General features: G+C 64.6%; 50 protein-coding genes and 1 pseudogene (1 of these 51 only partly in view). 39 read left to right on the forward strand and 12 right to left on the reverse strand.

Features of this window, described 5'->3' with window-relative positions:
* The 4 genes and pseudogenes from A3CW_RS50770 to A3CW_RS0106505 form a co-directional block, all read left to right on the forward strand.
* Window positions 1-174: pseudogene (locus A3CW_RS50770) on the forward strand (4-hydroxy-2-oxovalerate aldolase); the annotation flags it as partial.
* A 92-nt stretch (window positions 175-266) separates the two neighbouring features.
* Complete coding sequence (gene mhpT, locus A3CW_RS0106495) at window positions 267-1514, forward strand: 3-(3-hydroxy-phenyl)propionate transporter MhpT (RefSeq protein ID WP_028202829.1); 1248 nt, start codon at window positions 267-269, stop codon at window positions 1512-1514.
* Between the two features lie 65 nt (window positions 1515-1579).
* Window positions 1580-2449 carry an alpha/beta fold hydrolase gene (locus A3CW_RS0106500; protein WP_028202830.1) on the forward strand — a complete coding sequence of 290 codons (870 nt, stop codon included), beginning with the start codon at window positions 1580-1582 and terminating at the stop codon, window positions 2447-2449.
* 339 nt (window positions 2450-2788) lie between these two features.
* Entirely contained in the window at window positions 2789-4135 is a 1347-nt protein-coding gene (locus A3CW_RS0106505; protein ID WP_028202831.1) for an MFS transporter, read from the forward strand.
* A 120-nt stretch (window positions 4136-4255) separates the two neighbouring features.
* On the opposite strand, the gene A3CW_RS0106510 is transcribed toward A3CW_RS0106505, so the two are convergent.
* Window positions 4256-5173, reverse strand: coding sequence for a LysR substrate-binding domain-containing protein (locus A3CW_RS0106510; protein WP_028202832.1), 918 nt, complete (start codon window positions 5171-5173; stop codon window positions 4256-4258).
* Window positions 5174-5288: 115 nt separating this feature from the next.
* Between A3CW_RS0106510 and ydiJ the strand changes: the two genes are divergently transcribed.
* Entirely contained in the window at window positions 5289-8339 is a 3051-nt protein-coding gene (gene ydiJ, locus A3CW_RS0106515) for a D-2-hydroxyglutarate dehydrogenase YdiJ (RefSeq protein ID WP_028202833.1), read from the forward strand.
* Window positions 8340-8345: 6 nt separating this feature from the next.
* On the opposite strand, the gene A3CW_RS0106520 is transcribed toward ydiJ, so the two are convergent.
* The gene (locus A3CW_RS0106520) at window positions 8346-8621 is read right to left on the reverse strand and encodes a hypothetical protein (protein ID WP_028202834.1); all 276 of its coding nucleotides are present in this window, start codon (window positions 8619-8621) and stop codon (window positions 8346-8348) included.
* 320 nt (window positions 8622-8941) lie between these two features.
* Between A3CW_RS0106520 and A3CW_RS50775 the strand changes: the two genes are divergently transcribed.
* Together A3CW_RS50775 and A3CW_RS0106535 are read left to right on the forward strand one after the other, a co-directional pair.
* The gene (locus tag A3CW_RS50775; protein WP_081771547.1) at window positions 8942-9292 is read left to right on the forward strand and encodes a response regulator; all 351 of its coding nucleotides are present in this window, start codon (window positions 8942-8944) and stop codon (window positions 9290-9292) included.
* 177 nt (window positions 9293-9469) lie between these two features.
* Complete coding sequence (locus A3CW_RS0106535; RefSeq protein ID WP_051481280.1) at window positions 9470-11206, forward strand: ATP-binding protein; 1737 nt, start codon at window positions 9470-9472, stop codon at window positions 11204-11206.
* Window positions 11207-11213: 7 nt separating this feature from the next.
* Here the strand turns inward: A3CW_RS0106535 and A3CW_RS0106540 are convergent, their stop codons facing one another.
* A complete protein-coding gene (locus tag A3CW_RS0106540; protein WP_028202836.1) occupies window positions 11214-12458 on the reverse strand; it encodes a DUF1479 domain-containing protein in 1245 nt (414 codons plus the stop codon).
* Between the two features lie 99 nt (window positions 12459-12557).
* Here A3CW_RS0106540 and A3CW_RS0106545 point away from each other — a divergent pair, with 99 nt between their 5' ends.
* The 6 genes from A3CW_RS0106545 (at window position 12558) to A3CW_RS0106570 (ending at window position 18763) form a co-directional block, all read left to right on the forward strand.
* Window positions 12558-13529 carry a helix-turn-helix domain-containing protein gene (locus A3CW_RS0106545; protein WP_028202837.1) on the forward strand — a complete coding sequence of 324 codons (972 nt, stop codon included), beginning with the start codon at window positions 12558-12560 and terminating at the stop codon, window positions 13527-13529.
* A 204-nt stretch (window positions 13530-13733) separates the two neighbouring features.
* The gene (locus A3CW_RS0106550) at window positions 13734-14978 is read left to right on the forward strand and encodes a branched-chain amino acid ABC transporter substrate-binding protein (protein WP_028202838.1); all 1245 of its coding nucleotides are present in this window, start codon (window positions 13734-13736) and stop codon (window positions 14976-14978) included.
* A 40-nt stretch (window positions 14979-15018) separates the two neighbouring features.
* A complete protein-coding gene (locus A3CW_RS0106555) occupies window positions 15019-15966 on the forward strand; it encodes a branched-chain amino acid ABC transporter permease (RefSeq protein ID WP_028202839.1) in 948 nt (315 codons plus the stop codon).
* Window positions 15967-15969: 3 nt separating this feature from the next.
* The gene (locus A3CW_RS0106560) at window positions 15970-17280 is read left to right on the forward strand and encodes a branched-chain amino acid ABC transporter permease (protein WP_028202840.1); all 1311 of its coding nucleotides are present in this window, start codon (window positions 15970-15972) and stop codon (window positions 17278-17280) included.
* Window positions 17277-18044 carry an ABC transporter ATP-binding protein gene (locus A3CW_RS0106565; RefSeq protein ID WP_028202841.1) on the forward strand — a complete coding sequence of 256 codons (768 nt, stop codon included), beginning with the start codon at window positions 17277-17279 and terminating at the stop codon, window positions 18042-18044. The genes A3CW_RS0106560 and A3CW_RS0106565 overlap by 4 nt, the downstream gene beginning before the upstream one ends.
* Window positions 18044-18763, forward strand: coding sequence for an ABC transporter ATP-binding protein (locus A3CW_RS0106570; RefSeq protein ID WP_028202842.1), 720 nt, complete (start codon window positions 18044-18046; stop codon window positions 18761-18763). Before A3CW_RS0106565 ends, A3CW_RS0106570 begins: the two co-directional genes overlap by 1 nt.
* Before the next feature lie 39 nt (window positions 18764-18802).
* Here the strand turns inward: A3CW_RS0106570 and A3CW_RS45500 are convergent, their stop codons facing one another.
* Complete coding sequence (locus A3CW_RS45500; protein WP_051481281.1) at window positions 18803-19990, reverse strand: DUF2235 domain-containing protein; 1188 nt, start codon at window positions 19988-19990, stop codon at window positions 18803-18805.
* A 259-nt stretch (window positions 19991-20249) separates the two neighbouring features.
* Window positions 20250-21158, reverse strand: a complete 909-nt coding sequence (locus tag A3CW_RS0106580) for a LysR family transcriptional regulator (RefSeq protein WP_028202843.1) — start codon at window positions 21156-21158, stop codon at window positions 20250-20252.
* Between the two features lie 182 nt (window positions 21159-21340).
* Between A3CW_RS0106580 and A3CW_RS0106585 the strand changes: the two genes are divergently transcribed.
* From A3CW_RS0106585 to A3CW_RS0106610, 6 genes are all read left to right on the forward strand, one after another.
* Window positions 21341-22123, forward strand: coding sequence for a 5-oxoprolinase subunit PxpA (locus A3CW_RS0106585; RefSeq protein WP_028202844.1), 783 nt, complete (start codon window positions 21341-21343; stop codon window positions 22121-22123).
* A gap of 20 nt (window positions 22124-22143) precedes the next feature.
* Complete coding sequence (locus A3CW_RS0106590; protein ID WP_028202845.1) at window positions 22144-22386, forward strand: acetyl-CoA carboxylase; 243 nt, start codon at window positions 22144-22146, stop codon at window positions 22384-22386.
* A gap of 4 nt (window positions 22387-22390) precedes the next feature.
* Window positions 22391-23857, forward strand: a complete 1467-nt coding sequence (locus A3CW_RS0106595; RefSeq protein WP_028202846.1) for an acetyl-CoA carboxylase biotin carboxylase subunit — start codon at window positions 22391-22393, stop codon at window positions 23855-23857.
* Window positions 23854-24729 carry a 5-oxoprolinase subunit B family protein gene (locus A3CW_RS0106600; protein WP_028202847.1) on the forward strand — a complete coding sequence of 292 codons (876 nt, stop codon included), beginning with the start codon at window positions 23854-23856 and terminating at the stop codon, window positions 24727-24729. The genes A3CW_RS0106595 and A3CW_RS0106600 overlap by 4 nt, the downstream gene beginning before the upstream one ends.
* Window positions 24719-25714, forward strand: coding sequence for a 5-oxoprolinase subunit C family protein (locus A3CW_RS0106605; protein ID WP_028202848.1), 996 nt, complete (start codon window positions 24719-24721; stop codon window positions 25712-25714). The genes A3CW_RS0106600 and A3CW_RS0106605 overlap by 11 nt, the downstream gene beginning before the upstream one ends.
* A gap of 214 nt (window positions 25715-25928) precedes the next feature.
* Window positions 25929-27284: a purine-cytosine permease family protein gene (locus A3CW_RS0106610; RefSeq protein WP_028202849.1), complete on the forward strand. Its 1356-nt coding sequence runs from the start codon at window positions 25929-25931 to the stop codon at window positions 27282-27284.
* Window positions 27285-28016: 732 nt separating this feature from the next.
* On the opposite strand, the gene A3CW_RS0106615 is transcribed toward A3CW_RS0106610, so the two are convergent.
* Window positions 28017-28613: a dihydrofolate reductase family protein gene (locus A3CW_RS0106615; RefSeq protein ID WP_028202850.1), complete on the reverse strand. Its 597-nt coding sequence runs from the start codon at window positions 28611-28613 to the stop codon at window positions 28017-28019.
* Between the two features lie 203 nt (window positions 28614-28816).
* Between A3CW_RS0106615 and A3CW_RS0106620 the strand changes: the two genes are divergently transcribed.
* Window positions 28817-30010 (forward strand): M14 family metallopeptidase, encoded by a 1194-nt coding sequence (locus A3CW_RS0106620; protein WP_028202851.1) that lies wholly within the window; start codon window positions 28817-28819, stop codon window positions 30008-30010.
* 204 nt (window positions 30011-30214) lie between these two features.
* Here A3CW_RS0106620 and A3CW_RS0106625 read toward each other — a convergent pair whose 3' ends face one another.
* Complete coding sequence (locus A3CW_RS0106625) at window positions 30215-31615, reverse strand: GntP family permease (RefSeq protein ID WP_028202852.1); 1401 nt, start codon at window positions 31613-31615, stop codon at window positions 30215-30217.
* A gap of 203 nt (window positions 31616-31818) precedes the next feature.
* Here A3CW_RS0106625 and A3CW_RS0106630 point away from each other — a divergent pair, with 203 nt between their 5' ends.
* Window positions 31819-32439, forward strand: a complete 621-nt coding sequence (locus A3CW_RS0106630) for a BON domain-containing protein (RefSeq protein ID WP_245623555.1) — start codon at window positions 31819-31821, stop codon at window positions 32437-32439.
* A gap of 158 nt (window positions 32440-32597) precedes the next feature.
* Window positions 32598-32819 (forward strand): hypothetical protein, encoded by a 222-nt coding sequence (locus A3CW_RS0106635; RefSeq protein ID WP_322787946.1) that lies wholly within the window; start codon window positions 32598-32600, stop codon window positions 32817-32819.
* 16 nt (window positions 32820-32835) lie between these two features.
* On the opposite strand, the gene A3CW_RS0106640 is transcribed toward A3CW_RS0106635, so the two are convergent.
* Entirely contained in the window at window positions 32836-34083 is a 1248-nt protein-coding gene (locus A3CW_RS0106640; protein WP_154677874.1) for a helix-turn-helix domain-containing protein, read from the reverse strand.
* Window positions 34084-34468: 385 nt separating this feature from the next.
* Between A3CW_RS0106640 and A3CW_RS0106645 the strand changes: the two genes are divergently transcribed.
* From A3CW_RS0106645 to A3CW_RS0106665, 4 genes are all read left to right on the forward strand, one after another.
* Window positions 34469-34696, forward strand: a complete 228-nt coding sequence (locus A3CW_RS0106645) for a hypothetical protein (RefSeq protein WP_028202856.1) — start codon at window positions 34469-34471, stop codon at window positions 34694-34696.
* Between the two features lie 105 nt (window positions 34697-34801).
* Window positions 34802-35095 (forward strand): H-NS histone family protein, encoded by a 294-nt coding sequence (locus A3CW_RS0106650; RefSeq protein ID WP_028202857.1) that lies wholly within the window; start codon window positions 34802-34804, stop codon window positions 35093-35095.
* A 564-nt stretch (window positions 35096-35659) separates the two neighbouring features.
* Entirely contained in the window at window positions 35660-37261 is a 1602-nt protein-coding gene (locus tag A3CW_RS0106660; RefSeq protein ID WP_028202858.1) for a peptide chain release factor 3, read from the forward strand.
* A gap of 237 nt (window positions 37262-37498) precedes the next feature.
* Entirely contained in the window at window positions 37499-39862 is a 2364-nt protein-coding gene (locus A3CW_RS0106665) for a bifunctional acetate--CoA ligase family protein/GNAT family N-acetyltransferase (RefSeq protein WP_028202859.1), read from the forward strand.
* Window positions 39863-39880: 18 nt separating this feature from the next.
* Here A3CW_RS0106665 and A3CW_RS0106670 read toward each other — a convergent pair whose 3' ends face one another.
* Both A3CW_RS0106670 and A3CW_RS0106675 read right to left on the reverse strand, forming a co-directional pair.
* Window positions 39881-40426, reverse strand: coding sequence for a hypothetical protein (locus A3CW_RS0106670; protein WP_028202860.1), 546 nt, complete (start codon window positions 40424-40426; stop codon window positions 39881-39883).
* Window positions 40427-40595: 169 nt separating this feature from the next.
* On the reverse strand, window positions 40596-41429 hold the full coding sequence (locus A3CW_RS0106675; protein ID WP_407669711.1) for an IclR family transcriptional regulator: 834 nt from the start codon (window positions 41427-41429) through the stop codon (window positions 40596-40598).
* 233 nt (window positions 41430-41662) lie between these two features.
* Here A3CW_RS0106675 and A3CW_RS0106680 point away from each other — a divergent pair, with 233 nt between their 5' ends.
* From A3CW_RS0106680 to A3CW_RS0106720, 9 genes are all read left to right on the forward strand, one after another.
* Complete coding sequence (locus tag A3CW_RS0106680; protein ID WP_081771548.1) at window positions 41663-42745, forward strand: sugar ABC transporter substrate-binding protein; 1083 nt, start codon at window positions 41663-41665, stop codon at window positions 42743-42745.
* 83 nt (window positions 42746-42828) lie between these two features.
* Window positions 42829-44340, forward strand: a complete 1512-nt coding sequence (locus A3CW_RS0106685; protein WP_035512534.1) for a sugar ABC transporter ATP-binding protein — start codon at window positions 42829-42831, stop codon at window positions 44338-44340.
* On the forward strand, window positions 44330-45370 hold the full coding sequence (locus A3CW_RS0106690; RefSeq protein ID WP_028202864.1) for an ABC transporter permease: 1041 nt from the start codon (window positions 44330-44332) through the stop codon (window positions 45368-45370). Before A3CW_RS0106685 ends, A3CW_RS0106690 begins: the two co-directional genes overlap by 11 nt.
* A gap of 15 nt (window positions 45371-45385) precedes the next feature.
* Entirely contained in the window at window positions 45386-45715 is a 330-nt protein-coding gene (locus A3CW_RS0106695) for a UxaA family hydrolase (protein ID WP_028202865.1), read from the forward strand.
* A 42-nt stretch (window positions 45716-45757) separates the two neighbouring features.
* On the forward strand, window positions 45758-47071 hold the full coding sequence (locus tag A3CW_RS0106700; RefSeq protein WP_051481283.1) for a UxaA family hydrolase: 1314 nt from the start codon (window positions 45758-45760) through the stop codon (window positions 47069-47071).
* Between the two features lie 57 nt (window positions 47072-47128).
* Complete coding sequence (locus A3CW_RS0106705) at window positions 47129-48166, forward strand: aldo/keto reductase (protein WP_028202867.1); 1038 nt, start codon at window positions 47129-47131, stop codon at window positions 48164-48166.
* Window positions 48167-48169: 3 nt separating this feature from the next.
* Window positions 48170-49045 carry an amidohydrolase family protein gene (locus A3CW_RS0106710; RefSeq protein WP_028202868.1) on the forward strand — a complete coding sequence of 292 codons (876 nt, stop codon included), beginning with the start codon at window positions 48170-48172 and terminating at the stop codon, window positions 49043-49045.
* 156 nt (window positions 49046-49201) lie between these two features.
* Complete coding sequence (locus A3CW_RS0106715; protein WP_028202869.1) at window positions 49202-49945, forward strand: SDR family oxidoreductase; 744 nt, start codon at window positions 49202-49204, stop codon at window positions 49943-49945.
* 69 nt (window positions 49946-50014) lie between these two features.
* Window positions 50015-50863, forward strand: a complete 849-nt coding sequence (locus A3CW_RS0106720) for an ureidoglycolate lyase (RefSeq protein ID WP_028202870.1) — start codon at window positions 50015-50017, stop codon at window positions 50861-50863.
* Between the two features lie 85 nt (window positions 50864-50948).
* Here A3CW_RS0106720 and A3CW_RS0106725 read toward each other — a convergent pair whose 3' ends face one another.
* On the reverse strand, window positions 50949-51392 hold the full coding sequence (locus A3CW_RS0106725; protein WP_028202871.1) for a PaaI family thioesterase: 444 nt from the start codon (window positions 51390-51392) through the stop codon (window positions 50949-50951).
* 291 nt (window positions 51393-51683) lie between these two features.
* Here A3CW_RS0106725 and A3CW_RS0106730 point away from each other — a divergent pair, with 291 nt between their 5' ends.
* Window positions 51684-53243, forward strand: a complete 1560-nt coding sequence (locus tag A3CW_RS0106730) for a methyl-accepting chemotaxis protein (protein ID WP_028202872.1) — start codon at window positions 51684-51686, stop codon at window positions 53241-53243.
* Between the two features lie 73 nt (window positions 53244-53316).
* Here the strand turns inward: A3CW_RS0106730 and A3CW_RS0106735 are convergent, their stop codons facing one another.
* Window positions 53317-54402 (reverse strand): AGE family epimerase/isomerase, encoded by a 1086-nt coding sequence (locus A3CW_RS0106735; RefSeq protein ID WP_028202873.1) that lies wholly within the window; start codon window positions 54400-54402, stop codon window positions 53317-53319.
* Window positions 54403-54537: 135 nt separating this feature from the next.
* Here A3CW_RS0106735 and A3CW_RS0106740 point away from each other — a divergent pair, with 135 nt between their 5' ends.
* From A3CW_RS0106740 to A3CW_RS53240, 3 genes are all read left to right on the forward strand, one after another.
* The gene (locus tag A3CW_RS0106740) at window positions 54538-55224 is read left to right on the forward strand and encodes an MgtC/SapB family protein (protein ID WP_028202874.1); all 687 of its coding nucleotides are present in this window, start codon (window positions 54538-54540) and stop codon (window positions 55222-55224) included.
* Between the two features lie 251 nt (window positions 55225-55475).
* Window positions 55476-56312, forward strand: a complete 837-nt coding sequence (locus A3CW_RS0106745) for a hypothetical protein (protein WP_154677875.1) — start codon at window positions 55476-55478, stop codon at window positions 56310-56312.
* Between the two features lie 200 nt (window positions 56313-56512).
* A protein-coding gene (locus A3CW_RS53240; protein WP_169739096.1) for a hypothetical protein crosses the window boundary here: on the forward strand, window positions 56513-56559 show its beginning. It continues 109 nt past the right edge of the window; only the first 47 of its 156 coding nucleotides appear in the window; the start codon lies at window positions 56513-56515; its stop codon lies off the right edge, out of view.

Here is a 56559-nt window from a genome sequence, read left to right on the forward strand (position 1 = left end):
GGCGTGTATTCGAGCTTCCTGCGCCACTCGGAAGTGGCCGCGAAGAAGTACGACCTGAAGACGGTCGATATTCTCGTCGAACTGGGCAAGCGCCGGATGGTGGGCGGTCAGGAAGACATGATCGTCGACGTGGCGCTCGATCTGAAAAAGCGCCAGCAAGGATTGCAGTCCTGATCAAGCGCCGCGCATCGCCTTCGGGTGGTGCGCGGCGTTGTCACTTATAGCCGCCGGAAAGAGCGGCTCCCAAATACATATGGAGACTTTTTATGACGTCGCGAAACCGTAGTGCTGGAGGAAGTGGAACGAGCGGCAAGGCAACCATCGCCCTGTGTCTGGCGATTGCGCTGCTCGAAGGGTTGGACCTGCAATCGGCGGGCGTAGCGGGACCGCGTATGGCGAAGGAGTTTCATCTCGCCATCGCGCAAATGGGCTGGGCGTTCAGCGCAGGCGCGATCGGCCTCCTGCCGGGCGCGGCGCTGGGCGGGCGGCTTGCCGACCGCTTTGGCCGCAAACGCGTGCTCATGTGGTCGGTGGCGCTGTTCGGCTTTTTCTCGCTCGCCACGACCATGGTGTGGAATTTCGAGAGCCTGCTCGTCGCGCGTCTGCTCACGGGTCTCGGTCTCGGCGCGGCCATGCCGAACCTGATCGCGCTGTGCTCGGAGGCAGCGGGTGAGCAGCAGCGCAGCACGGCAGTGGGTGCGATGTACTGCGGCATGCCGTTCGGTGCGGCGATCGCCGCCGTCATCGGCATGCTCGGCACGGGGGACGCGAGCTGGCGCCACGTGTTCTACGTCGGCGGTCTCGGGCCGATCGTGATGGTGCCGCTGCTTGGCCTGTTCCTGCGCGAGTCGCAGCAGTTCGTCGCCGCGCAAGCGTCGAAGGTCGCGAGGGAAAGCGCACCGAGCGTGACGCAAGCGCTCTGGCAAGAGGGCCGCGCGCGTACCACGATTGCGCTGTGGATCAGCTACCTCGGCACCTTGATCGTGCTGTACTTCCTGATGAACTGGCTGCCCTCGATGGTGCTCGCGCGCGGCCTCACGCGCGTGCAGTCGAACCTCGTGCTGATGCTGTTCAACATCGGCGGTGGCATCGGCGCCGTTGCGATCGCAACGATCATGGATCGCTTTGGCCGCCGCGGCACGGTGATCGGCATGTACGTGGGTATCGTGGCGGCGCTCACCGTGCTCGCAAGCGCGGGCGGCGCAAGCTCGACGGCCGTGGGCGGCCTGCTGTGCGGCTTCTTTATCGTGGGCGGCCAGTCGGTGCTCTACGCACTCGCGGGCCATGCGTACCCCACGGAAGTACGCGGCACGGGTGTGGGCGCGGCAGTGGCCGTGGGGCGTCTGGGCTCGATTCTCGGGCCGCTCGTGGCGGGACAGCTGTTTGCACTCGGCCAGAGCCCGTCGATGCTGGTGGGTTCGAGCATTCCGCTCGTCGTGATCGCGGCCCTTGCCGCGCTCAGCGTGGTGGGTGCATTCAGGCAGCGCAGCGCGCTGGGCGCACAGGGCGCATGAATGTGAAGGGGAGAAGGCACGCGCCTTCTCCCGCATGGGTTAATACGTTTTAAAGGATGGTCATCATGACGGGTACGGCACAAGCAATCACCGAAGCCTCGACGAGCAGGTTCGCGCGCGTGAAGGACGGCGAGGTCGAGTTCCAGATTCACTACAACGACGCAGGCGCTGGCGCCGAAACCGTCGTGATGCTGCACGGCTCGGGTCCGGGCGCGAGCGGCTGGGCCAACTTCAACCGCAACGTCGAGCCGCTCGTTGCGGCCGGCTACCGCGTGATCCTGATGGATTGCCCTGGCTGGAGCAAGAGCGACCCGATCGTCTGCACGAGCTCGCGCTCGGACCTGAACGGCCGCGTGCTCAAGGGCCTGCTCGACGTGCTCGACATCGAGCGCGTGCATATTCTCGGCAATTCGATGGGCGGGCACAGCGCCGTTGCGTTCGCACTGGCGAACCCGCAACGCGTGGGCAAGCTCGTGCTGATGGGCGGCGGCACCGGCGGCCCGAGCAGCTTCGTGCCGATGCCCACCGAAGGCATCAAGCTGCTGCAAGGTCTCTATCGCGATCCGACGATCGAGAACCTCAAGCGCATGATGAACGTGTTCGTGTACGACGCGAGCGCGCTCACCGACGAGTTGATGCAAACGCGCCTCGACAACATGCTCGCGCGCCGCGACCACCTGGAAAACTTCGTGAAGAGCCTCGCCACCTTCCCGAAGCAGTTCAGCGACTACGGCCCGCGCCTTGGCGAAATCGCCGCGCCCACGCTCGTGATCTGGGGCCGCGACGACCGCTTCGTGCCGATGGATATCGGCCTGCGTTTGCTCGCGGGCATGCAGAACGCGCAACTGCACGTGTTCAACCGTTGCGGCCACTGGGCACAATGGGAGCATGCGGAAGCCTTCAACCGCATGGTGATCGACTTCCTGAAGCACTAGGACGCGCAAGCCCTCGCGGTAACGATGCGGCGCACCTCGCGGTGCGCCGCTTTTTTATTGGGGCGAGCGCATTGCGTTTGCAAACCGGCTTTTGTGTGACGAAACCGTGAGTCAACGTACCGTCGACATGTTCATCTAAAGACAAACCATAATTAGCGTAAAGCAAAGCGATTCGCCATTGACAAATTAAACCTGCCCCACCTATGATCGGCCTCAATGCCTGGAGACGCGCGAACCGCACGCGTCCCGGCGAGCCGCGCAAGGCGCGCAAGACGCCGCGCATCAACGGTCTGCCCGGGCCCGCCCAGGTGAACCGGAGTCATGTTTGGAGACAGGCAGATGCCCCAATCGATTGCCCCGGACCGCCGGTCCGAAGCCGCGCGCGCGTACGCTACGTCCGCGCAGCATTCCTCGCAGCAAGAAGACGCGCTCTACCGGAAAGTCTCCGCGCGCGTCATTCCATTCCTGTTCGTTTGTTACGTCGTCTCGTTCCTCGACCGCATCAACATCGGCTTCGCGCAGTTGCAGATGAAGCACGACATGGGCTTCAGCGACGCGATGTACGGCCTCGGTGCCGCCGTGTTCTACGTGGGCTACGTGCTGTGCGAAGTGCCGAGCAACATGCTGCTTGCGCGCTTCGGCGCGCGCCGCACGTTCATGCGCATCATGCTGCTATGGGGCATTGCCTCGACCAGCATGATGTTCGTGTCGAGCCCCACGCAGTTCTATGCGCTGCGCTTTTTGCTGGGCGTGTTCGAGGCGGGCTTCTTTCCCGGTATCGTGCTCTATCTCACGTACTGGTATCCGGCGCGCCGCCGTGCGGCCGTGTTCTCGATCTTCTTCGCGGGTGTGGCGGTGGCGGGGGTGCTGGGCGGCCTCATCTCGGGCTGGATCATGCGCGACATGGCCGGCGTGGCGGGACTCGCCGGCTGGCGCTGGATGTTCCTGATCGAAGGGCTGCCGGCCGTGCTGCTCGGCCTCATGGCAGCGTTCTGGCTCGTGGACGGCCCCGAAAAGGCGCGCTGGCTGACCGATGCGGAAAAGGCCCACCTCCTCGCGCAACGCGACGGCGAAGGCGATCACGCGCATTCCACGCGTTCGTTCGGGGCGGCGCTGCGCAACCCGCGCGTGTATCTGTTCGCGTTCATCTACTTCTCGCTGACCTGTGCCTCGCTCACGCTGAACTTCTGGATGCCGCTCATGATTCGCGACTTCGGCGTGCATGACGTGCTGGCGATCAGCCTCTACACCGTCATTCCAAATGCGGTGGGTGCGGTGGGCCTCATGTGGATCGCGCGCCGCTCGGACCGGCGTGGCGAGCGGCGCTGGCATTTCGCGGCGTGCACGGTAGGCGGCGGCATGGCATTGGCGCTGCTCACGCTGCATCTCGCGAGCTTCGCCGCGATGATGGCGATTCTTTCGATCGCAGCGGTGCTGATCTTCGCCGCGTTGCCGATCTTCTGGGCGGTGCCCTCGGCGTATCTCTCGGGCAAGGCCGCCGCTGCGGGCATCGCGCTCATCAGCAGTATCGGCATTACGAGCGGCATTGTGAGCCCGTGGGCAATCGGGCTCATCAAAACTCATACGGGCAGCATGGATAACGCGCTGTATCTGCTCGCGGCGTTGCTGGTGGCCAGCGGTGCGGCGTTGCTGGCCGGTGTGCCGGCGGCGAAGGCCGGCCGCTGAGGGCACCTCACGCAGGCTTGAGCAGCGTGCGTCAGCTCGGCCAGCGCCTGCTGAACATTCGCAATGGTGAGGGCGCAGGAAATTTCACATTCGCATCCCCTTGCGAATGCAACCTTGAAGTCACTGTCGCCCCGCAAGCTCCTCGAGCAGCCAGTCGCGAAACGCAACCAGCACGGGATGGCGCTGAACCCGCTCCGGGTAGACGAGGTAATACGAGCGCGAGCTTGGCACCGCTTCGAATGGGCTGAGAAGCCGGTTTTCCCTCAATTCGTCTTCCACCAGCATGCGCGGCACGAGGCCTACGCCGATACCGGCCACGACTGCCTGGATCAAATGCGAGGTCAACTCGAAACTCGGGCCCGGCCGCAGCGCGTCGTGAGGCAAACCGAAGTGCGCACACCATTCGCGCCACGCGTCGGGAAAGCTGCGCACGCGCAGCAGCGTGAGCCCTTCGAGGGATTCGATGGTTGGCGCGGCGGCCCTGCGCCTCGATTTTCGCGCGAGGGGCAACACGGCAGGGTTGCCGACCAGCACCAGTTCTTCCGCGTAGAGCCGGTGCGCCGTCACATCCGGCCAGCGGCCGTCGCCCACCACGATGGCAGCGTCGAGGTCCTGGGTCGAAAAATCGGCGGCCTCGATGCGCGAGTCGAGATCGATCTGCAAATCGGGGTGCGCCTGATAGAAATGGTGCAGGCGCGGCAGCAGCCACTTGGCGCCGAACGTCGGCAGGGTCGCGACGCGCAGCTGCGTTTTCGGCGCATTGGAGGTGAGGGCCTGCAGCGTCGCGCTGCGGATCAGCGTGAGCGCGTGCGAGATCTCGGCCATATAGGCGCGGCCGATATCCGTCGGAACGATGCGCTTGCCCTCGCGCGTGAAGAGCGCAAGCTCGAGCATGGCTTCGAGCGCCTGAACCTGGCGGCTCACGGCGCTCTGCGTGAGCGACAGCTCCTCGGCCGCACGCGTGAAGCTCTCATGCCGCGCGGACGCTTCGAACGCGAGCAGCAGCGACATGGAAGGCGTGAGCTTGCGGAAATTCATTCAAAAACCTCATGATCAACCCAACGAATATACGTTTGCCCGGTGCCGGCCGGGAACGCGACAATGCGTTGCCCGAAAGGGAATCGTGCACCCAAGGCGAGACTTCGAGAACGATATGACAATTGCCCCGCTTGCCATCGGCGAATTCAGCCACCCGCTGATCCGTCAATTTTTGCATGAATTGAAGATGTCGGGCTTCGAAGGCGAGGTGGATGCGACGCACGCGACGCGCACGGTGCTGGCCACGGACAATTCGATCTACCAGCGTTACCCGCAAGCGGTGGTGTTTCCGCGCCATGCGCAGGACGTCGTACGCCTCGCGAGCCTGCTCGGGCGCGAGGCGTTTCGCGGCGTGGCAGTGGCGGCGCGCGGCGGCGGCACGGGCACGAACGGGCAGTCGCTGACCGAAGGCATCGTGGTCGATATGTCGAGGCATATGAACCGGATCCTCGAAATCGATCCCGTCGCGCGTACGGCCAGAGTGGAAGCGGGTGTCGTCAAGGATCAACTCAATGCCGAACTGAAGCGGCATGGACTCTTTTTCGCGCCGGAACTGTCGACTTCGAACCGGGCGACGATCGGCGGCATGATCAGCACGGATGCGAGCGGGCAGGGCAGTTGCACATACGGGAAAACACGCAACCATGTGCTCGCGCTGGAAACGGTCCTGGTCGGCGGTGAGTGTCTGTCGACCGCGCCGGTCGATCATGCCGCACTGACGGCGCTCTGCGCGCGCGAGGACAAGGTCGGTGAAGTGTTCCGCACCGCGCGAGATATCAGCGAGCGCGAAGCCGGCCTGATACGCGAGCGCTTTCCCGAGCTGAACCGCTGCCTGACAGGTTATGACCTGGCCCATTTGCGTGACGGCGCGGGGCGCTTCGACATCAATAGCGTGCTGTGCGGCTCGGAAGGCACGCTCGGCTTTATCGTCGAGGCGACGCTGAACGTGCTGCCGGTTCCGAAGCACGCCGCGCTCGTCAATATCCGCTATGAGGGTTTTATGGATGCCCTGCGCGACGCGCGCGCGTTGATGGCCCATCGTCCGCTCTCGATCGAAACCGTGGACGCCACGGTGCTGCGGCTGGCGCGTGAGGATAGCGTCTGGCAAAGCGTGGCCGACTATTTCCCAGACGACGAAGGCGTCGAAGGCGGTGCGAGCGGCATCAACATGGTCGAATTCAGCGGCGACGATGCGGACGAATTGCGCGCGCGCGTGGCGGCGTTCACCGAGCACCTGGGCGCCGACGCGAGCGTCAGGCGCCTGGGACATACGATCGCCGAAGGCGAGGCGGCGATCCATCGCGTCTATGCGATGCGCAAGCGTGCGGTGGGCCTGCTGGGCAACGCCCGCGGCGCGAGCCGCCCGCAGCCCTTCGTGGAAGACACGGCCGTACCGCCCGAAAATCTCGCCGACTATATTGCGGAGTTTCGGGCGCTGCTCGATGGTTTTGGTTTGCGCTACGGCATGTTCGGCCACGTCGACGCCGGCGTGCTGCACGTGCGCCCCGCGCTAGACATGCGCAATCCCGACGAGGCCGCACTCGTGCGCCCCATTTCGGATGCCGTGACCGCCTTGACGATGAAGTATGGCGGCCTGCTGTGGGGAGAGCATGGCAAGGGCGTCCGCTCGGAGTATGTGCCGGAGTATTTCGGGCCTTTATATCCCGCGCTACAGCGGCTCAAGGCGGCATTCGATGCGCACAATCAGCTCAATCCCGGCAAGATCGCCACGCCGGCGGGGGCGCGTGCGGCGCTGTTGAAGATCGACGCGACGACGCTGCGCGGCGAACTGGACCGGCGCATAGACGAGCGTGTCTGGCAGGCCAATGCCGACGCCGTTCACTGCAACGGCAACGGCGCCTGCTACAACTTCGACCCGAACGACGCCATGTGTCCGTCGTGGAAAGCCACGCGCAAGCGCGTGCATTCGCCGAAGGGACGGGCTTCGCTGATGCGCGAATGGTTGCGCCGGCAACAGGATGCCGGAGCGGATCTCACGGCTGTGCCAGCCGCGGCGGCATTGCCGGTGCGCATGTTCAATAGCATGCGCAAACGCCAGGGCGAACAAGACTTTTCGCACGAGGTGTATGACGCCATGGCGGGTTGCCTCGCGTGCAAGTCGTGCGCGGGGCAGTGCCCCGTGAAGGTCAGCGTGCCCGAATTTCGCGCGCGCTTTCTGGAGCTGTATCACACGCGCTATTTGCGGCCGCTGCGCGACTATTTGATTGGCGCGCTTGAATTCACGGTGCCGCGCGTAGCGGCGGTGCCAGGAGCGAGAAGCGTCTACAACGCGGTGATGGGCGCGGGTCTCGTCAAATCGGTGCTTGCGCGCTGTCTGGGCCTTGTCGATAGCCCGTTGTTGAGCCCGGTGTCATGGCGTGATGCGTTACGCCGCTCGGGAGCGGAGGTCGCAACGCCCGAACGCCTCTCGATGCTCGGCATTGCCGAGCGCCAGCACAGCGTGATCGTGGTGCAGGACGCGTTCACGCGCTACTTCGAAACGCCGGTCGCCGCCGCGTTTCTGGAAGTCGCCGCGCGGCTCGGGTTCAAGGTCTTCGTCGCGCCTTATCTGCCCAACGGCAAGCCGCTGCACGTGCAGGGGTTTCTGCCGCAGTTTCGCCGTGCCGCGCGGCGCAATGCGGCGCAACTGGCCGCGCTTGCCAGAACGGGTGTGCCGCTGGTCGGCATCGACCCGGCCATGACGCTCGTGTACCGCCAGGAGTACCGCAAGGTGGAAGGCATCGATACCGTGCCCGAGGTTCAGTTGCCACAGGAATGGCTGGTCGGCGCATTACGCACGCGTGCAACGACGCCGCGCGCGTCCGGCTCGTTCAGCCTGCTGCCGCATTGCACCGAGCGCACCAACGCGAGCGCCGCCGCGCTCCTGTGGAAAGACGTCTTCGCGGCGGCCGGCCTCGCGCTCACGATGCCGGCCAGTGGTTGCTGCGGCATGTCGGGCACTTACGGCCACGAGGCGCGCAATCGCGCGACCTCGGAAACGATCTTCGAGCAATCGTGGGCGCGACATGTCGATGCGGCATCGACGTCGACGCAGGGGGCGCAAGAACTGCTCGCCACGGGTTATTCGTGCCGCTGCCAGGTGAAGCGCTTGCGCGGGCGCCGGTTGCGTCATCCCATTCAGGCGCTGCTGGACGCCCTGCGCTGACCCGGATCAGTAGTCCCAACGGCCCCGATCGTGCCATTCGCGTTCGCGCCACTGCCGCTCGCGCCATTCATGCTCACGACGTTCGTGCTCGCGCCACTCGTGCTCACGCCAACGCCGCGCGCGCCAGTCGTCGTCGCCTCGCCAGTCGGCCTGGACGGGAGCCGGCGCATAGGCCGCGCCTGGCACGCCAACGCCCACGGCCACATCCACGTGGGCCAATGCAGCGGTCGAAGCCGCCAACGCCGTTGCGCCCAGGACCAGGCCGAGAATCGTCCTCTTCATATCGCAACTCCTTCGCACGCTGCGTGCGTTCTTGATGAGCACGGTTTCGAGTGTAGGCGCCGCCCCCGGACACAGGTGCAACGGCGCTGCGAGATTGGTAACAACGAGTTATGCGCCTGTTGCGTTGCCACTGCGCCAATCGTTTTGCGTATTGCTCAGTACACCGATGGATTCTGCATGATGGAGCACGCTGAACTCCGACCCCTGGCGTGAGGCGGCGCGGGCGTTTGCCATTGACGGAATCCGGGTACACTCGAAGGCGACCCGCGGTCGAGTCCTGACTGTGTCGCGCCCGCTCTCCAGCCAGTTTTTTGTACCCGATGCCAAAACGAATCCTGCTAGTCGACGACAATCGCGACGTCGCAGATGCGCTCGCGGCGCTCGTCGAGTTCGAAGGTCATCAAGCCCGATGCGCCGCCGATGGACATGAGGCCCTGCTCGTTGCCGGATTGTTCCTTCCCGAACTTGCCTTCGTGGACTGGAGGCTTCCGGACATGAGCGGCGGCGAACTGGTGGACCAGCTTCGGCTCAACCCCGCTCTGTCGCATACCCGGTACGTTCTGCTGTCGGGACACACCGACCCGGACATCGCGGCCAAGGCTGCAGCAGCCGGTTTCTACAAATGTCTGACGAAACCCGTGCGGCTCGAAGACCTGCTGGCCTGCCTGTGACGCGTGTCCGACCGGCTGCCGCTTCGGCACCGGTTACCCTCCGTGGCGATCTTGACGGCTCGCGCCGGGAGCTGGAACGAGAATTGCGCACCCTGCCTCGCTCGTGCGCAGCGTCGAATCCTCCACGAACATCGCCGTTCCGAAATCCAGCAGCGTCTCCGGGAGCCGAGTCGCGTCATGAACAAGGAAGTTCCACCGCCGATCGAGCGCCCCTTGACCCGCTGGCCGGGCGAAATGGCGGAGCGCATCGCCGCATTCGACTGGAGCGACACGGCGCTCGGCCCACGCGAAACGTGGTCGGCGAGCCTCGTCGCCGCGATCAATATGCTCCTCGCCTCGCCTTCTCCGCTCGTCATGCTTTGGGGACACGAAGGCACGATGGTCTACAACGACGCCTACGCGGTTTTCGCGGGCAGCCGGCATCCGTTCCTGCTCGGCAAACCGGTCGAAACCGGCTGGCCAGAGGTGGCGGCGTTCAACCGCAATGTCGTCGATACGTGCCTCGCCGGCGGAACGCTGGCCTTCCAGGACAAGCAGCTCGTGCTGTATCGCGAAGGTCACGCCGAAGACGTCTGGTTGGACCTGAGCTACAGCCCGGTTTTCGAAGACGACGAGCGGCCGGCAGGCGTCATCGCCATCGTGTTCGAAACGACCGCGAAGGTGCAGGCGGAAAGGCAGCGCAAGGTGGCCGAAGACGCGCTGCTGCAACTGACCCAGACACTGGAGCAGCGCGTCGCCGAGGAAGTGGGCGCGCGCGTGGCAATGGAGGAGCGGCTGCGTCAGGCACAAAAGCTGGAGGCGATCGGCAGTCTCACGGGCGGCGTGGCGCACGACTTCAACAACGTCTTGCAGGTCATTTCCGCCAACCTGCAGCTCATCGAGCTTTCCACGCGAGGCAACGTCGCGCTCGAGCGGCGCGTGGCGGCGGTCAGCAACGCGGTGTCGCGCGGCGCGAAACTCGCGGCGCAATTGCTGGCCTTCGCACGCAGGCAACCGCTCGCGCCGGCCGTTCTGAATCCCTTCCGGCTGGTCGAAGGCATCGCCGAGATGCTTCACCGCACGTTGCCGGAGACGATCGAACTCGCCATCGTGCCTGCGCAGGAGAGCTGGAATATCTGTGCAGACCGAAGTCAACTGGAAAGCGCGCTGTTGAATCTGGTCATCAATTCGCGCGACGCGATAGACGGACCCGGACGCATCGGCGTGTGTCTCGCGAACATCGACGCAGGCAACGACGAACTGGCGCGCCGCGATGGCGTGCCAGCGGGCGAATATGTGCGCCTGCGCGTTTCGGACTCGGGCAGCGGCATGCCCGACCACGTGAAAGCGCGCGTGTTCGAGCCGTTCTTCACGACCAAGGCCGAGGGCCAGGGAACGGGACTGGGCTTGAGCATGGTGCACGGGTTCGTGGCGCAGAGTTCGGGCCACGTTTTCATCGAAAGCGCGCAAGGCCAGGGCACGACCGTCAACCTCTATTTCCCGCGCAGCCTGGAAGCGGAATACGACGCTTACAAGCCGACCGTCGCGAGACAGGAGCGCGGCGGCGAGACCATTCTCGTGGTCGAAGACGATGCCGACGTGCGCATTGCCGCGATCGAAATGCTGGCCCAGCTCGGCTACAAGGTACTCTCCGCGCAAGATGGCGAAAGCGCGCTCAAGCTGATCCAGAGCGGCCCGCGTTTCGACCTGCTGTTCACGGATGTCGTGACGCCGGGCACGGTGAGAAGCAGCGAACTGGCTCGTATTGCGAGCGGGCCGCCGTATTACGCCGAGGTCCTGTTTGCCTCTGGCTACACGCGCGACGTCATTTTCCACGACGGCAAGCTCGACGAAGGCGTCGCGCTCATTAGCAAGCCTTATCGATACGACGAGCTTGCCGTTGCGGTGCGCAATGCGCTCAGCAAGACCGACTGACGCAAGCTCAGGTCTTCAACCCGATCTGCGCGCGTCCGAGCGGCGTCAGGTCGTCGACCGTTGCGCGCCCGAGGAAATCGACTTCGAAATGATCCGTCGGGAAGTCCGGCGGACTCTTGCCCTCGAGGAAGCTCGGCAGTTGCCGCGCGAGATACGCGTCGTTCTTGGCGCAGGACGGCGCCGACGCGATGTACATCACGTTGCTGTAGCCCTTGCCGCGATGCGCATCCTCCACGGCATGAATGACGTCGCTGTGCCAGAAGACGGTATCTCCCGGTTGCATCAAGGGGATCGACGAAAGCGCGTGGAAAAGCGGCGCATGATACTCCGGCTTGATCGAGAGCGCCCGGCCCGGCATCGCGCCGCACAGGTCGTCGTCGGCAATGTCGTCCTGCAGCGCGCGCAGCAGGATGTAGACCATCGCGTTCGCAATCGGCACGAGTTGCAGCGTGCCGTCGCCGGGGCCTTGCTGCGTGAGCGCCGTCCAGCCCTGAAACGTGCGGAACATCGAGCAGACAGCGGGTGACGGAATCTCTTCGACCGCGGTGCGCCACGCCGCATCGAACGCGTCATAGTCGCGCCAGTTTCCGGAGAACACATGGCGGTAGACCTTGCGGAAGTTCGCTTCGATCCAGCGCTCGACTGAACCGCCGTCGCAATGCGCGGAAAGACCCAGCGACTCGGAGCCGGGCGGGCGGCGGCGCAGCCGGTCTGCATAAACCGGCACGTGATCCGGGTCGAAATGCACGCGGCCTTCGCTCTCGGTGCGCCACAGCCGGTTCAGGAACACGCGCGCCTGCGTGAGTTCCGGCGACTGCCGCGCCAGCACTTGCGGCTTCGACCAGTAGACACCGTAGATCTGCGGCTTGCTCGAGGCCAGCTGGCCGAAATATTTGTCTTCGGCGCGATGAAGCAGCTTGCGGTCGAGATCGTTGCGCTCGACATAGTCGGCAATGTCGTTGTCCCACTGCTCCACGAGCGAGCGGTCGAAGACCTTGCGGATGACGCACGCGCCGCGCGCCTTCACGAGCGCGATCTGCTCCGCGCTCACCCGGTTGCCGACGATGTCCGCGAAGGCGATTTCGGGGATGACCGGCTCACCCCGGTCGCGAAGCTGGGCGATGCGATGCGCCTCTTCGTGCATGGCCGATTCGACCTCGGCGAACACGGCCTGGTAGCTGGGCAGCTTTTCCCGCAGTTCCTGCTTGGCCTGGCGGATAGCTGCGGGCAGGTCGTCGATATGCAAAGCCATGTCACTGTCTCCACCTTGGTGATTTCGAATGATGGGAGCGTACGCCGGCGCAGCCTTGGCCGGTGATATTATCAAGTCAATCTTTTTGTAGATTCGGCCATGAAAGCAGCATACGAGCACGTCGACTTCGGCAGCAGGTGTTCGGTGCGGGTTTACCACCGGCGCTTGCCGCGCATTCCGTTCGAGTGGCATCACCACCCGGAATACGAACTCACGCTGACGATGAACAGCCAGGGCAAGCGCTATATCGGCGACTCGGTCAACGTTTATGGCGCCGACGATCTCGTCCTGGTCCCGCCGGACATGCCGCACACCTGGTCGTCCAATCGCTCGATCGACCCGGCGGATTCGCAGGTGGCCATCGTCATCTGGTTCGAAGGCAGCTGGGTGCAGCGCCTCGCCGACGTTTGCCCGGAATACGCGAACCTGCGCAACCTGCTGCGTCGCGCGGCCTGTGGACTGGTCTTCGAAGAAGGCGCCGGCGCGCATATGCGCGGCTATCTCGACCGTCTTTTGTCGGCGGACCCGCGCGGGCGTCTGGCTGCCGTGCTGGAGATCCTCGTCTGGCTGTCTGATTTACCGGCCAACCAGCTGGCGACGCCCAGCGCGTTCGAAGGCCGCGTTGGCGCGTCTTCGGGCTACGAGCCCGAGCAACTGAACCGGGTGCTTGCGCTGATCGAAACGCAGTTCTCGCAACCCTTGCGGCTTTCGACGCTCGCCAAGGCCGCGGGCTTGTCCGAACGCACGCTGACGAGACATTTCGTGCAGCACACGGGCGAAAGCGTGGGGCAGTACATCGCGCGGGTACGAATCGGCCATGCCTGCCGGCTCTTGACCGACACGCAGATTCCCATCTCCGTGATCGCCACCCGCTCGGGGTTTCCCAACGCCGCGAATTTCAACCGGCAGTTCAAGGCCACGAAAGCGTTGACGCCGGTGGCCTACCGACAACAATTCAAGGGTGCAAAGCTTGACGAGGATCATGGTGCACCGTCCCTGACCGAGCGCTCGCCTTCTCTCGAGCCTGCGCGGCGGATGGCGGGCGGCAAGCCCCGGTTGCGCCGGGCCTGAGGTCCCGTACGCGGGGTTGAGCCATCGCAAACGGACCCAGGCTAACCGTAAGCCAGTCGCAATGATTCGCTATGCCTGCTCGCGTCAGCGATTTCCCTGGAGTGCTGTCATTAGCGCCAGGAATGTGGTGATATAGCGAAAAATCGCACGGTCGGACAGAAAATTCACGCTCGATAAGAAATGCCCAAACAAAGGAGACAGTCCATGAGGATGTTGCGCTCGTTGCTGGTTGGTGCGGTGGTATCGTCGGCGTTGTCAGGAGGGGCCGCGCAAGCGCAGACGGTCAAGATTGCCTTCATCGATCCGCTGTCCGGCCTGATGGCGTCACTCGGAACGAACCAGCTGCACAGCTGGCAATACACGGCCGAATACGCCAACGAGCACAACTGGGCAAACGGCACGAAGTTCGAGGTGGTCGGATTCGACAACAAGCTTTCGCCGCAGGAAAGCCTGACCGTGCTGAACCAGGCCGCCGACCAGGGCATTCGCTATATCGTGCAGGGCAACGGCTCGTCGGTCGGCCTCGCGCTGGAGGATGCGGTCGCCAAGTACAACTCGCGCAATCCGGGCAAGGAAATCGTCTACCTGAACTACGCCGCGGTGGACCCGGCCATGACCAACGCCCGGTGCGACTACTGGCACTTCCGCTTCGACGCCAACGCCGACATGAAGATGGATGCGCTCACCACGTTCCTCGCGCGCGACAAGGACATCAAGAAGGTCTACCTCATCAATCAGGACTACTCGTTTGGCCACGATGTTTCGCGCGTGGCGCGCGAGGACCTGAAGAGCAAGCGCCCGGATATCGTGATCGTCGGCGACGATTTTCATCCACTCGCGCGCGTGAAGGACTTCTCGCCCTACGCCACCAAGATCAAGGCGTCCGGCGCCGACACGGTGATCACGGGCAACTGGGGCAGCGACCTCGCCTTGCTCGTGAAGGCGAGCAAGGATGCGGGCGTGACGGCCAACTTCTACACCTATTACGCGGGCACGACCGGCGTGCCGACGGCCATGGGCGCGTCCGGCGCCGACCATGTGAAGTACGTGGGCGTGTTCGGCCCGAACACGGCGAACAACCCGCCCGTGGTTGGGCAGATCATCGAGGGCTACAAGAAGAAGTACAACGACGACTATTACCTGGCGACGGCCTATACCGCCATCGAAATGCTGAGCAAGGCGATCAACGCGACGAAGTCGAACGATCCCGTCAAGGTGGCCAAGGCCATGGAGGGCATGACGGTCGACGGCATGAACGGTCCGGTGGCGATGCGTGCTGCCGATCACCAGGCGCAGCAGTCGCTCGTGATCGCGACATGGACCAAGGCGGACGGCAAAACGGTAAAGTACGACCAGGAGAACACCGGCTATGGCTGGCGCACCGACGTCCAGCTTGGGCCGACCGCGGCAACGCAGCCGACCACTTGCCAGATGAAGCGCCCGGGCTGAACGTGCTCTCGCTACGACACTTCACAAGGATCATCGGGCAGTGGAATTCCTGACCATCTCTCTGTTGAACGGCATCGGCTACGGGCTGCTGCTGTTCATGCTTTCCTCGGGTCTCACCTTGATCTTCAGCATGATGGGCGTGCTCAATTTCGCGCACGCCAGCTTTTACATGCTCGGGGCCTACTTTGCCTACACCGTTGCCAGCAAGATCGGTTTCTGGCCGGCGCTCGTGGTGGCGCCGGTGCTCGTGGCGTGTGTCGGCGCGCTCGTCGAGCGTTTCGGCTTGCGCACCGTGCACAAGTATGGGCATGTGGCGGAATTGCTGTTCACCTTCGGCCTGTCGTATCTGATCGTGGAGGGCGTCAAGCTGGTCTGGGGTCTGGCGGCGGTCCCGTACGCCATTCCGCCCGAACTGAACGGGGCGCTGTTCAAGGTGTACACGTCGGAGTTTCCGAAGTATCGCGCCTTCATGATGCTCATCTCGATCGCCATGCTCGCGGCGCTGTATCTGCTGTTGACGCGCACGCGCATCGGCCTCGTCATTCAGGCGTCGCTCACGCACCCGGAAATGGTCGAGGCGCTCGGGCACAACGTGCAGCGCGTGTTCATGCTGGTGTTCGGCGGCGGCGCCGCGCTGGCGGGCCTCGCAGGCGTGATTGGCGGCAACGCGTTCGTCACGTCGCCTTCGATGGCCGAGTCGGTGGGCACCATCGTGTTCGTGATCGCCGTGGTGGGCGGCATGGGCTCGCTGTCAGGCGCGTTCATCGCGTCGCTGCTGATCGGCATCATGCAGACCTTCGCCGTCACGATCGATGCCTCGCTCTCCGACCTGTTCTCACTCGTTGGCTTGAGGGTCACGGACGGCACGACGCTCTCGTCGCTGTGGCGCATGCCGGTCTCGCAGGTCGCGCCGATTCTGCCTTATCTGCTCATGGTGCTCATGATGATCCTGCGACCGCGCGGGTTGCTCGGCAAGCGGGAGGGCTGACCGATGAAACCGCTCATTCAGGCCAGCACCGGTTCGGCCTTGCAACGCCAGGGACTGCTGCAATCCGCGCATTCGCTGCGCTGGATCATTTGGGGCGCCACGGTGCTCGTGATGCTGGTGCTGCCGCTCGTGTTTTCCAGCGGCTTCGCGATCGCGCTGCTGTCGCAGATGGACATCATGATCATCTTCGCGCTTTCGTACAACATGCTGCTCGGTCAGACCGGCATGCTCTCGTTCGGGCACGCGGTGTACTCCGGGCTCGGCGCATTCGTCGCGGCGCATGTGCTCAACCAGATCGGCGCGAGCCATTTCCCGTTGCCCGTTTCGCTGCTGCCGCTGGTCGGCGGGCTCGGGGGCATGCTGTTCGGCGTGCTGTTCGGCTACGTGACCACGCGCAAGTCGGGCACCACCTTCGCGATGATCACGCTCGGCATCGGCGAAATGGTGGCGGCGAGTTCGCTGATGTTTCCCGGATTCTTCGGCGGCGAGGGCGGGGTGCCGACCAATCGCACGGTTGGCCATGCGGTGCTCGGCATCACTTACGGCCCGGCGATCCAGGTGTACTACCTGATCGCGGTGTGGTGTCTCGTGTCGATGATCGCCATGTACGCATGGACGCAGACACCGCTCGGCCGCATCGCCAACGCCGTGCGCGACAACCCCGAGCGTGTGGAATTCGTCGGGTACAACACGCAGCGCGTGCGCTTTTTCGTGATGGTCCTTTCGGCGTTCTTCGCCGGCATTGCGGGCGGCCTCTCGGTGATCGACTTCGAGATCGTGACCGCGGAGAATGTCGGCGCTGCGCAGTCCGGCGGCGTGCTGCTCGCGACGTTCATCGGCGGCGGCGCGTTCTTCTTCGGGCCGATCATCGGCTCGATTTTGTTCGTGCTGTTTGCGGTCGCGTTGTCCAATCTCACGCCGGCATGGTTGCTGTACCTCGGCCTCTTCTTCGTGCTGGTGGTGATGTACGTGCCGGGCGGCGTGTCGAGCCTGCTGATGAAGCAGGTCCCTCTCATCGCGGCGCGCAAGCTGCACCGCATGCTGCCGTCCTATGCGGCGGCGTTGGGCGCCGCGCTGATCTTGCTTGCTGCGCTCGTGCTGACGGTCGAACTCGTCTACAAGGTGCAGATCGATAGCGACAACGGCACGGCCATGGCGTTCTTCGGCCTGAACTTCGATGCCGCGTCGTGGAAGCCCTGGGCCGTCGCCGCGGTGCTGTGGGCGCTGGGCGCACAAGCGGGACGCCTCGCTGCCGCGCGGGTGCGCGACGCCTGGGATGGCGTGCAACGGGAAATCGCTGGGAGCAACGTATGACGGCCGCACTGGAGTTGCGTGACGTGCGCAAGAATTTCGGGCGCACCGAGATCATTCGCGGTGTGGACCTGAATATCGCGAGGGGCGAACGTCACGCGCTGATCGGTCCCAACGGCGCGGGCAAGTCGACGACGTTCAACCTGATTTCGGGGCGCATGGCGCCGAGTTCCGGCACGGTCAAACTCAACGGCGTCGAGATCGGCGGCCTGCCGCCGTACAAGATCAACCGCATGGGGCTCTCGCGCAGCTTTCAGGTGACGAACATTTTTCATCGGCTTTCGGTGTTCGAGAATTTGCGTTGCTCCGTGTTGTGGTCGCTCGGCTACCGGTATTCGTTCTGGCATCGTCTCGAGCAATTGCGCGACGCACGCGAACGCGCCGAAGCAGTGCTCGAGCTGATCGGCCTGCAGGGCCGCCACGACACCCTTGCAGGGCTGCTGACTTACGCCGAGCAGCGCGCGCTCGAAATCGGCATCACGATCGCGGGCGGCGCCGAGGTGATCCTGCTCGACGAACCCACGGCGGGCATGAGCCGCTCGGAGTCGGACCACGCGGTGGAGCTGATTCGCCGGGTCACCGTCGGCAAGACGCTGGTGATGGTCGAGCACGACATGAGCGTGGTCTTTGGCCTCGCCGACCGCATTTCGGTGCTCGTGTACGGCGAGGTGATCGCCACGGACACGCCGCAAGCCATCCGTAACAACCGCCGCGTGAAGGAAGCCTATCTGGGCACCACGCTGGACGAACCCGCAGGTGCACATTGATGGCGACCGCCGATTCCATGCTCCAGGTGCGCGACCTGCACGCGTACTACGGCAAGAGCCATATCCTGCACGGCGTCGAGATGCAGGTGGGCGAGGGCGAGATCGTCGCCTTGCTCGGGCGCAACGGCGTGGGCCGCTCGACGCTGGCCAAAGCCATCATGGGGCTCGTGCGGTGCGAGGGGCAGATTCTGCTGCGCGGCGAAGAACTGCGCGGGCTGCGCACCTTCGAGGTTGCGCACCGGGGCATCGGCTACGTGCCGGAGAACCGCGATATCTTCCCGACGCTCACCGTGCGGCAGAACCTGATGCTCGGCGAAAAGCGCAACCGCTCGCGCCAGACGCCACGCTGGCAGTTCGACGACATGTACCGGATGTTCCCGCGCCTGAAGGAGCGCGAGGACACGCCCGCGGGCCTGCTGTCAGGCGGCGAGCAGCAGATGCTGACGCTGTGCCGCACGCTCATGGGCGACCCCGACCTCATCATCATCGACGAGCCGACCGAAGGGCTCGCGCCGCTCGTCGTCGCGCAGGTGGGCGAGTACCTGAAGACGCTGAAGGCGCGCGGCATTTCGGTGCTGCTCGTCGAGCAGAAGCAGGCCATCGCGCTCGACATCTCGCAGCGCGTATACGTCATGGGGCACGGTCAGATCGTGTTCGAGGGGACGCCGCAGCAGTTGAAGGCCGATGCGCGCGTCCGCCAGGAATGGCTGGAAGTGTAGGGCGCACTTCGAGCGTTCACCCTGCCGAAGCCATTCCGCTTAGCGGGCGGGCAAGTTACCCGGTGAGTACACAGGCTGCTGGCCGGCAGTGCCAAAAAGATCTTCGGGTTGATCGTTCATACGCTGCCGTATGTTGTCGTTGACGACCATGCCTGCCGGGAAGGCCCGCGCGCCCACTCCCGCTGCCAGCCAGACAGGATCCTCAACCCATTCCCGGTGTCGCGGCCCCAAGGGATTGGATTGGACGGCAACGGGGGGATGAAGGGCGAACTTCAATCCAACGTCAGTTTGCTGCAACCTGTCCACGATCCAGACCAGGGGGCCGTCGGAGAGGCCGTGATCGGCATAGCCGCCGCCGACATCGCAATGACCGCCTGGAAAGAGCGCTTGCGTCACGTTCGGGTTGGGATTCCACAGCGTCGGCTCGAACGGCCTGCGTTGCTCGTCGAGCGAGACGGCGTGCACGCCGAGGCCAATGTCCGGGTTGAGCGTCAGATCGCAGAACCGGAACAGATCGATGGCGGACCCCTCATAGTAGAGTGGAATACCGAGCGAGCCCACCGTATCCCAAACCGCGACTGCAGTGACTTTTGCGTCGACGAACGAGTTGGCGTCCAAAGGCTTCGGTTTGGAGAAGGCGCGATGGATCGTCAAGAACTCCATCACTCCGTCCGCGATCTTCTGGAACGTCGTATCGTGGCCGTGTCTCCATCGATACCACGCCGCCACCGCGGTGTCGTAACGATTCTGATCGTCGATGGCAGCGAGATCCGGCCGCAACAGACCCTGTCCCGCAATCAGTCCCGCAAGGGCTCGCGCGGTGTACGCGCCGCGGCTGAATCCGACGATCACGATGCTGTCGCCCGGCTCGAAATTGCGCGAAATATACGTATAGCCGCGCGCGATGCGGGCGACGACACCGACGCCAAACGCGCCGCCGGCGACTTTATCGACCAGTTGCTGGGAATTTCCGACCCCGTGAATATACTTCGCGATTTGTACGGGTTTGCCGTTTGCGTCTGCAAGGGCCTTTTCCATCTCGACGCCACCCCAGTCGGTTCCTTCGGGCAGCATGTTTCCATCGAGCCACGCGAAAAGCTTGCATACGTTGGTCAGTCCCGGCTGACAACATGCCACGGCGTCAGGCGCGCCGCCATCGCCTTTTCCTGGCGGATCGTCGGGGCCGTTCCACGTGCCGTCTGCGCAAAAGACTATCGTTTTGGACATCGCCGGCTCCTCACACGCAATCCAGTCGCAACCTACGGAACGTTTGTTCGCAATCCTGAGTATTGTCCCGGTGCATTACCTTAGCTGATGCGGCAACGCGTGCGGTGCGCGTGCCGAACCTCAGATCTACAAATATAGCTTCTGCGCTCCGGATTGCGAGGCCGGGAATGTACGATGGCGCACGTATGACAGGGGATGGTGGGGCTCGCAGCGGCTGGATCAGCTGCTGTGAACGGGCTAGGTCAGGATGTCCGGCAATTTATCCGGTAGCCCTCGGCTCCATGAACGTATGGCGGAAATACTCTCTCACCGCATGCATGGCCGGGCTCAGTTCCATGTTCTTGCGCCATGCCAGACCAACGCTCATCGCGGGTACGGGATCGAGCAGCACGATCGTCTCGATGCGTCGACCTTCGAGCGACCACGGACGATAGACCATATCGGACAGAATGGCGACGCCAGACCCATTCGCCACCATGCTGCGAACAGCTTCAACCGACGAAGTCCGGAGTATCACATTCGGCCGCCATGGCGTCTCGTTCCAGTAGCGCATCGCCGTTTGCGCAGCCTCGTCTACCGTCAACATCACAAAGGGCTCGTCTGCCACTTCGGAAAAGGTCACGCTCTCTCGCCTTAGCAGCGGATGGTGGGCGGCCACCCATAGCCGGCGCACGGAATGAATCATGGGCTCCAGAGCAAGCTCGGGGTTCGACACGTTCGACGTGAGGAGCACGGCCATGTCGTATTGCCCGCTAATCAAGCCCTCTTCGATGGCGTCGCGATTCAACTCATGCAATTGAATGGTCAGGCGGGGGTACAGCGCATTCAGCCGTTGTATGTGATGCGGCAGGAAATATCCCAACACCGTATAGCTCGCCGCGATAGCAAGCGTGCCGGTGAGCGTGCTCTCGAGGTTGGGAATCCGCATGGCCTCATCCACCGACGCGAGAATCGTGTACGCATGATTGAGAAAGCGACGGCCGGTGTCGGTCAACGTGACGCCTGCGGCGTTACGCACGAAGAGCTGAGTGCCCAAACTCTCTTCCAGCTCCTTGATTGCACTCGTCACTGCGGACTGAGATATGGTCAGATGAATCGCCGCTTGGGAAAGCTGTCCAAGCTCGGCAGTCGCGACGAAATACTTTAGTTGTCTGAGGGTAAGCGCCATCTTCGAGGTCAAACCGCTGGACGTCAGAGTGAGGTCATCACGCGGATGCTATCGAAAAAATCGATACCAAGGCATACAAAAATAAAACTTTTTTGACTAACCCTGTCCGTATAACCTCCATTTCACATTGGTTGGCGTGCGCGTGAAGACGCCCGACCGCTCAAATCTGGAGGGGAAACAGTATGAAGAAGCAGTGCGTCGACCTGAACTCCGATATGGGAGAAGGCTTCGGACCGTGGCGAATCGGCGATGGTGTCGACGAACAGATCATGCCGCTCATCAGCTCGGCGAATATCGCCACCGGTTTTCACGCCGGCGATCCCAACATCATGGCGCGGACGGTCCAGATGGCACGGGAGGCTGGCGTTGGTATCGGCGCGCATCCGGGATTTCGCGATCTGGTCGGTTTCGGCCGTCGAAACATCGCCGAAACGCCTCAGGCGCTGGTCAACGACATCCTTTATCAACTTGGCGCGCTGCGTGAGTTCGCACGTCTGCATGGCATCCGGCTGCAGCACGTGAAACCGCACGGCGCGCTCTACATGCACGCAGCGCGTGACGAGGCATTCTCGCGGCTCTTCGTTGAAACACTGCAACAACTCGATCCCAATCTCTTGCTCTTCTGCATGGAGTCGTCTGCGACGTACCGCATCGCGCGCGAGATCGGGCAACCGGTCGTCCGGGAGTTTTACGCCGATCGCGACTACGACCGTAGTGGTTCGATCGTATTCATCCGTCGCATCGGTCGTCTCGATCCCGAACAGGTCGCCGAAAAGGTCCTGCGAGCGTGTACGGAAGGAAAAGTGCGGACGTTTGATGGAGACGATATCGACATCGACTTCGACTCCGTTTGCATCCACAGCGACACGCCCGGCGCACTGGAACTCGTCCAGCAGACTCGCGCGCGGCTCGTCCGGGAGGGGATTCGAATAAGCGGGCCGCAGGCGGCGACGACAAAGATCTAAATCAATCAAGGAGAGACATGATGGCACTGCACGATATCGTCAGCCCCCTGCCGGGCACGTTCTACCGGCGCCCCTCGCCCGAGGCGGAGTTCTACGTTGCCGTCGACTCTGCCGTTGAGACCGGCACGATCATCGGCCTCGTCGAAGTGATGAAGCAATTCACCGAAATCGAGAGCAGCGTCTCGGGCCGCGTAACCGAGCTTCTCGTCGAGGACGGGGATCCCGTGGACGCTGGACAGGTGCTGATGCGCATCGAGGAGTGAAGCCATGAACGTGCAAGATTCAACGACGACGTTCTACCGTCCCACACGAATTCGAACCGTTCTGGTCGCGAATCGCGGCGAGATTGCGGTGCGCGTGATTCGCGCGGCGCAGGAGCTTGGCATGCGTGCTGCGGTCGTGGTGAGCGACGCGGACCGGGACAGCCTTGCCGCCCGCATGGCGGACGAAGCCGTGCATATCGGATCTTCGCATGCTGCAAAGAGCTATTTGAATCCCGCGGCGGTTCTCGCTGCCGCAAGGCAATGCGGAGCAGATGCGATTCATCCGGGCTATGGTTTCCTGTCCGAAAACGCGGAGTTCGCGGCCCAGGTGGAGGCGGCTGGCCTGGTCTTCGTCGGGCCGACGTCCCAGGTAATCGCAACGATGGGCGACAAGGCCCGTGCGCGCGAGACGGCGCAGCGCGCTGATGTGCCCACGGTGCCCGGCAGCGCCGGTATCGTAAGCACGCTCGACGAGGCCCGGGAGGTTGCCGCGCGCATTGGCTACCCCATCATGATCAAGGCGGCAGCGGGCGGTGGCGGCCGCGGCATTCGCGTTGCGCATGATGCTGGCCAACTCGACGCGGAACTGCCGCTCGCGCAGCGCGAAGCCCAGGCAGCGTTTGGCGATGGCGGCGTCTATCTCGAGCGATTCATCGCACGCGCCCGGCACATTGAGGTGCAGGTACTGGGCGACGGCAATGACGTCATCCACCTGTTCGAGCGCGAGTGCTCCCTGCAACGGCGGCGTCAAAAAATTCTGGAAGAAGCGCCCTCGCCGTCTCTCACACCGAAGTTGCGCGCGGAGCTTTGCGCGTCGGCGGCGCGCCTCGCAAAGCAGGTTGGATATCGAAGCGCTGGCACACTCGAATATCTCTTCGACGAAACGCGCGGCGAGTTTTACTTCATCGAAATGAACACGCGCATCCAGGTCGAGCACCCGGTCACCGAGGCGATTACGGGCGTCGATCTCGTGCGCGAAATGCTGCGCATTGCAGATGGTGAGCCGTTGCGCTTTGGCCAGAGCGACATCGTGCTGCGCGGCGCGGCGCTTGAATGCCGCATCAACGCGGAAGACCCGATGCAGGACTTCCGCCCGAATCCAGGGCGCGTAGACGAGCTGGTCTGGCCGACCGGCCCCGGTGTGCGAGTCGATTCGCTGCTGTACCCTGGCTACGTCGTGCCGCCGTTCTACGATTCGCTGCTCGCCAAGCTGATCGTGCACGACGAAAGCCGAGCGGCCGCCATCGAACGCCTCGCACGCGCGTTGCGGGAGTTGCATATTGGCGGCCTGAAAACTACGGCGCCGCTGCACCGTGCGCTCGTTGCAGACGACGACGTGCGCGCGGCCCGCTATCACACCAATTATCTCGAGACGTGGATGACGGCGTGGCGCGAAAGCAGCGAGGCCGCATCGCTCGCGGCGGGGGAACGTGCCGTTGTAGTTTCGTCTGGCGCCCGGGAGGCATCATGACCATACGCTATACATTTGGCGGCGACGAATTCGTATTTGCCGAGATCAGCGAAGAGATGTCGCTCGATGCGTTTTTCCAGGGCACGGCGATTACGCGCGAACTCCAGCGCCGCAACGTGGCGGGCGTGACCGAAATCTGCCCGGCGAATGCCTCGTACCAGGTGCGCTATGACCCGGACGTCATTGCCCCTGATGCGCTCGTTGCGCTGCTGCGGAGCATCGAGGCCGATGTCGGCGAAGCCGCGCTCGACATCGACACGCGCATTGTCGAAGTCCCGGTGCTCTATAACGACCCCTGGACGCACGAGACGCTCATGCGTTTTCGTGAGCGTCACCAGGACCCGTCCTCGACGGACCTCGAGTACGCGGCGCGCATAAACGGCAAACGCGACGTCGATGCATTCATTGCGGCACATGCCGGCTCGCCGTGGTTCGTTTCGATGGTTGGCTTTGTCGCGGGGCTGCCGTTCATGTACCAGATGGTCGAGTGCGAGCGTCAGCTTCAGGTGCCGAAATACCTGCGGCCGCGCACCGACACGCCGAAGTTGACGGTCGGCCATGGCGGTTGCTTCGGCTGTATTTACTCTGTGCGCGGCGCGGGCGGATACCAGATGTTCGGCGTGACCCCAGCGCCGATTTTTGACCCGGCGCAACGGCTCGACTATCTGCGTGACTTCATGGTGTTTTTCCAGCCCGGCGACATCGTGAAGTTCAGACCGATCGATCGCCCAGCCTACGACGAAGCCGTTGCCGCCGTCGAGGCGGGCACCTTCTCACTACGCGTACGGCCCGTGAAATTCTCGCTTGATGCCTTCCTGCGCGATCCTGACGAATACAACCGTTCCCTCGTCGAGGTGCTGTATGCCAACTGATACGCTTAATGCGATCGAGGTTCTGAAGCCGGGACTGGCCACGTCGGTGCAGGACACGGGACGCCAGGGCTACTACCACGTTGGTATTCCCCCTTCCGGATCGCTCGACCAATATTCGTCTCGTGCGGCGAACCTGCTTGTAGGCAATGTCGAAGATGCGGCCGCGCTCGAATTCACGCTGCTAGGCCCGGAACTGCTGTTCCACTCGGAAACGCTGATCGCACTGACGGGTGCGGAGATGACTCCGAAAATCGACGGTGTCGCGTATCCGTCCAACACGGCCCTGCGGATTCGCGCCGGAAGCAAGCTCACATTCGACTATGTGAAGCGTGGCGCACGCGCGTACCTGGCAATCGCCGGCGGTATCGACGTTCCGGCGGTGCTGGGCAGCAGGTCGACCTACACGCTCGGCGCTATCGGCGGCCTCGAGGGTCGTCGGCTGCAAAAGGGAGACCGTCTCAAGATGGGCGCCACCAACGCAAAGCTGAGTGAGGGTGTCAAACTGCCCGCCGCCTTGCGTGCAAAGCTCGACACAACGGTCGAACTGCGTGTGCTAACGGGCCTCTATCACTACCGCCTCACCAGCGAGTCGGCGCAAACGTTCTTCGATGATGAGTGGACCGTCGCGCCCGAAGCGGACCGCATTGGTTATCGGTACAAGAACGGGCGTCCGCTGCACTTCATGGACCGGGAACAACCCTTCGGTGCAGGCGCCGATCCGTCGAATATCGTCGATGCGTGCTATCCCATTGGCTCGATCCAGGTGCCTGCCGGGCTTGAGCCGATCATTCTGCATCGTGACGCGGTGTCAGGGGGCGGATATGCCACGATCGGCACGGTGATCAGTGCCGATATGGATCTGATCGGCCAGATGCAGCCTAACCACCGGGCGCGCTTCGTGAGCGTCACCATGAATGAGGCACTCGCTGCACGACGCGAGTATCAACATCGACTTGCCCTGCTACGCGAAGCACTAGCGCACTAACCCGCTCGAAGTTAAGGGGCGGCCGGCAGCAGCGCCGCTCCCCTGCCTTTTCCTTTTCGCGACCCGCGTTCCGTGTGGCTTCCAGCCACACGGCGGGAGCGCTCGCACGTTCTTCGCAACATTGGCTGCCCGCCCGGCGTCAAGGCAGCCCCGTGAGTTGCATCGCACCGCGGTACGGACGCCGTTCGTTAAATGCAGACTCGAGGAGCAGATCATGGCCAACCTGGCTCAGGAAAGCGCGGAGGGAGCCGTCGATCTATCGACGGTCGCCATTCCCGATAGCGCAAGAATGGCGCCCTTTTCGCTAACGATGGCGTGGTGGGCAGTATGTAGCGCAGTGTTTTACATTGTGGTTGGCGCGACGCTTGCACTGACTTACGGAGCGCGCAACGCATTGATCGGCATGGCGCTATCGGTCGTATCCTATGGCGTCATCAACTCGATCATCAGTCGATACGCCATTCGAACCGGGTTGTCGGTTGCGCTGTTCTCACGCGTTCTGTTTGGAAGCGTTGGTGCCGCGCTCGCGACGCTGATTTTCTTCGCAACGGCCATTTACTACGCCGTATTCGAAGGTTCGGTCATCGCAGTCGCGGCCAATCACCTGTTTCCCGCGCTGCCATACAAATGGGCCGCGCTGATTGTAGTCTGCTATAGCGTGCCGCTTGTTTTCGGTAGCGTGCAACACTGGCTGGACAAGTTCAATGGCGTGCTGCTGCCGTTCTATCTGCTGGGACTCCTTGCGGCCGTGGGACTTGCGACCTGGGAATACGGTTATAACGCATCGTGGCTCGATTTCGGTCCCAAGGGCACGATACCTGCAGATGGCTGGTGGCAGTGCTTTGTTTACTACATGGGCGTATGGGTATTGATGATGTTCACGTTCGACTACGCCCGCTTCGGCCGCAAGGAAGATGCTGGATACCACGGCCGGTTTAATTTCGGGATTCCGTTCTATCTCGTCACATTCCTCGTCAATGGCGCTGCGGGGATTTATCTCGTGAGCACGATTCCGGGTCTCGGCACGCTTTCCGAAGTTTCAGTTGTACTGGCGCTGTTGAAGCTGATGGGCATCTGGGGCTTGATGTTCGTCTGGGTCACCCAATCACGCATCAATACTGCTAACTACTATCTCGCAACCATCAACATGCAGGCCTTCTTCCAGAAGGTTGCAGGACTGCGTGCGCCGAAGTTCGTGTGGGCGCTGGTTGTTGGTGCTGTGGTCTACGTGCTGATGATGGCCGATATTTTCTCGAAGATCCTCCAGGCACTTGCGTGGCAGGGTGTCTTCGTCGTCGCATGGGTTGGCGTCGCGCTGGCTCACATCACGTCGGCGCGTTATGAACGACTCATCGGCGCCGATATCGAATGCCGCGACTCTCACGTACCGCAGTTCAATCCCGGCGGCTTGATTTCCTGGTTTGCCGGGGCGTTCGTCGGATTCGTCTTGAACAATGGCTCGGGCTTTCTTGTGTCGCTCTCCGCGCCAGCGACGTTCGTCATTTCCTGGACGGTTTATAGCGGCTTGCTGGCTAGTGCGAAGCGGACATGGTTCGTGCGGAATATGTGACCAGTGCAGTTTTTCTCCGGCTATTGGCCTCGCCAGCGATGGCGATGAAAACCGCATATTTAGTCGGGCGGGGCGGCTCGGGTTTGCCGCCCTTGTTACAAATGACATGGCCACGCTGCAACTTGAGTTGCCGGGGAAAGAAAAACTTAGGTTGTTGTGGCATCAGCGTTGCAGTGACAACTTAAGTTTTACTTTGCATCCTCGTGAAGTTACCGCGAGATTTGCAGCTTTTGGACCAAAATCGAGCATCGTGAGCAACGGCTGCCACAGGAAGTTCCCGCGAGATTTCCAAATGCGCTAGATGTTGGGGCGAAGTGGGCCTCAGGAGCCCCGGCGGGTCAGGCGAGTTGCTCCGAACGAACTTTCGCGCGGGGGAGTGAGGGTGGCTGGAAGTGAGCCCATCGCGCATCGAGGGAGATGCATGTCGACGTCCCCTCGGAGACGTGCAAAAGGCGGGAGCGCCGTTTTGGCCGCCTGCGTCAAACGGGCCGAACAGGATACCTGGCCGAAGTAGCTGGTCGTCAACGAATGAGATACGGGTTCGATAAGGCATCTGCGTTGAGGTTGCGAACTGGCAAACTTGTGTCGACCCGATAGCGGACGTTAGCGAATGTTCGGAACTGGCTGACGGTCTCCTTACGCGAAGCGGCACGAACCGCCCAGAGGGCGCGATACCCGACTAACACAAGCCGATCTTGGTGTTGGCGCTGTCTTCGATGATTGAACGATGGCTCAAGCCGCTTCGCCGGATTGCCCGATCTTCAACGGCCCGGCGACCTTGTAAGCGCAGAGGTTGACGCCGGACGGCGTTGATTTTGTGTTGACGAGTTCGAATGAGCACGGTGCAGTTCCCGCCGCAAAGAATCGCTTCCCGGTACCCAACAGGACTGGATAGACGACCAGCAGGATTTCATCCGCCAGCCCCTGTTCGAGCAGCGTCGATGTCAGCGTGGAACTCCCCCACAGAATCAGGCCAGGACCTGGCTGCGACTTGATGCGGCGAATGCCCTCGACAATGTCCGGTCCGAGCCACTCAAACGGGCCCCATTCAAGACTTTCCGGACGGTGCGTCGCGACATATTTGGTTGCCGCATTCAAGCCTTCTGCCATCGGACTGCTTGGTGCCTTTGGCCAGAAGGCCGACCACATATCGTAGGTGCGGCGGCCGAGCAGCAGATCGAAGGGCCCCCCGTGCTCAGCGAGGAGTGCATCCCGGCCAGCGGGGGTCCGATAGGGAATGGTCCAGTCGGCGTAGGGAAAATCGTCTTCTCCGGATGCCTGGATCACACCATCCAACGAGATGTGCTCCATGATTTTGAGCTTTCTCATTGCGTCTCCCGAATTGTGGCTACGTCCATCTTAAAGCCGACCTCTTACCTGCTCCACGCCAGTACATCGTACCCGGTGGTCAACGATCCCGGGAAATGGCCAGCGTGGTCGCATTCATGCGCACAGGAAAAGCAATGCCTCTCCCGGTGTAACCTGTGAGGTGCCGTTGATTGATCTCCACCCAACGTCAGGACCTCCCTACCATGCAAAACGAATCGGATGATGTTATCGCTCGTCGCGCCTTCATGAAGAAGGCGGTTGCGCTGGTCGGCGCGACGTCCGCATTGGCCACGCAAAGTGGGGCGGCGAATGCCCAGGCCGCGAATGCACCGGCCACCAGTGGCCGAAAGGGGACGGTGTACACCGGCGATGTGATCCAGGGAAAGAAAGTCATTAGCGCGCTCGACGTCGACGACCTTGAGCGCGGAAAGACACACAAGCTCTATTTTCAGGGCGTCCAAATGCCGACGGGGCAGGATTGGTATGTGTCGGTTATCGTTGTCCACGGTGCGAAGCCGGGCAAGCGCGTCGCGCTGATCAGCGGGGTGCATGGCGATGAAATGAGTCCCGTGCATACGATACACAGCGTGATAAGTCAGCTCGATCCCGCGCAGATGTCAGGCACCGTGCTGGCGGTTCTTGACGTATCGCGCCCCGCGCTCGAAGCCATGGAGCGCAGATGGCCCAATACCGCACTTGGTACCGGCCTCATCGACATCAACCGCGAATGGCCGGGCAACGAGAATGGCGCCAGCGCGCCGAGCCGGCATGCGGGACTGCTGTTCAACCGGCTGTTGAGGCCGAACACCGACTACGCAATCGATTTTCATACGGGCACGACCGGCATGGATTTGACGTCCTTCAATCTGGTCAGAATGGAATTGCCGGAGCCGCGAGCCATGGCGGAGCTTTTTCCGATCAAGCAGATCTTCGACAATCCCGCCTATCCCACGCTGCTTGCAAACGCATTCATCAATGTGGGGATTCCCGCCATCACGCCCGAGATCGGTTCCGCGCGCGTTTTCGACTTCGACATGATTCCCTCGTTCGTCGAGGGCACGTTGAACGTGCTCAAGCGCTACAACATCGTATCTGGTCCGATGGGGCGCACTGGGCGAGACGTCGGGACCTTCGTCGGCAACAGCGGCCACTCAGTCATGTCGACGCACGGCGGATTCGTCGAACTGCTGGTCAAGCTGAATGAGAAGGTCAAGGCGGGCCAGAAAGTGGCGATCCAGCGCAATACCTTTGGCGAAGTGGTCGCGGAGTATACGACCGAAGTCGCGGGCGAGGTGACCGGACGGCGAACCGACGCCACGGCAGAGCCCCGAATTCCTCTCGTGATGATTCTTTATCAGAGTGCGGCCAGGGAGAATCCGGAGGACTACTCCGAATGAATTCGGGCCTTTGTGAGCTTGCGCTTGTGAACCTGGGAGTTGGTCTGCCCCACTGAGTCACGAATAGCGAGGACTTACAGTGGCAGCCAGCTAGCTGCGACCAGGACAGCTAGCGATCGCGCAGAATTGCAGCGGGCCAGGATTGCCAGGACAGTGCATTGACAGGCTTGTAGCAGAGGGTGGCGCCGCTGCGAGCACCCCACGTCAAACAATGCCCGTCGCATAGTACACGGCGATCACGAAGAAGACGGCCAACGTCTTGATCACCGTCACCGCGAAAATGTCCCGATACGACTCGCGGTGCGTGAGCCCCGTGACCGCGAGCAGCGTGATGACCGCGCCATTGTGTGGCAGCGTGTCCATGCCGCCGCTCGCCATGGCCACCACGCGGTGCAGCACTTCCATCGGAATATGCGCCGCCTGCGCGTTCTTGATGAAGAGGTCCGACATGGCCGCGAGCGCGATGCTCATGCCGCCCGAAGCCGACCCCGTGATACCCGCAAGCGCGCTCACCGAAATGGCGGCGTTCACGAGCGGATTCGGAATGCTCTTGAGCGCATCGCTCACGACGATGAATCCGGGCAGCGCCGCAATCACACCGCCGAAGCCGTATTCAGAGGCGGTATTCATCGAGGCCAGCAGTGCCCCGGCCACGGCGGCCTTCGTGCCGTTCGCAAAGCGGTCTTTCACGCGGCCGAACGCCGTGACGATCACGAGCACGATGCCCGCGAGCAGCGCACCCTGAACCGCCCAGATCGCCACGACTTGCTTGACGGTGGCCGTGACCGGCGTATGAATGCCGGGCAGCACTTCGGGCGGCACGGTCACGGTGTCGCCGTACCACACGGGAATCCAGTGCGTGAGCAGGAAGTTCGCCACGCCCACCAGCACGAGCGGCGCGACGGCGAGCGCTGGGTTGGGCAGGTGCTCGGTCTTCACGTGTTCCGGCTCGTTCACGAGCGAGGTGCCGTAGCCTTCGCCTTTCGACATCGCGCTGCGGCGGCGCCATTCGAGGTACGAGAGACCCACCACGATGATGAACAGCGAACCGATCACGCCAAGCGCGGGCGCGGCCCACGCGGTGGTCTTGAAGAACGTGGTGGGAATGATGTTCTGGATTTGCGGCGTGCCGGGCAGCGAATCCATCGTGAACGAAAAGGCACCGAGCGCTATGGCGCCCGGCATGAGGCGCTTGGGAATATTGCTCTGGCGATACAGTTCGGCGGCGAACGGGTAGACGGCGAACACCACCACGAAGAGCGAAACGCCGCCGTAAGTGAGCAGCGCGCACACGGCGACGATCACGGCGTTGGCGCGCGAGCGGCCGATATAGCGGATGGCGGCGTGCACGATCGCTTCGGAAAATCCCGATAGTTCGATCACCTTGCCAAATACCGCGCCGAGCAGGAAGACGGGAAAGTAGAGCTTCACGAAGCCCACCATCTTTTCCATGAAGATGCCTGAAAAGACGGGTGCGACAGCGGCGGGTTCGGTGAGGAGGACCGCGGCGAGCGCGGCGATGGGCGCGAAGAGAATCACGCTGTAGCCGCGGTACGCGGCAAGCATGAGGAACGCGAGGGCGGCGAGAACGATAACAAACGACATGGAGTCTCCTGCGGATCGATCGTGTTGCGCGATTCAGCTTGCTGCGTGGGCGATGGCTTTAGACGCGCCTTTTCGTGCGTCGGGGCCGTGGTGCGTCGCAGCGATTGTAACGAAAGGATTTATCTCGTTATTGCGAGCGTGGCCGCGCGGTCCTATCGTTGCGCAGAAGAGCGGGCCGGAGTGAGCCGGTGAGGTGACAGTCGATGGGTGCAATCGGTGTGGGCGGGCAAAGCGCGTGGCGCGCGCAGGAGGTCCAGACAGCGCGGCTAGCGGCGGCGCTTGTTTGCGTGGGCGTTCTCGCGGGCTGTTGGGCGGGCGCAGCGCTCGCGCAATCGCAAGCCGGCGCTTCCGCGCCCGCCTCGAACGCAGAGCACGCGGCGAACGCGCCGGACGTCCAGCGCAAGAACTGGTACAACGACCCGTTCTTCGCGCTGTCGAACGCGATCAGCGCCTGCCCGCAGCCGCTCGGCCCGCGGATGACGAAAGCCGAAGCCGACGACGACGCCCACTATCGCGTGGAGCGCGGCACGACCTGCTGGCTCGCGCACAAGTGCTCGAAGCCGAACTCATATCTTTACGATGTGGACATTGCAGCGGCCATTCGCCAGCAACTGCAAGGCGATGCCCTGTTTGCGGGCACGAGCATCTGGATTACGGTGCAGCGCCGTTTCGTCTATGCGGAAGGCTGCGTGGGTCCAGGCTTCGACAGTGCGGCGCTCGAGCGCAGGCTCGCCGCGATTCCCGACGTCGAGCAGGTCTTCGTGCGCGTGAGTTCGAACCCGCAAGGCGCGCTGCCATACAAGACGCTCTCGACCCCGCCCTGAGCGCGTGCACGCAGCGCTCGCGGCGATGCATCGCACATGGCTCGCGGCATGGCACAATCGCAACGTCGAAAAACTAGAAGCCCGTTGGGGTGCTCCAAATGACTCGTCCTGGTTCGTCGTTGTTCCGTTTGCGCAGATTGCCGTTCGCGGCGTGCGCGTTGACCTTGATCGCAGGGCTGGCTGCGTGCAGCAGCGGGCCGCCGCTGTTCCTGTCGGACGGCCGTCCGACGGTCCAGGTGCAGTGCCCGGCCTCGGGCGATCGCGATTCCTGCGCGCAGCAGGCGCGTGCCCGTTGCGCCGGCGCAGGCTACGACACCGTCGCGACATCGACCGACAACGGCAACTACACGCTCGTGTTCGCCTGCCGCAAGGCCCAATAAGCCTGTCGCGCGCCGCTTAGCCCTCGGCGGCGGCGCCCATGCCGCGCGCCGGCAGATTCAGCAAGAGGCGCAGCAGGTCGGGCTGGCGGCGCGTCGCCGTCTTCTGAAAGATCGATTGCAATTGTTTGCGCACGGTGTCGTGCTGCACGCCGACGTGCGCGGCGATTTCCTTTTGCGTGAGACCTTCCGCGAGCAGCAGCGCAATACGGCATTCGGCCGGCGAGAGATCGAAGGCCGTGGCGAGCACTCGCTCGTCGACCAGCGGCGCGGAGCGCGGGTGGTAGAAGGTCAGCGCCGCGAAGGCGCGCAATTCCGGGGCCGAGGCGTCGTCGGCCGTCACCACGTTGTAGAACGCGTAGAGCACCTCCTGCTGGCTCGCCGAGGCCTGTGCGCGGCCCCGCCCGCTATGGGTTTGGCCGTGCGGATCCGTTGAGGCGGCGTCAGGCGCATCCGGCGCGAGCGTGCCGTGGGCGGCGCCTACGATACGCAACGCGCGATAGCGCGCCGCCGCCGTCCGCGCGCCGCTCAAGCGGTTACGCAGGCGCGCCTCGCTCACGGCGATGTCCTCGAGCAGGCGCGCGTGATGGGGCGCCGCGAGCGTGATTCGCCGCCCGCGCACCCGCACGAGCGAGGTCGCCTTCAGGAGCCGCTGTGCGGCCTCGTTGCTATGGAGCACCTCGCCCAGCGCGCTCACGAGCATGGCTGGCGGACGTGAGCGGTTTGCAAGCGTGTCGGCGTTCAAGGCGAAGCGGCGCAGGTACAGGCGCACCGCGCGCACGAGGTGCGGCGTGAGCCGCTCGAGCAGTTCGCGGTGCTCGCGCGGGAGCGGCCCGGCCTCGGCGTCCGCACGGCACGCGAGCATGACGGCGAGCCCGTTCTGTTCGATCAGCTTGCACAGCGCCGCGCAGCGATGGCCTTCCTCGAGCGGGCAGAGCTCGAACCCGGCTGCGCAGTCGCCGTCCGCGCAGTCGAGCTCGATGCCGCAATGCAGCCACTTGCCCGGCGGGTAAGCGCGCAGCCATGCAAGGCGCGCATCGTCGCGGTACAGCGGCCGAATGCGCTCCAGCGGTTCCGCGCCGGCGAGCGCGAAACCGTCGCTCCAGGAAAAAAGATCGCGCTGCCGGTCAAAGGCATACAGATGAATCGACGCCACCCCAGTCGCCTCGCGCAATTGCGCGCAAAAATCCTTCCAGGCGCAAGGATTATCGAGTGTGTCGTAAATAAGGTGCAGCAGGCGATCGTATTGTGATTCGTTTGTTCTCACGCCATTCTCGTTGTTCGTATTGTGAAAGGCCGTCGGCAACAAAATGCGCTCCGCATAGCGTTCCACAATTGAGGAATATACAGACGCAAAAGCCCCCGTTAATCTGCCTTTCGATATGGATGCGGATACAACCGTCAGCGTGGACGAGCGGGCTTTGAAATTCCGTGCGGTATCCAACGGATAGCCGGGCGCGCTGGCCTTATTCTGGTCTGACGGTACGAACAAAAGCAATCAATCCGCTGGGGCGTGCACTTGGCACGATCAGCCGGCGCGATTACCAAACTGACCGATTATCCGCAAGCGTGCGGAAAAGCGGCGATGCGACGAAAGTGAGTGCGCGCTATTAGTGCGCGCTCGATAAAACTTGTCATTACCGGGGGCAGCGATGAATCATCACCAACTCGAAAAGGACATTGAGCATCTCGAACATATCATCGGGCGGCTCTCGGGGCGCGACCGTATTCCGCTCTCTTATTGGCGCGGCCGGCTCGAGTCGGTTTCCAGCGCGAACCTCGTACCTTCGCAGGTGCAGCGCGTGAAGCGGCTCAACGAAGCGCTGCGCGCGCTCGAGAGCCGTCTGTCACACGAATCGCTGCAGCAACGCGAACGGTAACGCCAACGTTTGCGGCAGCGTTGTAAAAAAGCGCGCCTTCGTCGTCGCACGGGCTCCAAACCGGTCACAATGGCACTCTCTTGACCGAACCGGAGACGACGTTTCATGCCGAGCTACAAGCAACTGACCGCCCAGCTGGAGAAGCTTCACAAGGAAGTGGCTGCGGCGCGTGACAAGGAAATTGACCAGGCGATCGCCGAGATCAAGGAAAAAATCGCGGAGTACGACATCACCGCGGAAGAACTGGGCTTCACGAGCCGACGTGCAGGTCCCGCGCGCAAGAAGGCGCTGCCGGCCCGCTACATGAACCCGAAAACCGGCGAGACCTGGAGCGGCCGTGGCCGCGCGCCGGGCTGGCTGGCGGGCAAGAACCGCGAACGATTCCTCATCAAGGAATAACGGGGCAATTCTCGCCGGGCCGTCGCACGAGGGGCGCGCAGCCCCGACGTGACGGCCGCACCGCTTCAAGCCTCCCGAAAAAGCTCACCTCACGCCCTGCGCGGCGCGCAGCAGCATGCCGCATCGAGCATGACCACGACGTTCACGCAGCGGGTGGACGTCTGTGGCGAAAGGAAATTTTCGCGAAAATGGGAGGCGTCTCGCGAGCGCGGCGGGTGCACGAAGCTGTCGACGGTGCACTCGCATCGAGGTCCTGTAAAAGCTCACCTTTGCCAAAGCGGCGCCGACCTGCACGTCTAACCCGTTCGTACCCCATCAAACCTTTAGTCGGCGGCGCGAATGCCGTGTATCATTCGGTCCCGGCGCCGTTTCGCTTTTTTGCGCGGGCATCCGCGGGACATTCCCGATCGCTCGTGCTATTTGCCGTGCGTCGCGGTCCGCGCACTGCCGCCGCACGCGCCGTAAGCGTTGCCTGAAAACGCGCCCGCAAGCGCCGCCGCGCTCGCCGCAACCCCCGCCGCGCGGCCCGGTTGCCCGAATTCATCCGTGATACCCGTCCTATCCATGTCAGTAGCCGAACTCAGACGCCGCCGCACGTTCGCGGTCATTTCTCACCCGGACGCGGGCAAGACCACGCTCACCGAAAAGCTGCTGCTGTTTTCGGGCGCGATCCAGATCGCCGGTACCGTGAAGGGCAAGAAGAGCGGCCGCTTCGCGACCTCCGACTGGATGGAGATCGAAAAGCAGCGCGGCATTTCGGTCGCCAGCTCGGTGATGCAGTTCGAGTACGGCGACGCCGTCATCAACCTGCTCGACACGCCGGGCCACGAGGACTTCTCGGAAGACACCTACCGCGTGCTCACGGCAGTCGATGCGGCCGTGATGGTGATCGACGGCGCGAACGGCGTGGAAGCGCAAACGCTCAAGCTGCTCGAAGTCTGCCGCAGCCGCAAAACGCCCATTCTCACGTTCATCAACAAGCTCGACCGCGAAGTGCGCGAGCCGCTCGACCTGCTCGACGAAATCGAGCAGCATCTTGGCGTGGCCGCCGTGCCGTTCACCTGGCCCATCGGCATGGGCAAGGAGTTCCAGGGCGTGTACGACATCCAGCGCGACCAGGTACGCGTGTTCCGCGCGGGCCAGGAGTCGCTGGGCGGCGCGGTGGAAACGCTGCAGAACATTAGCGACGCCGATGGCGAAGCGCGCTTCGGCTATCACTGGAAGCGCACCAAGGAAGAAGTCGAGCTGATCACGGGCGCGACGCCCACCTTCGATCGCGACGCTTTCCTCGCGGGCGAACAGTCGCCGGTGCTGTTCGGCTCGGCGATCAACAACTTCGGCGTGAAGGAAATTCTCGACGCCCTGGTCGATCTCGCGCCGCCGCCGTCGCCGCGTATGGCCGTGCAGCGACCGGTCTCGCCCGACGAGCCGAAGTTCACGGGCGTCGTGTTCAAGGTGCAGGCCAACATGGACCTCGCGCACCGCGACCGCGTGGCGTTCATCCGCGTGTGCTCGGGCCATTTCGAGCGCGGCATGCAGTTGAAGGTCACGCGCAACAACAAGACCTTCCGCGCGAACAACGTGGTGAGCTTCCTGTCGCAGCGTCGTGAGACCGTGGCCGAGGCCTACCCGGGCGACATCATCGGTATTCCTAACCACGGCACGCTGAGTCTCGGCGACACGCTCACCGAAGGCGAAGACCTGCAATTCACGGGTCTGCCGTTTTTCGCGCCGGAAATCTTCCAGACCATCGAAGTGGTCGATCCGATGCGCGCGAAGCAACTGGGCGAAGCGCTCAAGCAGCTTGGCGAAGAGGGCGCGATCCAGGTGTTCCGTCCGATCCACGGCGGCGCAACGATTCTGGGCGCGGTCGGCCAGCTGCAGTTCGAAGTGGTGTCGCACCGCCTCGCGGCCGAGTACAAGGTTGCCGTGCGCCTGATGCCCGCGCGCTATCGCCTCTCGCGCTGGGTGACCAGCGACGATCCCGCCGAGCTGCGCCGCTTCACCGATTCGTACGAGGCCCGCATGGCCTATGACGCGTCGAACGCGCCGACCTATCTCGCCTCGCACGTCTCCGAAATCGAGGTCGCGCAAAAGGCCTGGCCGAAGATCGTGTTCAACGAGCTGCGCGAGCATTCGGGCGCGCCGTTCCGCAAGTCGATGTAACACGCGCGGCGCGCCCGCGCCGTGTTTTCAAACCAGCGAAGTTCCTTCTCGTGCATCGTGGTGTCACACGCCCAGGGCGGCGTGCGACGCCATACCGCCGCATCTGCGCTCATACGCGCCGGGCGAAAAACGCGCAGCGCCTGCGCGCTTGCCCTATCCTCTTCTCGTAACGGTAAAAGACGACAAACCGGCGTTCGCCTGATTGGCAAGCGCTTGTCCGACCGACGAGGAGTGCCTGTGACCGTACGCAATCTCGATGCAGTGTTCCAGCCGAAATCCGTGGCCGTGATCGGCGCTTCGCAGCGCCCCGGCAGCATCGGCAGCATGGTGTGGCGGCGGCTGATCGAAGGCGGCTTCACGAGCCCGCTCTGGGCCGTCAATCCGCGCCATGCGGGCGACTTCGAAGCCTTCGACGGCCGACCGGTGCTCGCCGACGCGGGCGACCTGCCCGAGGCGCCTGGCATTGCCGTCATCTGCACGCGGCCCGCCACGTGGCCCGCGCTGGTGCATCGCCTCGGCGGCATGGGCACGCGCGCGGCGATCATCGTCGGCGAGGTGCGCGACGAGGCCGATCAGGCCGACCTGCGCCACGCACTGGCGGCGGCGCGCCCGCACCTGCTGCGTATCGTCGGCCCCGGCAGTCTCGGCGCGCTCACGCCCGCGCTCAACGCGCAGCTGGGCGCGGCGGCGTCGATTGCGCGCAAGGGCGGCGTGGCCTGGGTGTCGCAGTCCAACGCGCTCACTAACGCGGTGCTGCGCTGGGCCGCGCCACGCGGCCTGGGCTTTTCGCACGTGATCGCGCTCGGCGACGAAGCCGACGTCGACGTGGGCGACGTGCTCGACTATCTCGCGAGCGACCCGAGTACGCGCGCGATCCTGCTCGAAGTGGACACGATCCGCGCGGCGCGCAAGTTCATGTCGGCGGCGCGCGCGGCGGCGCGCAACAAACCCGTGCTCGCGCTGCGCAGCGGCCGCGACGACAAGGGCGATGCGCTCTACACGGCGGCGTTCCGGCGCGCGGGCCTCGTGCGTGTCGACACGCTCGACGACCTGCTCGACGAAATCGAAACGCTCGGCGTGGGCCGCGTGGCCGCGAGCGACACGGCCACGCTCATCGCGAGCGACCGCGGCGTCGCTACGCTTGCGCGCGACGCCTTCATGAAAGCCGGCGACACGCTCGCACGCTGGAACGACGAAGCGCTCGCGGCCGTCCAGGCCGCGCTGCCGCACGCGCAGGCCGGTAATCCGCTCGTGCTCGGCGACACCGCGAAGCCCGAGCACTTCGGTCTCGCGCTGCAAACGCTCGCCCCGCACCGCTCGAGCGGCACGGCGTTCGTCGTGCATGCGCCCACCCACAGCGCGCCCGTGGACGCGGTGGCGCGCACGCTGATCGAGCAACAGCGTTTCGCGTATCGCGGCATGCTCGCGTGCTTCTTCGGCGGCGTGGACGAAACCACGCGCGACGAACTGCACGCGCACGGCATTCCGGTGCACACCACGCCGCGGCGTCTGGCGCGCGCGTTTGCGCGTCTCGTCGATTACCGGCTGGGCCGCGAGCTATTGATGCAGACGCCAGAGACGATGCCCGCCCAGGGCCCGGCCGCGATCGAGGCCGCGCAGGGCGAAGCGCGCGCGGCGCTGGCGGCCGGGCGTACGGAACTGAAAGGGGAGGAGGCGGGCAGATTGCTGGCCTTGTTCGGGCTCGCCACCCAGGCGCAGGACGAGCCGGGCGTGAGGCCGGTGGTGGACGTGTCGGTCGAATTTCGCGACGACGACAACTTCGGCCCGGTGTTCCGTTTCGCCGCGCCTTCGCCGGACGATTTTTCACCGCCGCTGCGCGTGTACAGCCTGCCGCCGCTGAACCCCGTGCTCTCGCGCGACATCGTCGCGCACTCGCCCTATGCGCGCTACACGGCGCCCGAGCCAACGCTGGCTGCGCTCACCGAGCTGTCGCAGTTCGTGTGCGAGGTGCGGGAAATTGTGGGCTTGCGTCTGACGCTGCGGGTGCTGCCAGAGGCGGTCGTGGTCGTCGCGCCCTGCCTGCAACTCGCGGAAAAGCGCAGCCGCTTCGCGATCATGCCGTATCCGCGGCGGCTGGAAGATACCATCGACTGGCACGGCGAGCGCCTCACGATCCGCCCGATCCGTCCCGAAGACGAGGACATGCACCGCACGTTCGTCGAGTCGATGACGCCCGACGACTTGCGCCTGCGCTTCTTCTCGGCGGTGCGCAGCTTCGATCACACGCAGCTCGCGCGCATGACGCAAATCGATTATGACCGCGAGATGGCGCTGATTGCGGTCGTGCAGGGCGAGGACGGCCAGCCGCGCACGCTGGGTGTGGTGCGCGCCGTGGCCGATCCGGACAACGAGACCGCCGAGTTCGCGGTCGCGATTCTGTCGAATCTCAAGCGTGGCGGCCTTGGGCGCTTGCTGATGTCGCGCATCATCGAGTACGTGCGCTCGCGCGGCACGCACTGGCTGCTCGGCGAGGCGCTGCGCGAGAACGCGCCGATGATCGGCCTCGCGCGCGCCTGCGGCTTCACCGTCACGCCCACGGAAGACCCGGGCGTGGTCGGTTTTCGCATGCCGCTCGACTGAGCCGGCGCGCCTCGCTGCTTAAGCGGCCAGCTTCGCGAGCGCGTCGTCGATCTGGCCGCGCGTGAGTGCGAGTTCTTCGAGCCACGCTTCGCCGTACTGCGCGCCGGTTTCTTTCTCCAGCCGCGCGATGGTCGCGGCGCAGCGCGCGGCGTCCTTGGGCGTGGCGATGAACGCCTTGACCGACTGGCCGCCCTGGAACGCCTCGAACAACGGGGCGCGAATGTCCTCGGGCAGCGCGCGCGTGGTCCACTGGTGCGTCTTGCCGTTGAAGATGAGCGAAGGCGGCAGCACGCGCTCCTTGCGCGTGGCCGGAATCAGGCCGAAATTGCGCGCGGCTTCCGCGATCTGCTCGGCCGTGAAAAGCTCCTCGGGAGCGATCTCGAATTGCGCGATGGCGGTTTCGACGGTCTTCATCGCGTCGGCGCGGTCGTCGCGCTTTTTCTGCGCGCGCGCGACGATGTCGCGCAGCTCGTCGGCTTCGTCGGGCGTGATCGTGAAGCTCGCCTGTTTCTGCTGAAGCTCGGAAAAGCGCTGGAATTCTTGATCGTTCAGGAGTTTCGCCATGGGTTTCGAATGCGCGTTCGCCATACAAGGCGCACGGGTTTTTTTGAGAGGGCCGCCATTCTAACCGTTTTGCGTGGCCGGCTCTCCATTCATGAGAATCTGTGGATCGTCACGTTCGACGCCGGGCGCTGGGGCATCAAGCAACGTTCGTACTGAGCCCCACCGGGCGTCAGGCCACGCCGTCCTCGCGAAACATCGACAAGGTCTGCACGGTCGCGCTCAGCATTTGCGTCGCCTCGTCGAGCGAGGGGGCGACATAGTCGTCGATACGCTTGAGGAACGGGCAGGTGAGCGCCGCGATTGCCTGACCCGAAGGCCCGAGCACCGGAAACGTCACGTCCGTCACGCCGAAAATCTGCTGACTGTCCTTGCGCGAGAAGCCCGCCTCGCGCACCTGCTCGCACGCGGCTTCCAGCGCCGCGTGATCGATCGTCACTTCGCCCTTCACCTTCGTATGCTCCGCGAGCATGTGCGCGCGCTGCTCCCGCGTTTGCCAGGCGAGGAGCGTGCGGCCCGAACTCGTATCGACGAGACCCACGCGCGAACCCAGCCGCACCGCGATACCCCATGTGCCCGGCCCGTCCACCTGGGCGATCACGAGCAGGTTGCCGCGGTCGTACACGGTGAGATGGCAAGACTGTTCGGCTTCGTCGGCGAAGCGCTGCATGAGCGGCAGCGCTTCCGAGATCAGTCGCTCCATGGGCGGGTGACGGTGGGCGAGCGCGAAGAGTTTCAGGCTCAGCGCATAGCGGTCGCCGCCTTCCGAACGGATGACGTATTGCCGCGCCACCAGCCGCTCGAGCATGCGGTAAATCTCGCTCGCGTTGCGCCCCAGCGCCTTCGTGATCTCGGCGCGCGTGAGGCCGGCGCGCTGCTCCGCAAGCAGTTCGAGGATGTCGAGCCCCTTGTCCAGCGCGGGCGCGCGATAGCGATCGGCGTCGTCTTTCTCGTCGGTTTCTTCGGGCACGTTGTCCATCTGGCTCTTCTTCGTGTTTTTTTCCATTCGATCGTCCCCAGGGAAATCACGGACCCTTGCTGCACTGCACATCGCTTGACCTCTTGATGTGCGTATATGAATAATACGTTCACTGGTGAATAAACGCCAGCGTCGTCAGGTAGGGAAGAGGCAGTTGCAACGGGTCGCCGGCGCTTCGAGCATTCCACGTGGGCGCGGCAAACACATGCGATTCATCAACGACAGAATCGGCGCGCGAGGCGCGTCGACAGGAGACACACATGGCGTTCGCATCCGGGCTCTCGAAGGCCCGCCGCTCCACCGGAATTCACCAAACGCGCGGCGCCTTCGCCCGCGCCGCCACCAGGACGCTGTGCGTCGCCGCGGCCTGTGCTGCGGCGTTCGGCGCGTCGAGCGCAAGTAACGCAGCCGAACTCGGCAAGGTTGGCCTTGGCCTGCCGCTCCTCACCTCGCCGTTCTGGCAGTCGTACAACAACTACCTCGGCGCGTATGCGAAGCAGGACGGCATCGACATCCTCGCGCCCGTGAACTCGAACAACGATCCCGTCCAGCAGATCACGGACATGAACAACATGATCAATCTGGGTGCGAAGGGCATCGTGGTCGGGCCGATCGATTCGGCGGCGATCAGCCGCGCGCTCGGCAACGCCGCGCAGAAAGACGTGAAGGTCGTGGCCGTGGACGTCGCGCCCACCCAGGGCAACGTGGCGATGGTCGTGCGCGCCGACAATCGCGCGTACGGCGAGCAGGCCTGCAAATACATCGGCGAGCACGTGAAGTCGGGCAAGGTCGTGCAGATCATGGGCGACCTCGCCTCGGTGAACGGTCGCGACCGTTCGGAAGCGTTCCGCGCGTGCCTGAAGAATTATCCGAATCTGTCGCTGCTCGAAATTCCGGCTGGCTGGAAGGGCGACGTCGCGGCGAGCGCACTGGACAGCCTGCTCACCGCGAACCCCGACGTGAAGGGCATCTACATGCAGGCGGGCGGCGTGTATCTCTCGCCCACGCTGCAAACGCTGCGCCGTAAGCAGCTGCTCGTTCCCGCGGGCGATCCGAAGCACATCGTGATCGTCTCCAATGACGGCATTCCGCAGGAGTTCGAAGCAATCCGCAAGGGCGAGATCGATGCGACCGTATCGCAGCCCGCCGACCTCTATGCGAAGTACGGCCTCTACTACATCAAGGCCGCGCTGGAGGGCAAGACGTTCAAGCCGGGCAAGACCGATCACGACAGCACCATCATCCAGCTGCAGTCCGGCGTTCTCGAAGACCAGTTGCCGGCGCCGCTCGTGACGAAGCAAAACGTCGACGACAAGAACCTGTGGGGCAACACCGTCAAATGAACGATCGAACCAGCGATCGGGCCGTGGCAGATAGCGCGCCGCCGTGGGGCGGCGCGGTATCGGTGGGCAGCCGCGAGGCGGCCATGCGTGCCCGCTTGCCGGTGGTCGAGGCGAGCGGCGTGACGAAGCGTTATGGCTCCACCGCGGCGCTCGCCGAGGTGAGCCTGCGCGTGATGGCCGGCGAATCGCACGCGCTGGTGGGCCGTAACGGCGCGGGCAAGTCCACGCTCGTTTCGATCCTCACCGGCTTGCGCAAGCCCGACGAAGGCAGCGTGCGCTTCAACGGCGAGAGCGCGCCCGCGCTCGCCGACCGCGACGCCTGGCGCGAGCGCGTGGCCTGCGTGTATCAGCATTCGACCATCATTCGCGATCTCACGGTCGCGGAGAACCTCTTCATCAATCGCCAGCCAAGGCGGCGCGGGGTGATCGACTGGCCCACCATGCGCCGCGACGCGCGTGCGCTGCTCGACCACTGGCGCATCGACGTGCGCGAGGACGCGCGCGCGGGCGACCTCACGGTCGAGGCGCGCCAGCTCGTGGAGATCGCGCGGGCGCTGTCGTATGGCGCGCGTTTCATCATCCTCGACGAACCGACCGCGCAGCTCGACGGCGAGGAAATCAAGCGCCTCTTCCGGCGTATCGACGAATTGCAGCGCGAAGGCGTGACGTTCCTGTTCATCTCGCACCATTTGCAGGAGGTGTACGAGATTTGCCAGGCCGTCACGGTGCTGCGCGACGCGCGGCACATCGTGAGCGCGAGCGTGGCCGAATTGCCGCGCGAGCGACTCATCGAAGCCATGACGGGCGAGCGCGGCGGCCTGAACGTCGCCGATGCGGCGGCGCGCGCGGCGCTGCCCGCCAACGCGCCGCTCGCGCTCGAAGTGCGCGGCCTCACGGGTCATGACTATCACGACGTGTCGTTCACGCTCAAGCGTGGCGAAGTGGTGGGCCTCACGGGCGCGACGAGCAGCGGCCGCACGAGCGTCGGCGAGGCGATTGCAGGACTCGCGGCGCAGCGCGCGGGCGAGATCCGCGTGAAAGGCGCGCCGCTCACGCCCGGCGACGTGCCTGCGGCGCTGGCGAGCGGCGTGGGCTGCGTGCCGAAGGACCGCCATCATGAAGGGCTCGTGCTCACGCAGTCAGTGGCCGAGAACGCTTCCATGACGATTGCGGGCTTGCTGGGGCGTTTCGGTTTCGCACCGCCGGCGAAGAAGCAGGCATTTGGCAAGCGCATGATCGAGGCGCTCGGCATCGTCGCGCAAGGCCCGGATCACGTGGTTTCGGGGCTTTCGGGCGGCAACCAGCAAAAGGTGGTGATGGCGCGCGCGTTGGCAAGCAATCCTGACGTTCTCGTGCTGATCGACCCCACGGCCGGCGTGGACGTGAAGTCGAAGGAAGCGCTGCTCTCGGTCGTGGACCGCGTGCGCGACGAAGGCAAGGCCGTGCTCGTGGTGTCGAGCGAACTCGACGACTTGCGCACCTGCGACCGCGTGCTCGTGATGTTTCGCGGCGAGGTGGTCGCCGAAATGGCGGCCGGATGGCAGGACCACGAACTGATCGCATTGATTGAAGGAGTCGATCTCCATGAAGAATAGTGTTTCGACGCCCGCGTTCGCGGCGGCGCAGGCCGATGCGGCCGCGAGCGCTCGCGGTGCGCGTCCGCGCATCCAGCTGGCGCGCCTGCGCGATTTCGCGCTGCTGCCCGCACTGGTGCTGCTGCTCGTGATCGGCGGTTTCGTGAGCCCGAGCTTTCTCACGCGCGCGAATCTCATCAGCGTGCTCGGGGCTTCCGCTGCGCTCGCGCTCGTGGTGCTCGCCGAATCGCTGATCGTGCTCACGGGCAAGTTCGATCTTTCGCTCGAATCGACGGTGGGTATTGCGCCCGCCGTTGGCGCGATGCTCGTCATGCCGGCCGCTTCGGCGGGCTTCGGCTTGCAATGGCCCGCTTTCGCGGGGCTCGCCGCCATCGTGGCGGTGGGCGCGCTGATCGGCTTCATCAACGGCTTTCTGGTCGTGCGGCTGCGCCTGAACGCCTTCATCGTCACGCTCGCGATGCTGATCGTGTTGCGCGGCATGCTGGTGGGCGCAACCAAAGGCGGCACGCTCTTCGACATGCCTTCGTCGTTCTTCGCGCTCGCCACCACCATCGTGCTCGGCCTGCCGGTTTCCGTGTGGCTTGCCGCTGCCGCATTCGCGATTGCCGCGTTCATGCTGCGCTATCACCGCGTGGGCCGCGCGCTCTATGCGATCGGCGGCAATCCCGACGCGGCGCGCGCCGCGGGCATCCGCGTGGAGCGCATCACGTGGGGCGTGTTCGTGCTCGGCAGCGTGCTCGCTGCGATTGGCGGCTTGATCGTCACCGGCTACGTGGGCGCGATCAACGCGAACCAGGGCAACGGCATGATCTTCACGGTGTTCGCGGCGGCCGTGATCGGCGGCATTTCGCTCGACGGCGGCAAGGGCACGATGCTCGGTGCGCTCTCGGGCGTGCTGCTGCTCGGCGTGGTGCAGAACCTGCTCACGCTCGCTCAGGTGCCGTCGTTCTGGATTCAGGCGATTTACGGGGCGATCATCCTCGGCTCGCTGATGGTGGCGCGGCTCGCGGGCGGCGAGGCACAGAACTAAACGCGGAGACTATCTGTGAACGGCAACGCACCCCATACCGACTCCCGCCTCATTCTGCTCGCGCCTGAGGACAACTGCCTGATCGCGGCGGCGCGCCTGGCGGCGGGCGAGACGGTGGAGATAGAAGGCGAGCGCGTGACGCTCGCGAAGACGATCGAACTCGGCCACAAGGTGGCGCGCCGCGCGCTCGCGCAAGACGAGAAGGTGCTGCGCTATGGCGCGCGCATCGGCCACGTGAACGAGCCGGTGGCGCGCGGCGAGCATCTGCACACGCACAACCTGGAAAGCGATTACTTGCCGACCTATACGCACGACGCGGGGCACGAGTTCGTGCCGCACAAGTAACGCCACCATGATGCGGCACGTGCCGCGAGCAGGATTCAAGTTATGAGCGATAGCAACGTCACCCCTTCACAAGCCGCCGCGCCGATGCTCGAAGGCTGGCTGCGCAACGACGGCCGCAAGGGCATTCGCAACGTGGTTGCGGTGGCCTATCTCGTGGAATGCGCGCACCATGTGGCGCAGGAAATCGTCGCGCAGTTCCGCGAGCCCTTTGGCGCTTTCGACGATCCGCACGCGCTGCAGCAGCCAAAAGAGCCGCCGGTGCATCTGATCGGATTTCCGGGCTGTTTCCCGAACAGCTACGCCGAGAAGATGATGAAGCAGCTCACCACGCATCCGAACGTGGGCGCGGTGTTGTTCGTCTCGCTCGGCTGCGAAAGCATGAACAAGCACTATCTCGTGGAGCAGGTGCGCGCCAGTGGCCGTCCGGTAGAAGTCCTGACGATCCAGGAAAAGGGCGGCACGCGCAGCACGATCCAGTACGGTCTCGACTGGGTGCGCGAGGCGCGTGCGCAGCTCGCCGCGCAGCAGAAGGTGCCGATGCGCCTCGATGAACTCGTGGTTGGCACGATTTGCGGCGGCTCGGACGGCACGAGCGGCATCACCGCCAACCCGGCTGTGGGCCGCGCCTTCGATCAGCTGATCGCAGCGGGTTCGGCCTGCATTTTCGAGGAGACCGGCGAACTGGTAGGCTGTGAATTCCACATGAAGAGCCGGGCGGCCAGGCCCGAACTGGGCGAGGAGATCGTCGCGAGCGTGGCCAAGGCGGCGCGCTATTACTCGATTCTCGGCCACGGTTCGTTCGCCGTCGGCAATGCGGACGGCGGCCTCACCACACAGGAAGAGAAGTCGCTCGGCGCGTATGCGAAAAGCGGCGCCTCGCCGATCGTCGGCATCGTGAAGCCGGGCGACGTGCCGCCCACGGGTGGTCTCTATCTGCTCGACGTGGTGCCCGATGGCGAGCCGCGCTTCGGCTTTCCGAATATCAGCGACAATGCGGAAATCGCGGAGCTGATCGCCTGCGGCGCGCACGTGATCCTGTTCACGACGGGGCGCGGGTCGGTGGTGGGCTCGGCGCTTGCGCCCGTCATCAAGGTGTGCGCGAACCCGCTGACCTACCGCAACCTCGCCGGCGACATGGACGTGGACGCGGGCCGCATTCTGGAAGGACGCGCGACGCTCGACGAAGTGGGGCGCGAAGTGTTCGACCGCACGCTGGCGGTAGCGGGCGGCGAGCGTTCGAAGTCGGAAATGCTCGGGCACCAGGAGTTTATCCTCACGTACAAGACGTTCGAGCCAGTCGGCCCCGCATGCCTGCCCGCCAGCGTGCGCGTGCCGATTGTCGAAGCCGCGAACTGAAATGCGCAGTCGGATGATTTCGTTGTGAGAGCAACCATCTCCAGGAGGTGACGAGCCATGGCGCAAGAACAGCATCCCAGGGTGGCGCATACGCGCCGTATCGGCCGCACGGCGCTCGAAGTCAGCGCATTGGGTCTAGGCACCGCGCCGCTCGGCGGCCTGTATCGCGACCTGTCCGAAGAGGAGGCGCAAGCCACCGTCGATGCCGCGTGGCAAGCCGGCATCCGCTTTTTCGATACCGCGCCGCACTACGGCCACACCAAGGCCGAGCACCGGCTGGGCGCGGCGTTGCGGCGCTATCCGCGCAGTGAGTACGTGATTTCCACGAAAGTGGGCCGCCATTTCGTGCCGCGCACGCACCCGTACGACGGCAGCGAGGGCTGGCAAAACCCGCTGCCCTTCGAAGCGATCTTCGACTACACGCGCGACGGCATCCTGCGTTCGTTCGAAGACAGCCAGCAGCGGCTCGGCCTCGTCGAGATCGATATCCTGCTCGTGCACGATATCGGCCGCTATACGCACGGCGAGCGCAACGAGCACTACTGGCGGCAACTGAGCGACAGCGGTTTCAAGGCGCTCGACGAATTGCGCAAGGCGGGCGCGATCAAGGCGATCGGCTTCGGCGTGAACGAGCGCGAAGTGATACGCGAAGCGATGCAGGAATTCGACATCGACTGCGCGCTGCTGGCAGGCCGCTATACGCTGCTCGAACAGGCGCCGCTCGACGACCTCCTGCCCGAGTGCGAGAAGAAGGGTGTGAGCATTCTGCTAGGCGGCGCGTTCAATTCGGGCATTCTCGCGCACGGGCTGCTCGGCGAACTCAAGTTCAACTACGCCGATGCGCCCCAGGAAGTGGTCGAACGCGTGGCGCGGCTCGATACCATCTGCCGGACCTACGACGCGCCGCTCGCGGCGGCGGCGCTGCAGTTTCCCTATGCGCACCCGGCCGTGGCGACGGTGCTCAACGGCGCACGCAGCCCGCAGGAGGTGCGCGAGAACGTCGCCTCGTTCGAGACGAATTTGCCCCGCGAGTTGTGGCTCGCGCTGCGCGACAAGGGTCTCATCGATCCGCGCGCGCCGCTGCCGCAGGCCTGAGCCATGGCTACGATCGAACGGATCGACGCCCATCAGCACTATTGGGATCCCGCGCGCGGCGATTACGGCTGGCTCACGCCTTCGATGACCGCGCTGTATCGTGCGTTCGGACCCGCCGATCTCGCGCCGCTGCGCGCGTCGTGCGGCGTGGCGCGCACGGTGGTCGTGCAGGCTGCGCCGACCGTCGAAGAAACGCGCTGGCTGCTCGATCTTGCGCGCAACGAGCCCTCGATTGCGGGCGTGGTGGGCTGGGTGCCGCTCGACGACCCGCACGTCGCCACGCTGATCGCCGAACTCGCGCGCGAGCCGAAGCTACGCGGTGTGCGCCCCATGCTGCAGGACCTGCCCGACGACGACTGGATCGAGAATGCCGATACCGCGCGAGGCGTGGAAGCGCTCATTGCACACGATCTAGCCTTCGACGCACTCGTGTTCACGCGCCATGCGCATGCGCTCGCGACCTTTCTCGCGCGCAATCCTGCGCTGCGCGTGGTGATCGATCATGGCGCGAAGCCGCCAATTGCAGACGGTGGCGAAAACGGTTACGCCCCATGGTCGCAGGCCATCTCGCGGTTCGCGCGATTTCCGCAAGTGCACTGCAAGCTTTCCGGGCTCGCGACCGAAGCCGCGCCTGGCTGGAACGACGCCACGCTCGCGCCGTGGGTCGCGCATCTGCTTGCCGCGTTCGGGCCGCAACGCCTCATGTGGGGCAGCGACTGGCCGGTGCTGAACCTCAATGGCGACTACGCACGCTGGCACGCGAGTGCGCAACAACTCACCAGGACACTTTCCGCTGACGAGCGCGCCGCCGTATTCGGCGGCAACGCTGCGGCTTTCTATCGGCTTAAAACCGGGCTCGGAGACCATCCAGCCGGTTAGAAAACGTCCGCCGAACGCCACGAGGCGCGCCTGCGTCGCCATAATGGCCGTTTGCGTCATCCCAACTTCTTCCCGCGATTGCATCGCTCGATCGCGGCATGGGGGCCTGCTGCAATACGGGGTATCGCCGTGCCGCGCTTCCAACCGGAGTGGCAGATGGTACAAAGACTGGCCGGCAAGACGGCCTTGATCACCGCGGCAGGCCAGGGCATCGGCTACGCGGCCGCCGAACTGTTCGCGCGCGAAGGCGCGCGCGTGATCGCCACGGACCTGCGCATCGACGCGCTTGCGGCGCTGCCGGTCGAGGCGCGCAAGCTCGACGTGCTCGACGGCGCGGCCATCACGGCGCTCGCACAGGAACTGGGCGCGATCGACGTGCTGTTCAACTGCGCGGGCTTCGTGCACGCGGGCTCGATACTGGAAGCGAGCGAAGAAGACTGGGACTTCGCGTTCGATCTGAACGCGAAGGCGATGTACCGGACCATCCGCGCCTTCCTGCCGGGCATGCTGGCGAAGGGCGGCGGGTCGATCATCAACATGTCGTCGGCGGCGTCGAGCGTGAAGGGCGTGCCCAACCGCTTCGTGTACGGCGCCTCGAAGGCCGCTGTGATAGGGTTGACGAAGGCCGTGGCCGCGGACTTCGTGACGCGCGGCATCCGCTGCAACGCGATCTGCCCGGGCACGGTGTCGTCGCCGTCGCTGGAGGAGCGCATCGCCACGCAGGCGGCGGCGCAGGGCACGAGCGTGGACGCGGCGCGCGCCGCGTTCGTCGCGCGCCAGCCGATGGGCCGCGTGGGCAAGCCCGAGGAAATCGCGGCGCTCGCGCTCTACCTTGCCTCCGACGAATCCGGGTTCACGACCGGCCAGGCGCATGTGATCGACGGCGGATGGTCTAACTAGTTAGCCCCGACATTCGCCCCAGGCGATTCTGACCGACTGCAACGCACAGACACACGAGGAACACAGACGATGAAACTGCTTCGCTATGGCCCGAAGGGCCACGAGAAACCGGGCCTGCTCGACGCCGAAGGCCGCATTCGCGCGCTCTCGGGCAACGTGGCCGACATTGCGGGCGACGTGCTCTCGGACGCCGGCCTCGCACAACTGCGCACGATCGATCCGGAAACGTTGCCGCTCGTCGAAGGCAATCCGCGTATCGGGCCCTGCGTGGGCCACATCGGCAAGATGGTCTGCATCGGCCTGAACTATGCCGATCACGCCGCCGAGTCGGGCATGCCGGTGCCGAGCGAGCCGGTCGTCTTCAACAAGTGGACGAGCGCCATCGTCGGCCCGAACGACGACATCGAGATCCCGCGCGGCTCGAAGAAGACCGACTGGGAAGTGGAGCTGGGCGTGGTGATCGGCAAGCACGCGAAGAACGTGAGCGAGGCCGATGCGCTCAACTACGTGGCGGGCTACTGCGTGATCAACGACGTGTCCGAGCGTGAATGGCAGATCGAGCGCGGCGGCCAGTGGGACAAGGGCAAGGGCTTCGACACCTTCGGCCCGACCGGCCCGTGGCTCGTCACGCGCGACGAAGTCGCCGATCCGCAGAACCTCTCCATGTGGCTCGAGGTGGACGGCCATCGCTACCAGAACGGCAGCACGCGCACGATGATCTTCACGGTCGCGAAGCTCGTTTCGTATCTCTCGGAGTGCATGAGCCTGCAGCCGGGCGACGTGATCTCCACCGGCACGCCGCCGGGCGTGGGCATGGGCGTGAAGCCGAACCCCGTGTTCTTGAAGGCGGGGCAGACGGTGCGCCTTGGCATCGAGGGCCTGGGCGAGCAGCAGCAGAAAACGCGCGCGGCGGAGTAAGCGCGCCTGAAGCACAAAAAGCGCGCGAGGGGAGGCGGGACAAACCCGCTTCGCCTCGCGCGCTTTGTTTTACGGCGCGGGCTTCTCAGTTCGCCGGACTTTTCTCTTCCGGCCCACTGCCTTCCGCGAGCCGGTTCACCGTCCCCTGCGCTAGCGCCACGAGCTTTTCGTCGCCGTTTTCCATCACGTACACGCTGCACTGGCAGGTGGCCTGATGGCGTCCCGCGTGCACCACGCGCGCCCGCGCCATCAGCGTGCCCTTGAGCGCCGGGCGCAGATAGTTGATCTTGTATTCCCCCGTCACCACCCGCGGCCCGAGCGCCAGCGCGCCGGCGAAGGTCAGCGCGTTGTCGGCGAGATAGCTGATCACCCCGCCATGCACGTAGCCATGCTGCTGCTTGAGTTCGTCGCGGACGGGCAGGCGCAGGGTCAGCTCGTCGGTTCCCACGTGTGTCAGTTCGGTTCCGAGCAGCACGCTGAACGGTTGGGCATGCAAAGCGCCGCGCGCGCGGTCCACAAGATCTGTCATCGTCGCATTCCCTGGGTCTATCCCCGAGTGGTTTCCTAACCACTGTAGGAAGCCTTAGCGTCGAGTCAAGGTGAATCGAACCGAGTTGGCCATTCTATTGTTGCGGAAAATGCAGGGAATGGCCGCGCGACCATTGCTGAAATGATCCGTTGCGCATTTTGGGGCGTTTTTTCACGGTTTATTCACGGTTTAGGGCTCAAAAACCGGGTTTGCGTGGCCGTAAACGCAGTGCGGGCCCGAGCGATCACATGCTCGAGCCTCACTCATTCACTGCCATCCCAGGTGTCCCCGATGTTCAGCAAGATCAAGGTCGCATCCGGCCTGTTGTGTGTCCTCGTCGCGTTCTGTGTACTGCAGCTCGTGACCGCAGGACTTGGTTACTGGTCGCTTACGCGCACGCACGACGACGTGGCCGACCTCTCGAAAGTGGCGTTGCGGCAGGCGAGCGCCGCCAACGTCATCACCCAGCAGTTGATGGACGCCCGTATCAATCTCTCGCGCGCAGGCACGCGCATGGTCCGCGGCGGCACGGTGCCGACCGACATGGTCAATCACGCGCGCGACCAGCTGGCCGCCGCCGACACCACGTTTGCGGCGCTCATGGCCGTGCCGCCGATCAACGACGACAACCGCGCGCGCGTCGCCGCGCTCGGCGAGCGCTACCGGGTGTACCGCAAGGCGCTCGGCGAACTGATCGACGACCTCAACGGCAACAATCTGCAGGCCTTTCTCGACCAGCCGACGCAGTCGTACCAGGACGCCTATCTCGCTGAACTGCACGCCTTCGCGCAGTTCAGCGCCGCGGCGAGCCGCGCGTCGCTCGATTCGATCGACTCGCGTCTCGCGCTCTTCCAGGGCGTGGGCATCTTCATTCTGGTCCTGCTGATCGCACTCGCGACCGGTGTGCACCTCGCGCTGCGCCGCGGCGTGGTGGAGCCGCTCGAGGAAGCGGGCCGCCATTTCGAGCGCATCGCGCGCGGGCGCCTCGACGAGCGCATCGCCGCGCGCGGCGAGAACGAGATCGGCCGGCTGTTCCAGGGCCTTGCGCTGATGCAGGCGAGCCTCGCGCGCACGGTCCATACCGTGCGCGAAACGGCGGGCTCGATCAACGTGGGCGCCGACGAGATCGCCACCGGCAACGCCGATCTTTCGGCACGCACCGAATCGCAGGCGGCGTCGCTGGAGCAAACGGCGGCCAGCATGGAGGAACTGACGGGCACCGTGCGCAACACGGCCGACAACGCGCGCGAGGCGAACGCGCTGGCCGAGGCGGCGCTCGACGCGACCGCGCGCGGCGGCGCCGTAGTGGGCGAGGTGGTCGAGCGCATGCGCGGCATTGCGCAAAGCTCGGACAAGATCGCGGAGATCATCGGCGTGATCGACGGCATCGCGTTCCAGACCAACATTCTCGCGCTCAACGCGGCCGTGGAAGCGGCGCGCGCGGGCGAGCAGGGCCGGGGTTTCGCGGTCGTGGCGGGCGAGGTGCGTGGACTCGCGCAGCGCAGCGCGCAGTCGGCCAAGGAGATCAAGACGCTGATCAGTGAGTCGGTTTCGCAGATCCGTGGCGGCTCGGAGCTGGTGGAGCGCGCGGGCGAGTCGATGCGCGAGGTGTCGAACTCGATCTCGCGGGCTACGCAGATGATGGCGGGGATCAGCGCCTCGTCGCTCGAGCAGAGCTCGGGCATTGATCAGGTGAATCAGGCCGTTTCGCAGATGGACCAGATGACCCAGCAGAATGCGGCGCTCGTCGAGGAAGCCGCGGCTGCCGCGGCTTCGCTGCATCAGCAGACACGCCAGCTTTCCGAGGCCGTGGCCGCGTTCGAGATTTCGCCGGCGGTGCTGGCGGGCTAAGCGACTTGAGCGGTCCGGGCACCACGTGGGCGGGCTTGCGCCCGCCTGCGTCGGCGCTTCGCACTATTGCGCCTCAGACGCCCATGCCCTGATAGGCGGTCAAGAGGTGATATGGCGTCGTGGACGGCATGTCCGCGCGCGCCACGTCGCCGTTTGCGCTGCGGCATTCCACCCAGCCCTGCGGTGTGAGAAAGCGCGGCGCGAAGCGCCCGATCTGCGGCGCGAGCGCGGCGCGTACCGCGGCGTCGCCATGCGTGGCGAGCGCGCGCAAGTATTCCGTCTGCGCCCAGATGCGCTGCGTCGCATCGATCACATGGCCCTGCTCGTCGAGCGCCGCCGCCACGGCTCCCGTTTCCGGGTCCACGCCGTGCTCCTGCGCAAAGGCGAAGGCGCGCGCGAGCGCCTCGTCCAGTCCCGACGCGCCCAGCCGGGCGCCCGCCCGCGTTGCCAGCCAGAACCATTCGAACTGATGTCCGGGCTCGAGGCGGTTGTCCGCCGCGCCGATCGGCAATTCGGCGATACAGCCCGTCGGCGCGTGCAGGAAGCCGCGCGCGAGCGCCTCGACGAGACGCGTGATCGCCGTGTCGAACGCGCTGTCGCCGGTCGCCTCGCTCGCGGCAAGCCAGGCTTCGGTGAGGTGCATGAGCGGATTCTGCAGCGGGCCGCCGGTGACGCTCGCAAAGGAAACGTCGAGCGCCGCGTTGAGCAGGCCGTCGCGGGCCGCGAAGCGGTCGACGATCAGCGAGGACGTTTCGCGCGCGACGTCGAGCGCCTCGGCCGCGCCGAAGCGCTGGCCGTAGGCCGCGGTTGCGAACACCACGAAGGCGTGCGTGTAGAGGTCCTTGGTGGTGTCGAGCGGCGCGCCGGCTGCGTCGACGCTATAGAACCATCCGCCGTGCTTCGGGTCCCGATAAGTGTGGCGCAGCGTTTCGAAGAGCGTTTGCGCGTGCGCGGCGTCGCCGGCCTGGGAGAAGACGAAGAGCTGGCGGGCGCACGCCATCGCGCGGTAGCGCGTGACGGGCAGCGGTGTCGTGCCGGCCGCATCGAGCGCCTCGTAGGGCAGGCGCAGTTCGGCATTGAAGCCCGGGCCGCGCCACATCGGCAGGACGACGCGGTCGAAATGCTCGCGCAGGCTGGCTGCGCTCGTAGGTGTGTTCATGGCGAAAAGGTGCGGCGGAGCGCGACACTTCAAAAGAGCAATGCCGGCGATTGTACGCATTCGCAAACTGCGCGGGACATTCAAGGCTGCCGCAGCGCGCTCGCCCACGACAACAAGACCCGGAGGGTGATAACCATGATCGGAAACTGGGAACTCATTGCGCGGCTCGTGCTGGCCGCGCTGCTCGGCAGCGTGATTGGCTTCGAGCGCGAGCGGCTTTCGTGGGCGGCGGGGCTGCGCACCCATATGCTCGTGAGCGTGGGCTCGGCGCTCATCATGCTCGTCTCGGCCTACGGTTTCGCCGATGTACTCAAGGGCGACCACGTCGTGCTCGATCCTTCGCGGATGGCGGCGCAGGTCGTCTCGGGCATCGGCTTTCTCGGCGCGGGCTCGATCCTGCTGCGCGGCGAGATCGTGCGGGGGCTCACGACGGCGGCGAGCCTCTGGTCGGTTGCGGCCGTGGGCCTCGCGGTGGGCGGCGGGCTCTATACGGGCGCGATTGCGGCGACCGTCATCATTCTCATCATCCTCGCGGGCATCAAGCCGCTCGAGCGGCGCTTCATTACGTTCCGGCAGCGTCGCCAGCTCACGCTGCTGGTGAGCCGCGGCGCGCTCACGTTTCACTCGCTGCACGACGCGCTCGGCACGTCGAGCCCGCGCGTGAAGCAGTTCGTCGTGCAGCAGAGCGACGACTCGCCCGAGCTGGACGAAGTGATGATCACGCTGAGCCGCGTGTCGTCGATGGAGTACGAGGCGATTTGCGCGACGCTGCGCCGCTTGCCCGACGTGAAGGAATTTCGCGAGGACGGCGCACCGGGCTGACTGCGCAAGGCGTTGGGTCGATGCCGGCTGGGTAAGTCGGGGCAGAGCCCCTGGCGGCGCGTTCCGGCATGCGACAATGCGCGTTCGAACCAGAACACGAGGACGTCGCCAAGCGGCCGTGACCGGCCGGCGCGCGACGCGAACCGCATCGCTGACCCATGGCTGATTACGCAGATACCGCATCCTTGAGCTCTTCGCATCCCGAACGCAACGCGCCGTGGCAGCCCCGCGCGACGTCTGCGTCGTCCAACGTGACTGAATCCCCGCCTGCTGTCGAATCCGATGCTCCGCACGCGCTTGCCGGCGAGGACCTCGCCGCCGTGGCCGAAGCGGATGCCGCTGTGCGCCAGGGCACGCTGAGCGGCTTCGAAAGCGCCGAGCCTGCTCGAGCGATGGCCGCGCCCGCCGAGGAGGCCGGTGCAGCGAGCCCCGTTGCGGGTGCAACGACTGCGCGCCGCGCGCCGCGGGCGAAACGTGCCGCGGCGCCTGCCGTGGCCGAAGCGGTGGCGCCCGGCGTTGGAGAGATGCCGGACCCGGCTGGTGCTGCCTTCGTCGCCGAGCCGTCGTTTGCCGCCGACTCTGCTGAGCGCATGGAACCCACTGGGTTCGCGCCCGAAGCGGCTCAGACGGCCACCGAGCCGGACGCGCTGACGCAGCGCCTCGACGCGCTCCAGGGCGCGCTCGCCGAGCAGCGCCGCATGGCGGTCGCCTCGTCGCGCCAACAAAAGTGGGTGGTCGCCGCCGCTTCGGTGGCGGTGCTCGCATCGGTCGGTTTCGGGATCGCGCAGTCGGTGCGGCTCGACAGCCTCGCAAACGAATCCCGCGCCGATGAGGCCCGCCTCGAGCAGTTCATCCTGAAGCAGCAGTCCACGCTCGACGACCTGTCGCAGCGCGTTGCCGCGCAAACCGCCGCTGCCATCGCGGCTGCTGCGGCCGCTGCCGCTGCCGCGGAGACCCCGGCGGCGGCGTCAGCACGCGTGTCGTCCAGGGCGGCGCCCGCCAAGGCATCGCCCGCCCCCGCGCGCCATGCAGCGGCGCATGCCGCGCGTGCGGCTCACGCGAAAAGCGCCCAGAAAGCCACGCGCTGACCGGCTTCTCCCCGCGATCCCGCCCCTGTATCCGAAAACTCGATGCGTTGCTTTGTTGCAACGCATCGAATGTGCTCGACCCCGTGCGACGGCGCGTCGCAGTTTTTTTGCTGCGCTGCACTAGCGTTGCCCTAGGGAAAACCCTATAATTCGTTCTGTCTTAGGGAAAACCCTGAACTGCAGCCTAACTGGGAGTCGCCATGAGCTTCATCTTTGCCCTGTTCCAAAAGGTGAGCGACCTCTTCGC

Origin of the sequence: Paraburkholderia nodosa DSM 21604 (assembly GCF_000519185.1) — a bacterium.
In the GTDB taxonomy this organism is placed as follows: Bacteria; Pseudomonadota; Gammaproteobacteria; order Burkholderiales; family Burkholderiaceae; genus Paraburkholderia; species Paraburkholderia nodosa.

Excerpts from the sequence above, each read along its gene's own strand:
- A3CW_RS45500 (WP_051481281.1), bottom strand. The coding sequence starts at position 19,990 with ATGTCCAAAACGATAGTCTTTTGCGCAGACGGCACGTGGAACGGCCCC.
- A3CW_RS0106610 (WP_028202849.1), top strand. The coding sequence starts at position 25,929 with ATGGCCAACCTGGCTCAGGAAAGCGCGGAGGGAGCCGTCGATCTATCG.
- A3CW_RS0106650 (WP_028202857.1), top strand. The coding sequence starts at position 34,802 with ATGCCGAGCTACAAGCAACTGACCGCCCAGCTGGAGAAGCTTCACAAG.
- A3CW_RS0106500 (WP_028202830.1), top strand. The coding sequence starts at position 1,580 with ATGACGGGTACGGCACAAGCAATCACCGAAGCCTCGACGAGCAGGTTC.
- A3CW_RS0106730 (WP_028202872.1), top strand. The coding sequence starts at position 51,684 with ATGTTCAGCAAGATCAAGGTCGCATCCGGCCTGTTGTGTGTCCTCGTC.
- A3CW_RS0106585 (WP_028202844.1), top strand. The coding sequence starts at position 21,341 with ATGAAGAAGCAGTGCGTCGACCTGAACTCCGATATGGGAGAAGGCTTC.
- A3CW_RS0106505 (WP_028202831.1), top strand. The coding sequence starts at position 2,789 with ATGCCCCAATCGATTGCCCCGGACCGCCGGTCCGAAGCCGCGCGCGCG.
- A3CW_RS0106700 (WP_051481283.1), top strand. The coding sequence starts at position 45,758 with ATGAGCGATAGCAACGTCACCCCTTCACAAGCCGCCGCGCCGATGCTC.
- A3CW_RS0106670 (WP_028202860.1), bottom strand. The coding sequence starts at position 40,426 with ATGGCGAAACTCCTGAACGATCAAGAATTCCAGCGCTTTTCCGAGCTT.
- A3CW_RS0106645 (WP_028202856.1), top strand. The coding sequence starts at position 34,469 with ATGAATCATCACCAACTCGAAAAGGACATTGAGCATCTCGAACATATC.
- A3CW_RS0106590 (WP_028202845.1), top strand. The coding sequence starts at position 22,144 with ATGGCACTGCACGATATCGTCAGCCCCCTGCCGGGCACGTTCTACCGG.
- A3CW_RS0106615 (WP_028202850.1), bottom strand. The coding sequence starts at position 28,613 with ATGAGAAAGCTCAAAATCATGGAGCACATCTCGTTGGATGGTGTGATC.
- A3CW_RS0106715 (WP_028202869.1), top strand. The coding sequence starts at position 49,202 with ATGGTACAAAGACTGGCCGGCAAGACGGCCTTGATCACCGCGGCAGGC.
- A3CW_RS50775 (WP_081771547.1), top strand. The coding sequence starts at position 8,942 with ATGCCAAAACGAATCCTGCTAGTCGACGACAATCGCGACGTCGCAGAT.
- A3CW_RS0106630 (WP_245623555.1), top strand. The coding sequence starts at position 31,819 with ATGGGTGCAATCGGTGTGGGCGGGCAAAGCGCGTGGCGCGCGCAGGAG.
- A3CW_RS0106690 (WP_028202864.1), top strand. The coding sequence starts at position 44,330 with ATGAAGAATAGTGTTTCGACGCCCGCGTTCGCGGCGGCGCAGGCCGAT.
- A3CW_RS0106580 (WP_028202843.1), bottom strand. The coding sequence starts at position 21,158 with ATGGCGCTTACCCTCAGACAACTAAAGTATTTCGTCGCGACTGCCGAG.
- A3CW_RS0106740 (WP_028202874.1), top strand. The coding sequence starts at position 54,538 with ATGATCGGAAACTGGGAACTCATTGCGCGGCTCGTGCTGGCCGCGCTG.
- A3CW_RS0106545 (WP_028202837.1), top strand. The coding sequence starts at position 12,558 with ATGAAAGCAGCATACGAGCACGTCGACTTCGGCAGCAGGTGTTCGGTG.
- A3CW_RS0106565 (WP_028202841.1), top strand. The coding sequence starts at position 17,277 with ATGACGGCCGCACTGGAGTTGCGTGACGTGCGCAAGAATTTCGGGCGC.
- A3CW_RS0106725 (WP_028202871.1), bottom strand. The coding sequence starts at position 51,392 with ATGACAGATCTTGTGGACCGCGCGCGCGGCGCTTTGCATGCCCAACCG.
- A3CW_RS0106540 (WP_028202836.1), bottom strand. The coding sequence starts at position 12,458 with ATGGCTTTGCATATCGACGACCTGCCCGCAGCTATCCGCCAGGCCAAG.
- A3CW_RS0106620 (WP_028202851.1), top strand. The coding sequence starts at position 28,817 with ATGCAAAACGAATCGGATGATGTTATCGCTCGTCGCGCCTTCATGAAG.
- A3CW_RS0106600 (WP_028202847.1), top strand. The coding sequence starts at position 23,854 with ATGACCATACGCTATACATTTGGCGGCGACGAATTCGTATTTGCCGAG.
- A3CW_RS0106710 (WP_028202868.1), top strand. The coding sequence starts at position 48,170 with ATGGCTACGATCGAACGGATCGACGCCCATCAGCACTATTGGGATCCC.
- mhpT (WP_028202829.1), top strand. The coding sequence starts at position 267 with ATGACGTCGCGAAACCGTAGTGCTGGAGGAAGTGGAACGAGCGGCAAG.
- A3CW_RS0106735 (WP_028202873.1), bottom strand. The coding sequence starts at position 54,402 with ATGAACACACCTACGAGCGCAGCCAGCCTGCGCGAGCATTTCGACCGC.
- A3CW_RS0106685 (WP_035512534.1), top strand. The coding sequence starts at position 42,829 with ATGCGTGCCCGCTTGCCGGTGGTCGAGGCGAGCGGCGTGACGAAGCGT.
- A3CW_RS0106720 (WP_028202870.1), top strand. The coding sequence starts at position 50,015 with ATGAAACTGCTTCGCTATGGCCCGAAGGGCCACGAGAAACCGGGCCTG.
- A3CW_RS0106520 (WP_028202834.1), bottom strand. The coding sequence starts at position 8,621 with ATGAAGAGGACGATTCTCGGCCTGGTCCTGGGCGCAACGGCGTTGGCG.
- ydiJ (WP_028202833.1), top strand. The coding sequence starts at position 5,289 with ATGACAATTGCCCCGCTTGCCATCGGCGAATTCAGCCACCCGCTGATC.
- A3CW_RS0106510 (WP_028202832.1), bottom strand. The coding sequence starts at position 5,173 with ATGAATTTCCGCAAGCTCACGCCTTCCATGTCGCTGCTGCTCGCGTTC.
- A3CW_RS0106550 (WP_028202838.1), top strand. The coding sequence starts at position 13,734 with ATGAGGATGTTGCGCTCGTTGCTGGTTGGTGCGGTGGTATCGTCGGCG.
- A3CW_RS0106675 (WP_407669711.1), bottom strand. The coding sequence starts at position 41,429 with ATGGAAAAAAACACGAAGAAGAGCCAGATGGACAACGTGCCCGAAGAA.
- A3CW_RS0106595 (WP_028202846.1), top strand. The coding sequence starts at position 22,391 with ATGAACGTGCAAGATTCAACGACGACGTTCTACCGTCCCACACGAATT.
- A3CW_RS0106560 (WP_028202840.1), top strand. The coding sequence starts at position 15,970 with ATGAAACCGCTCATTCAGGCCAGCACCGGTTCGGCCTTGCAACGCCAG.
- A3CW_RS0106535 (WP_051481280.1), top strand. The coding sequence starts at position 9,470 with ATGAACAAGGAAGTTCCACCGCCGATCGAGCGCCCCTTGACCCGCTGG.
- A3CW_RS0106660 (WP_028202858.1), top strand. The coding sequence starts at position 35,660 with ATGTCAGTAGCCGAACTCAGACGCCGCCGCACGTTCGCGGTCATTTCT.
- A3CW_RS0106605 (WP_028202848.1), top strand. The coding sequence starts at position 24,719 with ATGCCAACTGATACGCTTAATGCGATCGAGGTTCTGAAGCCGGGACTG.
- A3CW_RS0106570 (WP_028202842.1), top strand. The coding sequence starts at position 18,044 with ATGGCGACCGCCGATTCCATGCTCCAGGTGCGCGACCTGCACGCGTAC.
- A3CW_RS0106625 (WP_028202852.1), bottom strand. The coding sequence starts at position 31,615 with ATGTCGTTTGTTATCGTTCTCGCCGCCCTCGCGTTCCTCATGCTTGCC.
- A3CW_RS0106705 (WP_028202867.1), top strand. The coding sequence starts at position 47,129 with ATGGCGCAAGAACAGCATCCCAGGGTGGCGCATACGCGCCGTATCGGC.
- A3CW_RS0106680 (WP_081771548.1), top strand. The coding sequence starts at position 41,663 with ATGGCGTTCGCATCCGGGCTCTCGAAGGCCCGCCGCTCCACCGGAATT.